Origin of the sequence: Aliidiomarina celeris, assembly GCF_003316875.1 — a bacterium.
GTDB classification, from domain to species: Bacteria; Pseudomonadota; Gammaproteobacteria; order Enterobacterales; family Alteromonadaceae; genus Aliidiomarina; species Aliidiomarina celeris.
Genome location: NZ_QMIL01000002.1, coordinates 517,591 through 574,458, shown reverse-complemented (window position 1 = coordinate 574,458; position 56,868 = coordinate 517,591). Strand labels below are relative to the sequence as shown.

At 50.7% G+C, this 56,868-nt stretch carries 60 protein-coding genes and 1 other RNA gene (1 of these 61 only partly in view); 22 read left to right on the top strand and 39 right to left on the bottom strand.

The annotated features are described in order from the left end of the window. Window positions 1-128: 128 nt before the first annotated feature. Together ampE and ampD are read right to left on the bottom strand one after the other, a co-directional pair. Entirely contained in the window at window positions 129-965 is an 837-nt protein-coding gene (gene ampE / locus DQW12_RS06945; protein WP_113907098.1) for a regulatory signaling modulator protein AmpE, read from the bottom strand. 79 nt (window positions 966-1,044) lie between these two features. Further along, complete coding sequence (gene ampD, locus DQW12_RS06940; protein ID WP_113907097.1) at window positions 1,045-1,587, bottom strand: 1,6-anhydro-N-acetylmuramyl-L-alanine amidase AmpD; 543 nt, start codon at window positions 1,585-1,587, stop codon at window positions 1,045-1,047. Between the two features lie 148 nt (window positions 1,588-1,735). On the opposite strand from ampD, the gene DQW12_RS06935 reads away from it, so the two are divergent. From DQW12_RS06935 to yacG, 8 genes are all read left to right on the top strand, one after another. Further along, complete coding sequence (locus DQW12_RS06935) at window positions 1,736-2,251, top strand: retropepsin-like aspartic protease family protein (RefSeq protein WP_113907096.1); 516 nt, start codon at window positions 1,736-1,738, stop codon at window positions 2,249-2,251. Window positions 2,252-2,266: 15 nt separating this feature from the next. Then, on the top strand, window positions 2,267-3,145 hold the full coding sequence (gene nadC, locus DQW12_RS06930; RefSeq protein ID WP_370444356.1) for a carboxylating nicotinate-nucleotide diphosphorylase: 879 nt from the start codon (window positions 2,267-2,269) through the stop codon (window positions 3,143-3,145). A gap of 118 nt (window positions 3,146-3,263) precedes the next feature. After that, window positions 3,264-3,728, top strand: coding sequence for a pilin (locus tag DQW12_RS06925; RefSeq protein ID WP_113907095.1), 465 nt, complete (start codon window positions 3,264-3,266; stop codon window positions 3,726-3,728). A 32-nt stretch (window positions 3,729-3,760) separates the two neighbouring features. After that, window positions 3,761-4,741: a GspE/PulE family protein gene (locus tag DQW12_RS06920; RefSeq protein WP_113907094.1), complete on the top strand. Its 981-nt coding sequence runs from the start codon at window positions 3,761-3,763 to the stop codon at window positions 4,739-4,741. Further along, window positions 4,735-5,955 (top strand): type II secretion system F family protein, encoded by a 1,221-nt coding sequence (locus DQW12_RS06915; RefSeq protein ID WP_113907093.1) that lies wholly within the window; start codon window positions 4,735-4,737, stop codon window positions 5,953-5,955. The genes DQW12_RS06920 and DQW12_RS06915 overlap by 7 nt, the downstream gene beginning before the upstream one ends. 20 nt (window positions 5,956-5,975) lie before the next feature. Further along, window positions 5,976-6,839, top strand: coding sequence for a prepilin peptidase (locus DQW12_RS06910; RefSeq protein ID WP_232819912.1), 864 nt, complete (start codon window positions 5,976-5,978; stop codon window positions 6,837-6,839). Then, complete coding sequence (gene coaE / locus DQW12_RS06905; RefSeq protein ID WP_198683918.1) at window positions 6,836-7,435, top strand: dephospho-CoA kinase; 600 nt, start codon at window positions 6,836-6,838, stop codon at window positions 7,433-7,435. The genes DQW12_RS06910 and coaE overlap by 4 nt, the downstream gene beginning before the upstream one ends. A gap of 54 nt (window positions 7,436-7,489) precedes the next feature. Then, window positions 7,490-7,714, top strand: coding sequence for a DNA gyrase inhibitor YacG (gene yacG, locus DQW12_RS06900; RefSeq protein WP_198683917.1), 225 nt, complete (start codon window positions 7,490-7,492; stop codon window positions 7,712-7,714). Here yacG and mutT read toward each other — a convergent pair. The 3 genes from mutT to DQW12_RS06885 all read right to left on the bottom strand — a co-directional run bounded on the left by mutT (window position 7,708) and on the right by DQW12_RS06885 (window position 11,828). Then, window positions 7,708-8,103: an 8-oxo-dGTP diphosphatase MutT gene (gene mutT, locus DQW12_RS06895; RefSeq protein WP_113907248.1), complete on the bottom strand. Its 396-nt coding sequence runs from the start codon at window positions 8,101-8,103 to the stop codon at window positions 7,708-7,710. The two genes, yacG and mutT, sit on opposite strands and share 7 nt — an antisense overlap. A gap of 5 nt (window positions 8,104-8,108) precedes the next feature. After that, entirely contained in the window at window positions 8,109-10,841 is a 2,733-nt protein-coding gene (gene secA, locus DQW12_RS06890; protein WP_113907091.1) for a preprotein translocase subunit SecA, read from the bottom strand. 108 nt (window positions 10,842-10,949) lie between these two features. After that, window positions 10,950-11,828, bottom strand: a complete 879-nt coding sequence (locus DQW12_RS06885; protein WP_232819911.1) for a M23 family metallopeptidase — start codon at window positions 11,826-11,828, stop codon at window positions 10,950-10,952. Window positions 11,829-11,906: 78 nt separating this feature from the next. Between DQW12_RS06885 and DQW12_RS06880 the strand changes: the two genes are divergently transcribed. Continuing rightward, on the top strand, window positions 11,907-12,215 hold the full coding sequence (locus DQW12_RS06880) for a DciA family protein (RefSeq protein ID WP_113907089.1): 309 nt from the start codon (window positions 11,907-11,909) through the stop codon (window positions 12,213-12,215). On the opposite strand, the gene lpxC is transcribed toward DQW12_RS06880, so the two are convergent. From lpxC to mraZ, 16 genes are all read right to left on the bottom strand, one after another. Further along, window positions 12,212-13,126 carry a UDP-3-O-acyl-N-acetylglucosamine deacetylase gene (gene lpxC / locus DQW12_RS06875; protein WP_113907088.1) on the bottom strand — a complete coding sequence of 305 codons (915 nt, stop codon included), beginning with the start codon at window positions 13,124-13,126 and terminating at the stop codon, window positions 12,212-12,214. The genes DQW12_RS06880 and lpxC overlap by 4 nt on opposite strands. A 98-nt stretch (window positions 13,127-13,224) precedes the next feature. After that, window positions 13,225-14,424 carry a cell division protein FtsZ gene (ftsZ, locus tag DQW12_RS06870; protein WP_370444355.1) on the bottom strand — a complete coding sequence of 400 codons (1,200 nt, stop codon included), beginning with the start codon at window positions 14,422-14,424 and terminating at the stop codon, window positions 13,225-13,227. 48 nt (window positions 14,425-14,472) lie between these two features. Continuing rightward, entirely contained in the window at window positions 14,473-15,708 is a 1,236-nt protein-coding gene (ftsA, locus tag DQW12_RS06865) for a cell division protein FtsA (protein WP_370444354.1), read from the bottom strand. A 3-nt stretch (window positions 15,709-15,711) separates the two neighbouring features. Beyond that, window positions 15,712-16,440, bottom strand: coding sequence for a cell division protein FtsQ/DivIB (locus tag DQW12_RS06860; protein ID WP_113907087.1), 729 nt, complete (start codon window positions 16,438-16,440; stop codon window positions 15,712-15,714). Window positions 16,441-16,452: 12 nt separating this feature from the next. Then, entirely contained in the window at window positions 16,453-17,379 is a 927-nt protein-coding gene (locus DQW12_RS06855) for a D-alanine--D-alanine ligase (RefSeq protein WP_113907245.1), read from the bottom strand. Next, complete coding sequence (gene murC, locus DQW12_RS06850; RefSeq protein WP_113907086.1) at window positions 17,379-18,845, bottom strand: UDP-N-acetylmuramate--L-alanine ligase; 1,467 nt, start codon at window positions 18,843-18,845, stop codon at window positions 17,379-17,381. The genes DQW12_RS06855 and murC overlap by 1 nt, the downstream gene beginning before the upstream one ends. Beyond that, window positions 18,842-19,918, bottom strand: a complete 1,077-nt coding sequence (gene murG, locus DQW12_RS06845; protein WP_113907085.1) for an undecaprenyldiphospho-muramoylpentapeptide beta-N-acetylglucosaminyltransferase — start codon at window positions 19,916-19,918, stop codon at window positions 18,842-18,844. The genes murC and murG overlap by 4 nt, the downstream gene beginning before the upstream one ends. Continuing rightward, window positions 19,915-21,135, bottom strand: a complete 1,221-nt coding sequence (ftsW, locus tag DQW12_RS06840) for a putative lipid II flippase FtsW (RefSeq protein ID WP_113907084.1) — start codon at window positions 21,133-21,135, stop codon at window positions 19,915-19,917. The genes murG and ftsW overlap by 4 nt, the downstream gene beginning before the upstream one ends. Next, a complete protein-coding gene (gene murD, locus DQW12_RS06835) occupies window positions 21,122-22,498 on the bottom strand; it encodes a UDP-N-acetylmuramoyl-L-alanine--D-glutamate ligase (RefSeq protein WP_113907083.1) in 1,377 nt (458 codons plus the stop codon). The genes ftsW and murD overlap by 14 nt, the downstream gene beginning before the upstream one ends. A 26-nt stretch (window positions 22,499-22,524) precedes the next feature. Then, window positions 22,525-23,610 (bottom strand): phospho-N-acetylmuramoyl-pentapeptide-transferase, encoded by a 1,086-nt coding sequence (gene mraY, locus DQW12_RS06830; protein ID WP_113907082.1) that lies wholly within the window; start codon window positions 23,608-23,610, stop codon window positions 22,525-22,527. Continuing rightward, window positions 23,595-25,079 (bottom strand): UDP-N-acetylmuramoyl-tripeptide--D-alanyl-D-alanine ligase, encoded by a 1,485-nt coding sequence (locus tag DQW12_RS06825; RefSeq protein WP_113907081.1) that lies wholly within the window; start codon window positions 25,077-25,079, stop codon window positions 23,595-23,597. Before DQW12_RS06825 ends, mraY begins: the two co-directional genes overlap by 16 nt. Continuing rightward, window positions 25,072-26,538, bottom strand: coding sequence for a UDP-N-acetylmuramoyl-L-alanyl-D-glutamate--2,6-diaminopimelate ligase (locus tag DQW12_RS06820; protein ID WP_232819910.1), 1,467 nt, complete (start codon window positions 26,536-26,538; stop codon window positions 25,072-25,074). Before DQW12_RS06820 ends, DQW12_RS06825 begins: the two co-directional genes overlap by 8 nt. After that, a complete protein-coding gene (locus DQW12_RS06815; protein ID WP_113907079.1) occupies window positions 26,531-28,279 on the bottom strand; it encodes a penicillin-binding transpeptidase domain-containing protein in 1,749 nt (582 codons plus the stop codon). Before DQW12_RS06815 ends, DQW12_RS06820 begins: the two co-directional genes overlap by 8 nt. After that, window positions 28,270-28,587: a cell division protein FtsL gene (ftsL, locus tag DQW12_RS06810; protein ID WP_113907078.1), complete on the bottom strand. Its 318-nt coding sequence runs from the start codon at window positions 28,585-28,587 to the stop codon at window positions 28,270-28,272. Before ftsL ends, DQW12_RS06815 begins: the two co-directional genes overlap by 10 nt. Further along, window positions 28,584-29,522 (bottom strand): 16S rRNA (cytosine(1402)-N(4))-methyltransferase RsmH, encoded by a 939-nt coding sequence (gene rsmH / locus DQW12_RS06805; RefSeq protein ID WP_113907077.1) that lies wholly within the window; start codon window positions 29,520-29,522, stop codon window positions 28,584-28,586. Before rsmH ends, ftsL begins: the two co-directional genes overlap by 4 nt. Then, on the bottom strand, window positions 29,522-29,980 hold the full coding sequence (mraZ, locus tag DQW12_RS06800) for a division/cell wall cluster transcriptional repressor MraZ (RefSeq protein ID WP_113907076.1): 459 nt from the start codon (window positions 29,978-29,980) through the stop codon (window positions 29,522-29,524). Before mraZ ends, rsmH begins: the two co-directional genes overlap by 1 nt. A 218-nt stretch (window positions 29,981-30,198) precedes the next feature. On the opposite strand from mraZ, the gene DQW12_RS06795 reads away from it, so the two are divergent. Both DQW12_RS06795 and DQW12_RS06790 read left to right on the top strand, forming a co-directional pair. Further along, on the top strand, window positions 30,199-32,379 hold the full coding sequence (locus tag DQW12_RS06795) for a putative bifunctional diguanylate cyclase/phosphodiesterase (RefSeq protein WP_157957867.1): 2,181 nt from the start codon (window positions 30,199-30,201) through the stop codon (window positions 32,377-32,379). Between the two features lie 105 nt (window positions 32,380-32,484). Next, window positions 32,485-34,365, top strand: coding sequence for a methyl-accepting chemotaxis protein (locus DQW12_RS06790; protein WP_113907074.1), 1,881 nt, complete (start codon window positions 32,485-32,487; stop codon window positions 34,363-34,365). A gap of 42 nt (window positions 34,366-34,407) precedes the next feature. On the opposite strand, the gene rnpB is transcribed toward DQW12_RS06790, so the two are convergent. Continuing rightward, an RNA gene (rnpB, locus tag DQW12_RS06785) (RNase P RNA component class A) lies at window positions 34,408-34,779 on the bottom strand. 48 nt (window positions 34,780-34,827) lie between these two features. After that, window positions 34,828-35,664 carry a 16S rRNA (cytidine(1402)-2'-O)-methyltransferase gene (gene rsmI, locus DQW12_RS06780; RefSeq protein WP_232819909.1) on the bottom strand — a complete coding sequence of 279 codons (837 nt, stop codon included), beginning with the start codon at window positions 35,662-35,664 and terminating at the stop codon, window positions 34,828-34,830. A 61-nt stretch (window positions 35,665-35,725) separates the two neighbouring features. Here rsmI and DQW12_RS06775 point away from each other — a divergent pair, with 61 nt between their 5' ends. Genes DQW12_RS06775 through DQW12_RS06760 form a run of 4 tightly spaced genes read left to right on the top strand, consistent with a single transcriptional unit; the run spans window position 35,726 to window position 39,074 of the window. Further along, the gene (locus tag DQW12_RS06775; RefSeq protein WP_113907073.1) at window positions 35,726-37,612 is read left to right on the top strand and encodes a penicillin-binding protein activator; all 1,887 of its coding nucleotides are present in this window, start codon (window positions 35,726-35,728) and stop codon (window positions 37,610-37,612) included. After that, window positions 37,581-37,931, top strand: a complete 351-nt coding sequence (locus tag DQW12_RS06770; protein ID WP_113907072.1) for a YraN family protein — start codon at window positions 37,581-37,583, stop codon at window positions 37,929-37,931. Before DQW12_RS06775 ends, DQW12_RS06770 begins: the two co-directional genes overlap by 32 nt. 2 nt (window positions 37,932-37,933) lie before the next feature. Beyond that, window positions 37,934-38,497, top strand: a complete 564-nt coding sequence (locus DQW12_RS06765; protein WP_113907071.1) for a D-sedoheptulose-7-phosphate isomerase — start codon at window positions 37,934-37,936, stop codon at window positions 38,495-38,497. Window position 38,498: 1 nt separating this feature from the next. Beyond that, complete coding sequence (locus DQW12_RS06760; RefSeq protein ID WP_113907070.1) at window positions 38,499-39,074, top strand: BON domain-containing protein; 576 nt, start codon at window positions 38,499-38,501, stop codon at window positions 39,072-39,074. A gap of 15 nt (window positions 39,075-39,089) precedes the next feature. Here the strand turns inward: DQW12_RS06760 and DQW12_RS06755 are convergent, their stop codons facing one another. The 9 genes from DQW12_RS06755 to zapE form a co-directional block, all read right to left on the bottom strand. Next, complete coding sequence (locus tag DQW12_RS06755) at window positions 39,090-39,530, bottom strand: ClpXP protease specificity-enhancing factor (protein ID WP_113907069.1); 441 nt, start codon at window positions 39,528-39,530, stop codon at window positions 39,090-39,092. Window positions 39,531-39,565: 35 nt separating this feature from the next. Continuing rightward, window positions 39,566-40,198, bottom strand: coding sequence for a stringent starvation protein SspA (sspA, locus tag DQW12_RS06750; protein WP_113907068.1), 633 nt, complete (start codon window positions 40,196-40,198; stop codon window positions 39,566-39,568). 81 nt (window positions 40,199-40,279) lie between these two features. Then, a complete protein-coding gene (locus DQW12_RS06745; protein WP_113907243.1) occupies window positions 40,280-41,014 on the bottom strand; it encodes a cytochrome c1 in 735 nt (244 codons plus the stop codon). Continuing rightward, entirely contained in the window at window positions 41,014-42,276 is a 1,263-nt protein-coding gene (locus DQW12_RS06740; protein WP_113907067.1) for a cytochrome b, read from the bottom strand. The genes DQW12_RS06745 and DQW12_RS06740 overlap by 1 nt, the downstream gene beginning before the upstream one ends. Further along, the gene (petA, locus tag DQW12_RS06735; protein WP_113907066.1) at window positions 42,276-42,863 is read right to left on the bottom strand and encodes a ubiquinol-cytochrome c reductase iron-sulfur subunit; all 588 of its coding nucleotides are present in this window, start codon (window positions 42,861-42,863) and stop codon (window positions 42,276-42,278) included. The genes DQW12_RS06740 and petA overlap by 1 nt, the downstream gene beginning before the upstream one ends. 119 nt (window positions 42,864-42,982) lie before the next feature. Beyond that, window positions 42,983-44,119 carry a bifunctional chorismate mutase/prephenate dehydrogenase gene (gene tyrA, locus DQW12_RS06730; protein WP_113907065.1) on the bottom strand — a complete coding sequence of 379 codons (1,137 nt, stop codon included), beginning with the start codon at window positions 44,117-44,119 and terminating at the stop codon, window positions 42,983-42,985. Window positions 44,120-44,358: 239 nt separating this feature from the next. Then, the gene (gene rpsI / locus DQW12_RS06725) at window positions 44,359-44,751 is read right to left on the bottom strand and encodes a 30S ribosomal protein S9 (RefSeq protein WP_113907064.1); all 393 of its coding nucleotides are present in this window, start codon (window positions 44,749-44,751) and stop codon (window positions 44,359-44,361) included. A gap of 14 nt (window positions 44,752-44,765) precedes the next feature. Beyond that, window positions 44,766-45,194: a 50S ribosomal protein L13 gene (rplM, locus tag DQW12_RS06720; protein ID WP_113907242.1), complete on the bottom strand. Its 429-nt coding sequence runs from the start codon at window positions 45,192-45,194 to the stop codon at window positions 44,766-44,768. A 172-nt stretch (window positions 45,195-45,366) separates the two neighbouring features. After that, window positions 45,367-46,503 carry a cell division protein ZapE gene (gene zapE, locus DQW12_RS06715; RefSeq protein WP_113907063.1) on the bottom strand — a complete coding sequence of 379 codons (1,137 nt, stop codon included), beginning with the start codon at window positions 46,501-46,503 and terminating at the stop codon, window positions 45,367-45,369. A gap of 229 nt (window positions 46,504-46,732) precedes the next feature. Here zapE and DQW12_RS06710 point away from each other — a divergent pair, with 229 nt between their 5' ends. The 3 genes from DQW12_RS06710 to DQW12_RS06700 all read left to right on the top strand — a co-directional run bounded on the left by DQW12_RS06710 (window position 46,733) and on the right by DQW12_RS06700 (window position 49,742). Next, a complete protein-coding gene (locus tag DQW12_RS06710; protein WP_113907062.1) occupies window positions 46,733-47,164 on the top strand; it encodes a Z-ring associated ZapG family protein in 432 nt (143 codons plus the stop codon). Between the two features lie 84 nt (window positions 47,165-47,248). Continuing rightward, the gene (locus tag DQW12_RS06705) at window positions 47,249-48,580 is read left to right on the top strand and encodes a DegQ family serine endoprotease (protein ID WP_113907061.1); all 1,332 of its coding nucleotides are present in this window, start codon (window positions 47,249-47,251) and stop codon (window positions 48,578-48,580) included. Window positions 48,581-48,686: 106 nt separating this feature from the next. Next, the gene (locus tag DQW12_RS06700; protein WP_113907060.1) at window positions 48,687-49,742 is read left to right on the top strand and encodes a trypsin-like peptidase domain-containing protein; all 1,056 of its coding nucleotides are present in this window, start codon (window positions 48,687-48,689) and stop codon (window positions 49,740-49,742) included. 23 nt (window positions 49,743-49,765) lie between these two features. On the opposite strand, the gene murA is transcribed toward DQW12_RS06700, so the two are convergent. The 7 genes from murA to DQW12_RS06665 form a co-directional block, all read right to left on the bottom strand. Beyond that, window positions 49,766-51,025: a UDP-N-acetylglucosamine 1-carboxyvinyltransferase gene (murA, locus tag DQW12_RS06695; RefSeq protein WP_113907059.1), complete on the bottom strand. Its 1,260-nt coding sequence runs from the start codon at window positions 51,023-51,025 to the stop codon at window positions 49,766-49,768. 10 nt (window positions 51,026-51,035) lie between these two features. Next, window positions 51,036-51,293 (bottom strand): BolA family protein, encoded by a 258-nt coding sequence (locus DQW12_RS06690; protein WP_113907058.1) that lies wholly within the window; start codon window positions 51,291-51,293, stop codon window positions 51,036-51,038. Window positions 51,294-51,354: 61 nt separating this feature from the next. Continuing rightward, window positions 51,355-51,657, bottom strand: coding sequence for an STAS domain-containing protein (locus DQW12_RS06685; RefSeq protein WP_113907057.1), 303 nt, complete (start codon window positions 51,655-51,657; stop codon window positions 51,355-51,357). After that, entirely contained in the window at window positions 51,657-52,124 is a 468-nt protein-coding gene (gene mlaD / locus DQW12_RS06680) for an outer membrane lipid asymmetry maintenance protein MlaD (protein ID WP_113907056.1), read from the bottom strand. The genes DQW12_RS06685 and mlaD overlap by 1 nt, the downstream gene beginning before the upstream one ends. A gap of 3 nt (window positions 52,125-52,127) precedes the next feature. Further along, window positions 52,128-52,895 (bottom strand): lipid asymmetry maintenance ABC transporter permease subunit MlaE, encoded by a 768-nt coding sequence (gene mlaE / locus DQW12_RS06675; RefSeq protein WP_370444358.1) that lies wholly within the window; start codon window positions 52,893-52,895, stop codon window positions 52,128-52,130. A 5-nt stretch (window positions 52,896-52,900) separates the two neighbouring features. Further along, window positions 52,901-53,731: an ATP-binding cassette domain-containing protein gene (locus DQW12_RS06670; RefSeq protein WP_113907054.1), complete on the bottom strand. Its 831-nt coding sequence runs from the start codon at window positions 53,729-53,731 to the stop codon at window positions 52,901-52,903. Window positions 53,732-53,798: 67 nt separating this feature from the next. Continuing rightward, entirely contained in the window at window positions 53,799-54,383 is a 585-nt protein-coding gene (locus tag DQW12_RS06665) for a TetR/AcrR family transcriptional regulator (RefSeq protein WP_113907053.1), read from the bottom strand. Window positions 54,384-54,551: 168 nt separating this feature from the next. On the opposite strand from DQW12_RS06665, the gene DQW12_RS06660 reads away from it, so the two are divergent. The 4 genes in view from DQW12_RS06660 to lptA are tightly spaced (at most 1 nt apart) and all read left to right on the top strand, a layout consistent with a single transcriptional unit that may run on beyond the window. Then, entirely contained in the window at window positions 54,552-55,520 is a 969-nt protein-coding gene (locus DQW12_RS06660; RefSeq protein WP_113907052.1) for a KpsF/GutQ family sugar-phosphate isomerase, read from the top strand. 1 nt (window position 55,521) lies between these two features. Then, window positions 55,522-56,070, top strand: coding sequence for a 3-deoxy-manno-octulosonate-8-phosphatase KdsC (kdsC, locus tag DQW12_RS06655; protein WP_113907051.1), 549 nt, complete (start codon window positions 55,522-55,524; stop codon window positions 56,068-56,070). Beyond that, on the top strand, window positions 56,067-56,651 hold the full coding sequence (lptC, locus tag DQW12_RS06650) for an LPS export ABC transporter periplasmic protein LptC (protein WP_113907050.1): 585 nt from the start codon (window positions 56,067-56,069) through the stop codon (window positions 56,649-56,651). The genes kdsC and lptC overlap by 4 nt, the downstream gene beginning before the upstream one ends. Beyond that, window positions 56,611-56,868 carry the 5' end (the start) of a lipopolysaccharide transport periplasmic protein LptA gene (lptA, locus tag DQW12_RS06645; protein ID WP_113907049.1) on the top strand. Its footprint extends 300 nt past the window's final position, so 258 of the gene's 558 nt are visible here — the first part of the coding sequence; its start codon is at window positions 56,611-56,613; the stop codon falls past the right edge of the window. The genes lptC and lptA overlap by 41 nt, the downstream gene beginning before the upstream one ends.

The following is a 56,868-nucleotide window of genomic DNA, read 5'->3' as shown; positions in this document are numbered from 1 at the left end:
AACCTCACTTTTCCCATCGCTGGTTATTTGGTCTTACCAATTAACCCTTGACGTAATTATAAACAAGAATAAGCTAGGCGGCTATACCCGAAAGCTTATAAATTGGTATTACCACTTAAGGAAGCGTTTTATACCACCCAACCAAAAATGGTCGCTAAAGCGATAGCCACCAGCAATAAAATCGTAGCTCTTCGCGCCAGTCCTAACAGCGCCTGAGGTTCCTGCGCGCGATCATCGTCGTCTACGGCAGTGTCTTCCGCAGCTCGCGCTATGGCCAATAAACTACCTGCTGGTGAACGTGTGTCGCCTAAGCTCGCAAGCCAGCTCGGCATGCCTTTCGAAAAATGCCCTACCAGTAAATAAGCAAACCCGGCAACGCGAACAGGCAACCAGTCCACCCAACGCATTAACGGTTTACAACTAGTCTCGTTGGCACGGAGCAGCCCATAACCCAAGGCGCCCGCTGCACCGAACAAAACAAACCAAAATATCACCGAGAAATAGTAGCGAAAATTCATCCAAACCAGCCGCTGCCCGATACTTATCTTGTACTGCTCATCGTCATCTTCGTCGGAGCTCTGCTCTAATTCAGATAAGTCAAAAGCAGCTTCAAAGCCTGCTTCTGCAGTTTCAATACCGTCGCTGTCGTCACGCTCGATGGCGAGAAAGAAGTCGCGTACAGCCTCACGCTGAACCCTGCAGCCGAGTACCAGCGACAGCACCGCCACGTTGACCAAAAACTCTGTTAAGCCGCCGGTGCCAAACAACAGTAAGATAGCGAGCAATAACGACGGAATTAGCAGCATTAATGGCCCAAACACTTCATTTTTTCGCGCCGCACCAAAGGTTTCATGTTGCAGCAGCCATTGGTCAAATTGCTGAGCCGTATTATCGAGCCGCCAACCTGCTGGACTCACCCGGAGACGCTCAATCATAAGAGCTACAAGTAACGAGAGTACGATCATAATAATTCCTGTTTAGTCGAGTCGCTTTTGCCGCAACAGTCAAAACCCATGCTGATTAAACCCATGCCAAGCCGACAGCCTATAAAGCCGACAAATAAAAAGGCCAATCAAAAGCTGGGCCTGGGTCTGTTTTCCGGCCCGGTGCAATATGCTCATGGCCAACAATTGTTGTTTTACTTAAATTCGGGTAATGCGTGATCAATGCCTGTGTTAACTGAACAAGTGTTCGGTACTGAGCTTCAGTGTAGGGTGTTGTGTCCGTTCCCTCAAGTTCAACACCTATGGAGAAGTCGTTACAACCGGTTTCTCCCTGCCACTCACTCACACCGGCATGCCATGCCCGTTTCGAAAAAGGAACATATTGAATAAGTTCACCATTTCTCCGTACCAAGCAATGCGCCGACACCCGCAATCCTGCAAGCGAGCTAAACGACGGATGGCTTGAGCAGTCGAGACACCCTAAAAAGAGATCGTCAATAGCAGACCCGCCAAACTCTCCCGCAGGCAAGCTAATGCCATGAATCACCAGCAGCCGAATGTCATTCGGTCGAGAACGTTCATCACAATGAGGTGAGGGTCGCCATTGCGCTTGCTCAATACGGTCTTGCTGAATACTAAACACTTCGCAAACTCCATCCGTTACGTTTTCATCTGTCTTTAGCTTACCTGAAAACTGCAGCCGAGGTTATAGTGCACAGCTCAAACCACGGCAACACTGTGCTAAAGTATCGCCCGGTATATCCCCTTTTTATGTCAAGGACTCAGTAACCATGACCGAACCCACTGACAGCACTCAAATATTTGGCAAATTCTTTACTTGGTTCGCTTGGGTGGCAGCCCTCGTTATTCTTTATGCGGTGTTCAATAACCTACTCGAGCGCCAGCAAAATCCGAATCAGCAGGTACAGAGCTATCGCGACGGTAACCGCGCCATAGTGGTGCTGGACCAGAACCGGCAAGGTCACTACCTCGCAAACGGTGAAATTAACCAACGCGCCGTTACCTTTTTACTCGACACCGGCGCAACCCAAGTGGCAATTCCCGGTCGACTCAGCGATCAACTTGGGCTTACTCGTGGAACAGCGGTGCAAGTGCGCACCGCCAATGGTATTGCCCTCGCTTACCAAACCCAGCTCGACGAATTGCGACTGGGCGAAATTCGCCTACAGAACGTAAGCGCTACTATAGTGCCCGACTACGACAGCTCGCATATTCTGCTGGGCATGAGCGCCCTTAGAACGTTAGAATTCACCCAACGTGACCGTCAACTTACCCTTATTCAATAGAGAGATTGTGAAATCATGACTGCAACCACGCCCGTTATGGACAAGGCGTTAATCGCGCGTATTCCCCTCGACGTCAATTGCGCACTCACCGAAGACCTCGGCGGTGAGGTGAACGCGAATAACGACGTAACCGCGCTACTTATTGGCGAAGAAACATTGGCAACAGCGCAGGTTATTACTCGCGAAGCAGGTGTGTTCTGTGGGCGAGCTTGGGTGGACGAAACCTTCAAGCAAATCGATTCTCGGGTGAATATAACTTGGCATGTACAAGACGGTGAAGCACTGATTGCCAATCAACAACTCTTTACTTTAACCGGCCCAGCGCGAGCACTGCTTACCGGCGAGCGCACCGCGCTCAACTTTGTTCAAACCTTAAGTGGAACCGCAAGCGCGGTAGCCGCCGCGGTAAAACATCTAGCGGGCAGTAAAACACAGCTGCTCGACACCCGGAAAACCATTCCGGGCATGCGCTTGGGGCAAAAGTTTGCAGTGCGGTGTGGTGGCGGTAGTAATCATCGTATCGGTTTATTCGACGCCTTTCTGATCAAAGAAAATCATATTGCAGCCTGTGGTTCTATTGCTAATGCGGTCCAGCAAGCACGCAGTTTGTCCGCAGACAAGTGGGTAGAAGTTGAAGTTGAGTCGCTGGCAGAGTTTCGCCAAGCGCTGGCCACGGGTTGCGACGTGATCATGCTCGACAATTTTACCGACCACGACATTCAGCACGCGGTGAATGAAGCGCAAGGGCAGGTTAAACTTGAGGTTTCCGGCAACATAACTGCGGACCGACTGAGCCACTATGCCAGCATGGGCGTCGACTACATTAGTTCGGGTGCACTCACTAAGCATGTGCAGGCACTTGATCTTTCTATGCGCTTAACGCCGCACACTTGATAATTTCTGTGCGCGATCGCTGATCTTCAGCCAAGGCCGGTGCAATCTACATTGCATCGGCTATATCTAAAGCCTTCTGTTGTTAAATTTTACGTTTAATTCAACCCCTGGAGGCGTCATGCAACATTCTCATTCCCCACGCTCGTTTGGCTTTAGCTTAATTGAACTGATGATTGTGGTGGCTATTCTTGGCATTCTCAGCTCAATGGCCGTGCCAGCCTTTACCGACTACACACAACGCACCAAGGCGACCACCGCCCTCATGAGTTTGCAGCCGTGGCAAACCGCTGTTGCGCTCTGCTGGCAAAACCATGGCAGTCTTACTGCATGCGGTGAGTTTGGTCAACAAGGGTTGCCGCCGGTACCGAATCCATTGCCGCAAGGAATAACAACATTAGCTGCGGGCGCTAGCCCCGGCGCTTTTCGCGCAACGCTCGAGGCGACCGACCAGAACGGCGACGCCTTACAAGTAGAACTTCAGCCTGTCGTGCAAAGCACACAACTGAGTTGGCAGTCGTATTGTTCGGACTTTCAACTCGGTGCTCGCCTTCAGCAGTGCGTCGGTGACCTCCCCGCACTTTAACTTCAACCCAGACGCTACAGGAGTTCAGTCTGATGAGTAGTGCTGCTCAACTACCACCACCACTCACTAAATTACTTGCCGACAGTGTATTGCGTGGGGTTTCAGATCTACATTTTGAGGCGATGCAAGACGAATACCGTGTGCGCCAACGTTACCTTGGCCACGTGCAGCCCTTGCTTGGTGTGTCGAAGTTGCAAGGCGAACAATGGTTAGCGGCGCTGAAAAATGCCGCAGGAACCGACGTTACCCAGCGCCGCAAAGCCCAAGACGGGCGGTTTCTTATTCACTATCAGCAGCTTCGTATTGATTGCCGTTTAAACGTACTCCCTACCCTGTGGGGCGAGAAAATTGTGTTGCGTTTATTCAACCAAACCGGCGCTGCGCTCACGCTTGCTGAACTCGGCTTGCTGCCAGAACAACTGCAACTCATGCAGCAAAGCTTGCAAGATCAGCAGGGTCTGATTCTGGTTACCGGGCCGACCGGCAGCGGCAAAACTCGCACCCTCTATGCCATGATAGAAGCCTTGAAGACGCGCCATATCAACATTAGTACCGTGGAAGATCCGGTGGAAATTCCCATTCAAGGGGTGAACCAAACTGCGGTTAACCAACACAGTAAACTCACCTTCGCTGCCACTTTACGAGCGTTGTTGCGGCAAGACCCAGACGTTATTATGGTGGGTGAAATTCGCGATCCTGAAACCGCTGAAATGACTCTGCAAGCAGCCCAAACCGGTCACTTAGTACTTGCAACCTTACACGCCAGCCATGCGATAGCTGCCATTATTCGACTACAGCAACTTGGGGTGTCGCATGCTCAGCTTGCCGCCGCCCTTAATTTACTGATCAACCAAAGACTTATAAATCTCGGCCACAAACGCACTGGGGTCTTTGAGCTGCTGCATGTTGGTGAGCGTGAACGCACCATTATGCTCGCCTCTCCAAACTCCAATAACTATTGGCAGCAATTGCATGCCATGGTGCAAGGTAAACGAACGGAGGGCGTATGCTAGGGTCGGTGTTATCGCCAAGCCCTAAAATCAGTTGGTACCGTTGGCACGGGTATCAGGGGGAACAGCACCAACATGCACTCAGTGGTGTAGAGCGCGCGGCAAATGTGTCGTTACTCGCATTAACGCTTGCGCAACGTAATGTAACCTTAACCCGCTTTACAACACTTCCTCAGCACACCGCACCAACGGATGTGTTTTGGCAATCGTGGTGTGAGCGACTGCACAGCTTAACCGCAACGGGGTTCGACCTTGCTGCAGCCCTGCAAGCCCTCTCTTCACAGTGCCAGAGCGCACATGAAGCGGAGGTATGCGCTTCTTGCCTGCAAGCACTGGAACGCGGCCAAAGCATGGTCGACGCCATCCGTACCGCTCGCCCCGCGCTCGCACCTGCGTTGCTGCAGCAATTGAAGTTTGGCGAGCAAGCCGGTTTTCTGCCAGAAACGCTAGCCGCAGTTGCCAGCCAACTCAAGAAACGTAACCAGTCTCGAGCTCGCACCCGCAAAGCACTGCTTTACCCAATTTCAGTTTTGGTTATGGCGACTCTACTGTTTGTTGGTTTAAAACTATTTATACTGCCAAAGTTTGCACAATTGTATGAGCAGTCAGGAGCCTCGTTACCCTGGATCACTCAATTGGTACTCACTCCCAGTGAAGTTCTCCCCCTCTCGAAGCTGCTTACGGCCAGCACCGTGTTGGTCTTCACGGTTGCGCTGCTGCTCATTTGGCGCCGGACCTTTCTGCATTCTATGGTCATTCAACACGCCCTTTTTCAACGTAAACTCTGGCGCGAGTATATCGCCCGCCCCGCGCTAATTCGTGAACTGGACACCATGGCGAATGGCCTTTCCCGAGGAATGACATTGCATCAAAGCTTACAAAACATTGCGCTCTATAGCCCGCACCGATACCATCGTTATTTATGGTTACAATGCATTCATTTACTTGAGCAAGGGCATACCATAGAACGTATTTTCGCTCCCTTGCATTTGTTGCCCATGGAGCTTATGCGGCTTAGTTTAGGCGAGCGCAGTGGCCAGCTCGAACAACAGCTGGCAATTATAGTGAGTCTTGCAGAGCAAACCATAGAGCAACGTATGGCGCTCTACGTTGCCTTGCTTCCGCAGCTTGTTTTGGTGGGTGTAAGCGTACTTACCGGGTTAATCATGATCGCCTTGTACTTACCATTGTTTCAGCTCGGGTTGGCAGTTGGCTAACCCTTTACGAGGAAAAAACGTTGTTCGACATCTTCATTCAAGTGCCATGGCTAGGCCTTAGCTTCGCGTTCGTTATCGGGCTTATGTTCGGTAGCTTTGCCAATGTAGTGATTGGTCGCCTCCCTGTTATGCTTCAACAACAATGGCAACGCGACTGCGCCGAAAGCCTTGGCCAAACTGTTGCGGCACCCCAAGTCCCATTTAACCTTGCTGTGCCCCGCTCCCATTGCCCCCATTGTGGCCATACCATTCGCTGGTTCGAGAACATCCCGCTGCTCAGTTTTTTGTTGCTGCGCGGCCAATGCAGTAAGTGTAAGGCACCTATTTCTTGGCGTTACCCCAGTATAGAGTTGGCAATAGGTTTACTCACACTCGCCTGTATTTGGGTGTTTGGTTTTACCTTACAAGGCTGGAGCTATGCCGTATTGGTTTACGCGCTGGTCATTCTTACCGCTATTGACCGCGACCATATGTTGTTGCCGGATCAAATTACGCTGCCGCTTATTTGGCTTGGCATGTTGCTGAGTATTGCGGTACTCCCCATTAGCCTGCAAAGCTCAGTTGTCGGCGCAGCTTCTGGTTATCTCGCCCTTTGGTGCGTGTTCTGGTTGTTTAAACTTGCTACAGGCAAAGAAGGAATGGGGTACGGCGACTTTAAGTTACTTGCGGCTTTGGGTGCTTGGCTCGGTTGGCAAATGCTCCCCATGATTATTTTATTGTCGTCGGTGGTAGGTGCCGTGGTTGGAATTCTTATGGTTACACTCGGTAAACATCAACAGAGCAAGCCCATGCCCTTTGGTCCTTTTTTGGCACTCGCTGGCATTTTAGCATTGTTCTTTGGTGAAGTTATTTATACCACGTACTGGCAATGGTTGGGTTTATGACAAATTTTGTAGTAGGCCTAACTGGCGGCATTGGCAGTGGTAAAACCACAGTGAGTGACTTGTTCGAACAGCACGGTATTGATGTAGTAGACGCCGACAAAGTCGCTCGCGCTATTGTTCAAGGAGGTACGCCTACCTTGGCCGAAATTGTCGAAACCTTCGGAGAGCACATACTGTTACCCAACGGCAACCTCGACCGCGCAGCGCTGCGTTCACTCATTTTCAGCAATGACAAGGCAAAACAACAGCTCAATAGCATTATGCATCCCGCTATTCGCGCTGAACTGCTGCACCAGCTGCAAGCCGCAAAGTCACCCTACGTGTTGCTGTCGGCGCCTTTGTTGATCGAGAATAAACTAGACGCCTTGTGTAACCGTGTTTTAGTCGTGGATTTAGCTGAAGAACAGCAGAAGCAACGTACCCTTACGCGTGATCAGGTGAGTGAAGCACAAGTAGAAGCAATTCTTGCCAGCCAAGCTACACGGGCGCAACGGTTAGCCAAGGCAACTGAAGTAATCGACAATAGCGGCACCGCTGCTGAGCTACCGGCACAAGTTGAGAAACTTCACCTGCATTACCTTGCGCTCACGCGATAGGGTCTTTATCATCGCGGCTCTAGTCGTTACTCAAGGGAAGTTTAAGGAGCGCAAATGCCGACTGATCGTACAATTAAGAAAGAGGGTTCACCCGTGCAGGTAAGCTGCCCAACCTGCGACAAGCCAGTTCCATGGGTTGCCGATTCTCGTTTTCGGCCGTTTTGCAGTGACCGCTGTAAGCTCATTGACTTAGGGGAATGGGCGAATGAAGAAAGACGGATTGCCGGCGAGCCCTTACCGCCCACCGCTAACAGCAGCGAAAATGAATTTGATCACTGAAATCGCGCTTGGATTGCGTCTACTATAGGCGCATTGGCGTCAGGGAATGTATATTCGCCCAGTTCATGAACTGCGACCCACCGCCATTCTTGGCCTTCTTTGCTGGTCACTTGGCCGGAGAATTCAAAAACCCAAAACACCTGCAGCCGCACGCACTTTTCTGGGTATTCAAATTCAATAGTGCAAAGCGGTTCCGCGCTCTGTACTTCAAGGCCTAATTCCTCAAAGAGCTCCCGCGTTAGGGCGGCTGCTATTGTTTCATTAGGCTCTTTTTTACCGCCAGGAAGTTCCCAGCGGTTGCCTTGGTGCTGATACGCAGCACGTTTACTAATTAAAACGTGCTGGTTGGCGTTTACCACTACACCAACCGCAACATCAACCGCGTCCACCTCGCTTAACTTAGCTTGCCGTGGCACTGCTTGAATTTTTTGCCTGAGCCGCAAGGGCACGGGTCGTTACGCCCTACTTTTTCGCCGTCGCGCATTACGGTTTGCCCACCTGCGGGATTGGCAATTCCGCCTGCAGAGTCTGTTCCCGAAGTTGGGCTGCTCTCATGCTTGTATTCGCGCGGCGCACTGTCGGCCTTGCGACGTTGCTCTTCCACCGCTTCTACGTCTTCTTCAGCGCGCACTTTCACTTTACTCAGAATCGAAATCACGTCGACCTTCAGCGCTTCAAGCATGTCCATAAACAGGTTATAGGCTTCGCGCTTATATTCTTGTTTAGGGTTTTTCTGTGCATAGCCACGCAAATGAATGCCTTGGCGTAAATGGTCCATGGCCGCCAAATGTTCTTTCCAGTGGTTATCAAGGCTTTGCAACATCACCGCTTTTTCGAAGTTACGAATTACTTTCTCACCCACCTGTGTTTCTTTGTCGCGATACGCCGTAACTGCGGCTTCTACAATTCGTTCACGCAACACTTCTTCAAACAACTTGTCGTCGTTGTCGAGCCATTCTTGAATCGGCAATTCCAAATCAAAGTCAGCCCGTAAGCGCTCTTCTAAGTGCTGCACATCCCACTGTTCCTCAAGTGAGCCTGGGGCAATATATTCAGAAATCACTTGGTTAATGACATCTTCACGGATCACGTCCATGGTTTCTTTAATATCGCCTTCGTCGAGAAGTTCGTTACGTTGGCTATACACCACTTTACGTTGGTCGTTTGCCACATCATCGTACTCTAGCAACTGTTTACGAATATCAAAGTTACGTGCTTCTACCTTACGCTGTGCATTCTCAATTGCTTTGGTTACCCAAGGGTGCTCAATCGCTTCGCCCGGCTTCATCCCTAAGCGTTTCATCATGCCCGCCATGCGATCAGTCGCAAAAATCCGCATGAGGCTGTCTTCAAGTGACAAATAGAAACGTGACGAACCAGGATCACCTTGGCGCCCTGCACGACCCCTCAATTGGTTATCAATTCGACGAGACTCGTGGCGCTCCGTTCCAATAATATGTAAACCGCCCGCGCTAATTACAGCGTCGTGGCGTGCTTGCCATTCTGCCTTCACTTTCTCAATTTTAGCTTGGTCTGCATTTTCGAGTGCGTCTAGCTCTGCTTGCAGGTTACCGCCCAACACAATATCGGTACCACGACCGGCCATGTTGGTGGCAATGGTTACCGCGCCCGCTTGACCTGCTTGTTCAATAATTTCTGCTTCTTGTTCGTGGAACTTCGCGTTCAATACCTTGTGCTTGATTTTTTCTTTCTTCAACAAGCGCGACACTAACTCCGAACTCTCAATTGAGCTTGTACCCACAAGCACTGGACGCCCGGCGTCACGCTGCGCGCGAATATCAACAATAATAGCGTCGTATTTTTCCTTCGCCGTGAGGTAAATTAAATCGGCCATGTCGTCACGAACCATCGGCTTATTGGTTGGCACCACCACGGTTTCGAGACCATAGATTTGTTGGAATTCAAACGCTTCGGTGTCTGCCGTACCCGTCATACCTGAAAGTTTTTCATACAGGCGGAAATAATTTTGGAAGGTAATAGAGGCGAGCGTTTGGTTCTCGTTCTGAATCTTAACTCCTTCTTTCGCTTCCATCGCTTGATGCAGACCTTCCGACCAACGACGCCCTTCCATCGTGCGGCCCGTATGCTCGTCGACAATCACAATCTGACCATCTTTGACAATGTAGTCTACGTCGCGCTGGAATAAGTGATGGGCGCGCAAAGCTGCATTCACGTGGTGCAACAAGGTAATGTTCGCAGCGGAATACAGCGAGTCCTCTTCTTTCAAAAGCCCCGCTTCAATCAAAATTTCTTCAATGTGCTGCTGACCATGTTCAGTCAAGTGCAGCTGACGCGATTTCTCGTCCACTGTAAAGTCGCCGATCTCAGCGTCTTCTTCACCCTTTCCGTCTTCATGAGACTGTCGGGTTAAGCCACTGACCAAACCGTTAATTTTGGTGTAGAGCTCTGACGAATCTTCTGCTGGCCCCGAGATAATTAACGGCGTACGCGCTTCATCGATGAGAATCGAGTCGACTTCGTCCACCACCGCAAAATAGAGCTCGCGTTGCACGCGTTGATCAGGTGCGAACGCCATATTATCGCGCAGGTAGTCAAAGCCAAATTCATTATTGGTACCGTAAAGAATGTCGGCCTTGTAGGCTTCTTTCTTCGCGTGCGGCGGCATACCCGCAACGTTGCAGTCTACGGTCATGTCGAGGAATGCAAATAAAGGACGGCTCCAGTCGGCGTCACGGCGTGCCAAATAGTCGTTCACGGTAATAATGTGAACACCTTTACCGGTAAGTGCATTCAAATACGCGGGGAGTGTTGCCGTGAGTGTTTTACCTTCACCCGTGCGCATTTCAGATATTTTATTGTCGTTCAAAATCATACCGCCGACCAGCTGCACGTCGAAATGGCGCATACCAAATACGCGCTTACTCGCTTCGCGAACGGTGGCAAAGGCTTCTACAATAAGGCTGTCGAGCGCTGCACCCTGTGCCAAGCGCTCTTTAAACTCAGCGGTTTTGGCTTTTAAATCAGCGTCAGAAAGCTTTTCGAAATCAGCTTCGAGTGCATTAATACGCTGAGCTTCTTTCATCAGCTTACGAATTACTCGGTCGTTTCGGCTACCAAAAACGCGTTTTACTAAACTACCTATCATCTGCTTAAAAATCCTGAATGCTGAACCGGCGATAAGTCCGGAATAAAATTGAGTGATCCATAAAATAAAACGGCACCCCTAAGGTGCCGTTAGAGTATCACCTTGCTCCTACTCTTGTGGAGCGCGGCGTAAAACAAACTCCGCCGGGTTCAAATGGCGGCCATTCTGTAATACTTCATAGTGCACATGGGGCCCTGTGGCGCGACCAGTCTGGCCAACTTCGCCAATTTTTTGTCCCCGCGTAACTACGTCTCCAACAGACACATTGTATTGGTGTAAATGTGCGTATCGTGTACGCAAACCACCCCCGTGGTCAACCTCTACCAAATTCCCATACGCGGACCGGCGTCCAGCATGGGTTACAATACCTGCGCCCGTCACAAAAACGTCGGTACCGACAGACGCTGCATAGTCTATTCCCCGGTGCATGGTTGGGTGGCCATTAAAGGGGTCACGGCGTATTCCATATTGCGAAGACAACCATCCGGCTTCCACAGGACGCCCTGCAATAAAACGTGAATCTTCTATATGGTGATTCACCATCACAGACTCAAGTAGGCGCAGTTGTTTTTGTCGATCTTCGAGCTGCGCGAGCATTTGGTCGAGCTCACTGAGTAAATTGTGGTCAGTCACTACTGGCCAGTCGTTAATATTCGACTCTGGCCCACCAATTGGCAACTGCCCTGAAAAAACAAATTCGCCATCACTCACATCTGCCGCTGTCGCTAAACGCTGGCCGAAGGCCTCGAGCCGCATAATTTGCCCTTGCAGCTCACCCATTTTCATCGACATGGCAGTAAGTTCGCGCTGCACATTACGGCGCACTTCCTTTACGGCTTCTGTTTCCATGGCGAGGCGTAACTGTTCTTGCTGAATTTGGGTTTGAGCGAACTCAGGATCTACACCTTGGTCTTTCCAAGGCTGGCTATAGCTAACAATAAGGAAGGAAAAGATACCTAAAAAGGTGAGCAAACGACGACGTGACAAGTTTATTTTAAACCTGACCTTTCGCCCTCTATAAAGGATTGCTAAACTCATGCAATACACACTCACTCAGTAGAAAAGATGTTAAACCGACCACCGAAAACAGTGCAACATCTGCTGGCACAAGGAACGCTTGCCGAACTGAGTCAGCGTTCTCGTAAGGCCGAGCATCTTCATGCACTCTGGCAGCAAGTCGTTTCGAAAGAACTTGCTGTAGCCTCTCGATGTATCGCAATTCGCGATAATATTCTTACGGTTGCGGTTGCCAACGCAGCGTGGGCAACCCGCCTCCGCATTACGGAACCCAATATTATTCAGAAACTTTCTGAAATACCAGAGGTGACCGTAACTCAACTTGATATTCGTATTGACCCTAAACTAAATCGTTAAGCAAGCGATGGCGACAAATAGCTAATTGGCGCTTCGGTTGCGGGCTCTTCAAAGGTTACAAATTCCCAAGCGTCTTGTTGTTCCATAAGGGCGACCAACAGCATGTTGTTCAAGGCATGCCCCGATTTAAAGGCACGCAAGTGACCCAAAATGCTGTGTCCACCCATGTATAAGTCGCCAACAGCGTCTAATACTTTGTGTTTCACAAATTCGTCGTCGTAGCGTAAACCGTCTTTGTTCAATACACGGAACTCGTCGAGTACCACCGCATTGTCCATGCTGCCGCCTAACGCTAAGTTGTTCGCCCGTAATAATTCAATGTCACTCATAAAACCAAAAGTGCGCGCCCGACTGATGTCGCGCACAAAATTCTGAGTGCTAAAGTCCATGCTCACCATTTGGTTGGTGTCGGCAATAGCGGGGTGATTAAAGTCAATCGCGAAGTCGATCTTAAAGCCATTGTGGGGTAACAATTCGGCCCATTTGTCGCCTTCTTCAACGCGTACCGGCTTTTTCACTCGAACAAAGCGTTTTGCTTTACTTTGCTCTTTCACGCCCGCTGTTTGCAGCAAGTAAATGAACGGATGTGAACTTCCGTCCATAATTGGAATTTCATGCGAGTCGACTTCTACATAAAGATTGTCGATTCCCATTGCAGCAATGGCGGCCAATAGATGTTCCACCGTAGAAATGCGAATATTCTGGTCATTGATCAAACAGGTACACATACGGGTGTCACGCACCAGTTTAGGCGACGCTTTGATCTCGACTACAGGCTCGAGATCAGTACGACGGAAAACAATGCCAGTGTCTGGCGCAGCAGGGCGCATCACGAGGTTTACCTTGTTCCCCTTATGGAGACCAACACCCGTGGTAGCAACTGCTTCTTTGATTGTCCGTTGTTTGATCATAACCCAATCCTCATTTCTGCCGTCAATTCCTTCCGAAAAAAATCCAAAGGGGGCAGACTATAACAAAAGTAGCATTACTGGTCAAGCCAGTCTGATTTTTAATCAGCCTGGCGACGCAAGAATGCAGGAATGTCTAAAAAGTCTTGATCTGGATTTTGCTTCCCGCGCCCTACTTGAACTTGTTCAGACTTCGGTACCTCGTCTTCTTCATATTTTGGCTCATATTTTGGCGCCGCTGAAGAGTTGCCAGGATACATCGGTTGTGTCTTCGTGGTTGTGCGCGTGCCCATTGGCTCTGGCTTACGCGTTTCCACCAATGAAATGTCTGGCTTACGCTCCGCACCTAATCCAGTGGCGACTACGGTTACGCGCATCTCGTCGGTCATTTCAATGTCGATTACCGCACCAATAATGACCGTCGCGTTGTCGGACGCAAATGCACGAATCGTTTGCCCAACGGTGTCGAACTCTTCCATGCTCATATCTACACCGGAGGTTACATTAACCAATACGCCGCGAGCACCTGAAAGATCAATGTCTTCCAGCAATGGGCTGTTAATCGCCATCTCCGCCGCTTCGGCCGCACGATCTTCGCCACTGGCTACACCAGTACCCATCATGGCGGTACCCATTTCACGCATAACGGCTTGTACGTCGGCAAAATCCACGTTAATCAAACCTGGGCGCGTGATCAGCTCAGCAATACCCTGCACCGCGCCGAGCAATACGTTGTTTGCCGCGCCAAAGGCGTCGAGTAACGAGGTACCACGGCCCAATACTTTCAAAAGCTTTTCGTTTGGAATGGTAATGAGTGAATCCACGTGCTGGCTCAATTCGGCAATACCTTCTTCCGCGGCTGCAAGACGCTTCTTCCCTTCGAACGAAAACGGTTTAGTGACCACCGCAACCGTAAGAATACCGAGCTCTTTGGCGATTTCGGCCACAATAGGCGCCGCGCCGGTACCCGTACCGCCCCCCATACCCGCAGCAATAAACACCATGTCGGCACCTTCAAGGTAGCGGGCAATTTCTTCACGGTTTTCTTCCGCCGCCAAACGACCGATTTCCGGGTTTGCACCCGCACCGAGGCCTTTGGTAATTTCGCCACCCAGTTGTATGGTGGTGTCCGCTCCATTACGGCGTAACGCCTGTGCGTCGGTATTCGCGGCCAAAAACTGAACGCCTTCAATAGACTGCGCTACCATGTGCTGGACGGCGTTACCGCCACCGCCACCTACGCCAATGACCTTAATCACTGCGTCGGTTTCAAACTGTTCTATTACTTCAAAAATATTCATAATAGTTACCTCTCCACTTTCCTGTAGTTTTTTGTGTTACCCCAAAAATTAAAACTCACCTCGAAACCAGCTTTTTATCCGTTGCCACACCCGCGACTGCTGGTGACGACTCCGCTCTTTTGCTTGCTCTGCTAGTTCCAATTGACCAAACCTTAACAGCCCAACGCTAGTTGCGTACTCAGGCTCACTGACATAGTCGGTAAGGCCTTTGACCCGCAATGGACCACCCAAACGCACTGGCATTTGGAATACTTCCTCGGCAAATTCTATTGCCCCTTCCATTTTGCTTGTACCGCCGGTAAGTACCACACCCGCAGCTATTTGTTCGTCGAGCCCACTTTTTTCTATTTCGTCGCGCACCAACTCAAACAGCTCTTGGTAGCGCGGCTCTACTACTTCCGCCAGTGTGTGTCGACTCATCACGCGCGACGGCCGACCACCCACAGACGGAACTTCAATGGTGTCTTCCATACTTACCATTTGCCGTAATGCACAGGCGTATTGCACTTTAATGTCTTCAGCGTGACCCAATGGGGTACGGAAAATTTTGGCAATATCATTGGTGACTTGGTTGCCTGCAACCGGTATCACTGCCGTGTGGCGCAAAACACCGCCCGCAAACAAGCAAATATCAATGGTTCCGCCGCCCATATCCACCAGCGCAACGCCCAACTCTTTTTCGTCGTCGGTGAGTACCGCATGGCTCGAGGCCAATGCCGAAAAAATCAGACTTTCAACTTGCAACCCGCAGCGCTCAACAGCCTTCACAATATTCTTCGCCATGTCGTTGGCGCAGGTAATAATATGAACACGAGCTTCCATACGCACACCCGACATACCAATTGGGCTTTTGATACTTTCTTGCGAGTCGATCACAAACTCCTGCGGCAGTACATGCAAAATTCGACGCTCTTGCGCAATCGGTACTGACTTAGCCGCATGAATAACACTTTCCACGTCTTCCTGGGTTACTTCTACGTCGTTAATCGGCACCATACCGTTTTCGTTCTGACAACCAATGTGGCGGCCCGATATATTTAAATAAACAGTAGAAGCACGACAGTCGGCCATCAGTTCCGCTTCGTTTATTGCGCGTTGGATCGACTGCACCACAAGGTTCAAGTCGTTTACACCACCTTTGTCCATACCCCGCGAGGCAGTTACCCCAACCCCGATAACACTAAGCTCGCCGTCGGGCATGATCTCGCCAATGAGCGCCGTAACCTTACTGGTGCCAACGTCCAGGCTTACAATCATGTTCTCTTCTTCTGTTTTTACTATCATGTTTTATTCACCTGGTTGTGTTTCATGCCACCCAACCGCTAAGCCAGTGTCATACCTTAAATCGACATAAGCAACGCCCTTCGTGCTTTCCATTTCAATGGTCGGCAATAAATCCATAAAGCGTTGCACCCGCTCCAATTGCGACTCGCGCCCCAACCGAAGCTCTATTCCCGACGTTAACCACACCCGTGTCGCAAAACGTTCACTTAAAATAAAGCGCTCAATGTTGTGGTTATTGCGCGCCAGTAGCAGCTGTATGTCGCGGTACTGGCGAAAAACTTCTGCAACATGCGGATTAGGCCCCTCAAGTTTGGGTAAACTTTCCCGCACACGCTCCACTTCTCCTACAAAGCGCTCACCGTCTTGATTCAATAACTCAGTGCCATTCCAAATTGCGACCGGCACTTGCTCCACAATAAACACGCGTAACGTAGACGGCCATTCCTTACGCACACTCACAGAATAGACCCACGGCAATGTTTCTAAGCGCTGCCTTAAATACTCCGCATCTGCGGCAAAAAAACTCCCCACTGGCGTTTGCGTAAGCACCTGTACCACGTCGCTGTCGGCAGTGTACTGGCGCTCGCCTTGAATAATCACACCGGTAAACGGAACTAAGTCTTCGTTCACCAGCGTTTTCGCCAACCACAGGGTCATACCAATAAGCGCACTTACAATCACCAAAAATGCGCTTACACCCGCCCAGAATTCAATCTTGCTTGACCTGGACACTGCATTCACCCTTTACTCGCTGGTATCTGCGGTTGCTAACAAGCGCAACACCAACTGTTTAAAACTCAAACCATATTGCTGTGCAGCCATCGGCACGAGGCTCTTTGCGGTCATCCCCGGCACCAAGTTAATCTCCAGCAGCTGCATGCTACCGTCGTTGTCGAGCATTAAGTCGACACGGCCCCAGCCACTGGCGCCCACCGCATGAAACGCACTGAGTGCTAACGCTCGCACAGCTTGCTCGGTGGCTTCATCTAGCCCTGCAGGGCACACATATTCGGTGCTATTACTTTCATACTTAGCGTTAAAGTCATAAAAACCGTTCGGCGTATTCACTCGAATTGCAGGTAACGCTTCATCACCTAAAATACCCACGGTATATTCGGGGCCGCTGAGCCAACGCTCTATTAAAATCTCACCGTCGTATTGCGCCGCTTGTTGCAGCGCTGCAGAAAGCTCTGCAGCATTTTCTGCCTTTGACATCCCAATGCTAGAGCCCTCGTGTGCCGGCTTCACCATAACCTTACCACCAAGCTCAGCCATCAATGCTTCAGTATTCAGGCTTGCAATATTATGCGCATGTATTGTTCTTGCTTCTGCCGTCGGCAACCCCATGCCTTTCCACAGCGCCTTCGTTCGTGATTTGTCCATGGCCAAAGCGCAGGCCAGCACGTCGGAGCCGGTAAACGGAATGCCCAGGTGTTTCAACACAGCCTGTACTTGGCCGTCTTCACCTCCGCGGCCATGCAACGCAATAAAGGCCGAGCGCACGTTCATTTGCGCCAATGTCGTTATGTCTTGTTCGGCAGGGTCAAACCACAACACGTCTACGCCGGCTTCCAGCAACGCGGCTTCAATAGCACGGCCCGAGCGCAAGGAAATTTCTCGTTCCGCAGAACTACCACCCGCAAGCAACGCCACACGACCTTTGTACGCCATCATAATGGGCCTCCTGCTGCACGCATGCGTTCACGATCTAACTGTAACTCAGCCAAGGTGCGCGCAATGGCGCCCACATTCCCGGCCCCTTGGGTGAGCACAATATCGCCCGGCTGCACAACGTCGGCTAGAATTTCTGCCAGCTGTTCAGGCGCTTTCACGTACAGTGGTTCCGCTTGCCCACGCTGGCGAATAGAGCGGCATAACGAACGACTATCGGCACCCGGTATAGGCTCTTCACCGGCACTGTAGACTTCAAGTAGCAGCAACTGCTCCGGCTCCACCAACACGTCAACAAAGTCTTCGTAAAGATCCCGCGTGCGCGAAAAACGGTGCGGTTGAAAGCACATAACCAACCGGCGTTCCGGCCAGCCCGCGCGCACCGCCGCAATGGTCGCAGCCACTTCCGAGGGGTGGTGACCATAGTCGTCAACCAGCATTACACTGCCTTGCTCACAAGGGTATTCACCGTAGTGCTGAAACCGCCGACCAATGCCCTCAAACTTTGCCAAGGCCGCTACAATGGCTTCATCATTTAGCCCTTCGTCGGTGGCTACTGCTATTGCTGCAAGTGCGTTGAGTGCGTTGTGACGCCCCGGCAAATTCAACTCGACCGCTAGCGGCGTACTTCCACGCCGTAACACGGTAAAGCTACTTTGGTTACCCTTCTGCTGATACTGCACGGCTTGTATGTCTGCACCCTCAGTAAAGCCATAAGTCGTTATTTGTCGGCCAACCCTTTGCAGCAGCCCTTGAATTACCGGGTCGTCAATACAGAGCACCGCAAGTCCGTAAAACGGCAAATTATGTAAGAAGTCCACAAAGGTGTCTTGCACCCGATTAAAGTCACCTTGGTAGGTGTCCATGTGGTCCGCTTCAATATTGGTGACTACTGCTACCATAGGTTGTAAATGCAAAAACGACGCATCACTTTCGTCGGCTTCGGCAATCAGGTATTTGCTGTTGCCGAGACGTGCATTGCTGCCGGCGCTATTTAACAAGCCGCCAATTACAAATGTAGGGTCGCTGCCTGCTTCGGCAAAAATACTCGCAATTAAGCTGGTGGTTGTGGTTTTCCCGTGGGTGCCCGCAACCGCAATACCGTGCCGAAAACGCATCAGCTCGGCCAACATTTCTGCACGCCGTACCACCGGAATAAGTAGCTCTTGCGCCGCCAACAATTCTGGATTAGACCCGTGAATTGCGGTGGACACCACGACCACGCTGGCCGTTGCCACATGCGCGGCGTCGTGGCCCATTGCAATCTGCGCGCCCAGTTTCCGTAACCGCTGGGTATTGGCGTTCTCCGCAATGTCAGAGCCCGACACTTGATAGCCTTGATTCAGCAACACTTCCGCAATACCCGCCATGCCGGCACCACCTATGCCAACGAAATGGATCCGTCGAACGCGGCGCATCTCCGGCACGTTCACGAGGGTAAAAGGTTGCTTCGCTGCCGACATCATTTCTGGCCCCGCTTTGCTACGTGTTCATTACAGATTAAAGCGACGCGCTTGGCAGCATCTGCTGCCGCCACCGAGCGTGCGTTCACAGCCATCGCTTCGACTTGTTTAGGTTCAGTAACGAGATTTAACAGCACCCTATGTACTTCACTCGTCACAAAATTAGTTTGTTCAATAACCAATGCGCCCCCCGCTTGGCTCAGAGACTTGGCATTCATCAGTTGATGATTGTCAACCGCATGCGGATAGGGCACCAAAATGCTCGCGACACCAGCACAGGCGAGTTCGCTGCAGGTCAGTGCGCCCGCTCGACAAATCACTAAATCGGCAGTTGCATAGGCCGCTGCCATATCGTCTATAAATTCGGTAACAGTAACGTTTTCTCGCCCACCATAGGCCAATGCCACTTTTTCCTGCTTACCCGCGCCGGTTTGGTGGGTAATCGCTAATGCGGGGCCTTGCCAACCGCTCACCACTTCGGGCATTACTTCATTTAAGTGCTGTGCACCGAGGCTTCCCCCAACAATCAGCACTTGAAATGGGCTCGTTGGCGACCGAACAGGCTGTGCGGCTAGGGCGGAAATTGCCTCCCGTACTGGGTTGCCAACCAATTCACTTTTCGGCAACTGCTGTGCAGCATCTACAAAACCAAGTAATACTTTGCCCGCAAAGCGCGCCAAAAGCCGGTTCGTGAGCCCTGCGACCGCATTCTGCTCATGAATAATCAACGGAATTGACTTGCTCCATGCTGCCAATCCCGCTGGCCCGGCGGTATAGCCGCCAAAACCAAGTACCACGTCTGGCTGCAATGCCTTTAAATGGCCGCGCATTCTAAACACTGAGCGCACTAAACGGAAGGGGGCAAACAGCCATCCGAGTAAACCTTTTCCGCGCAACCCTTCCTGTGCCACTCCAATAAAGTGATATCCAGCTGCTGGCACTACCCGCGCTTCTATCCGGTCTGCGGTGCCTAGCCAACTCACTTGCCAGCCACTGGCTTTCAATTCGTCTGCTACCGCTAAAGCCGGAAAAACATGGCCACCGGTTCCACCCGCTGTAATTAATACATGTTTCATTGCGAGCCTCCTTTTTCGGTGGCGCTGCGATAGCCCGTTCTTACTTCGTAATCGATACGCAGCAACAAACCGACAGCGGCCGTCATGGCAAGCAAGCTACTGCCCCCATAACTCACCAGCGGCATGGTTAATCCTTTGGTTGGAATAAGCCCAGCAGCAGCGCCCATATTCACCGCGCCCTGAAAGAAAAACCAAATGCCAATACCGTGTGCAAGGTAGCCACCAAAAGCGTGGTTTTGCCGCAGCGCACGTTGGCCAAGCAACAAGGCTTTAATCACCACCACCATAAGCAGCGAAATCGTGGCCACTACGCCAATAAAGCCAAGTTCTTCGCCAATTACTGCCAGAATAAAGTCGGTATGCGCTTCGGGTAAAAACTGCAGTTTCTGAATACTGTTGCCCAACCCCTGCCCGGTAAGATCACCGCGGCCGAAGGCCATTAACGACTGAGTAAGTTGATAACCACTGCCAAACGGGTCTTGCCAAGGGTCTAAAAAGGAGGTCACGCGGCGCATGCGATAAGGCTCAACAATAACCAACACCACAAACAACACAACCATGGTAATTCCCAAAGCTAAAAAGTGGGGAATGCGCGCACCCGCAATAAAGAGCATTAACATGGCGGTAACTGAGAGCACCACGACTGTGCCTAAATCAGGCTGTAACAGCAGCATAAAGCTCATGAGCGCCATAACAGCGAGCGCCTTCACAAACCCGCGCCAATTCTTGCGTACTTCGTCGTGCCGCCGATTTAAGTAACTGGCGAGAAAAATAAAGAAAAAGAGCTTGGCAAATTCCGCCGCTTGCAAGGTCATGGGGCCAATACGAATCCAGCGTGTGGCGCCATTTACTTCGTGCCCTATGAGCAAAACAGCAAGCAGTAATGCCAACGCTATTACACAAAGAATCCCGTTGAAGCGATCAATAAACTGGGTGGGTAACAGCATTACCGTGGTCATTCCCACAAGGCTCAACAAAATGTAAAAGCTGTGGCGGGCAACAAAATAAAACGGGTTACCCGTTAAGCGTTCGGCCACGGGCATCGACGCCGACGCCACCATCACAAAGCCTAGCCCGAGCAAGAAAAACACAGCCCACATCAACATACGGTCGAGGCTTTGTTGATCGTTACCGCCGTGCCAAAAAGCTATCACACTGTCGCGCCAGCTCACCGTGCTCTGCATACTCAGTTCAAGTTGCTGTTCATGAGGTCGCATAGCGGGCCTCCACAGCTTGCCGGAACACCTGACCGCGGTGCCGGTAATCATTAAACATATCGAGGCTTGCACAGGCCGGCGAAAGTAACACTGTGTCGCCTGCACGGGCATAGTGGTAAGCGTACTCTACCGCCGCAGGTAATGAGTCGACTTTCACTGCGTCGGCGCGCAGCCCTGCGATGCGATCACCGTCACGGCCCAAGGTAATCAATAAATCTACTTTGCGCAGTGGGTCGTCGAGTAGGCGCATATCCGCACCTTTCGCATCACCGCCCGCAATTAACACCAGTCTTCCTTTTACGTCGGCACGCAACCCTTCAATGGCCGCAACCGTGGCACCCACATTCGTTGCTTTTGAGTCATCAATCCAACGCACGCCAAATTGCTGTTTCACCACTTCACAACGGTGCGCCAGCGGTTTAAAGCCCTGAATAAGTTTTAGTGCGTCACTCGGATCAAGCTCTAGCGCATGGCAGAGCCCTAAAGCGGCCATCACATTCAGCCAATTGTGTTTACCGGCTAGCGGAAGTTGATCGGTTTGCAGTAATCGCATACCGCGCCAGCTCAACCAATGTTGGCTGCCATCATGCTGCAAGCCCAAGCCATCCGGGTTTGCTCCGCTGCCAAACTTCAGCATGCGGCTTTTCACCGCAGTCACTGCTGCTTTCGCTTCCGCCGTTTTTCTCGGTTTAGTCAACGGATCGTCGCTGTTCCACACCCGATAACGAGCGTTTCGATAAATACGATGTTTAGCGCGTTGGTAACTGCGCTCGTCGTCGTAGCGGTCAAGATGGTCGGGGCTAATATTCAGAATACAAGCCGCTTCAAGTGCCAACGTTTCGGTCAGTTCAAGCTGAAAACTCGAAAGCTCGAGTACAATGCAATCGTAATTAACTTCAGGGTCCAGCAAGTCGAGCGCGGGCACACCAATGTTACCGCCCATGGCTGCACGTTTACCGCTTTGTTCTAACAAATAGCGGGTTAATTCCGTGACTGTTGACTTACCGTTCGAGCCAGTCACCGCCACCACAGGCACTGCAACATACCAAGCGAACAGCTCAATATCCGAAATAAGCGGAATGCCGGCATCCGCCGCCATGCGCAGTGGCCCCGTTCGCGTGTCCAGACCGGGGCTCACAATAATCAGATCCGCGCTCAGCACCTGTTCAGCCACAAAACCACCAAAATAACATTCACAGCGCTCAAGCAAGGCTTCATTACCCTGCAACCCCGGAGGCAACTGCCGAGAATCCATTAACAACGGCGTAATTCCCTGTCGCAATAAGAAACGCGCACACGAAGCACCAGTCTGGCCAAAGCCAGCCACTGCTACCGTTTGATAATGTGCTAAATTGCGTTCCATAGTGTTACCGTTTAAACCCTGTTTGTTTATCGTAATTTCAACGTTGCCAAACCAATCAGTACAAAAATAAGTGAAAGAATCCAAAACCTTACAATTACTCGCGGTTCCGGCCAGCCTTTCAATTCGTAGTGGTGATGAATGGGTGCCATGCGGAAAATGCGTTTGCCGCGCAGTTTGTAGGAACCGACTTGCAACATCACCGATACGGTTTCCATCACAAATACCCCCCCCATGATCACCAACACCAGCTCTTGGCGCACCAACACTGCAATGAGCCCCAACATGCCGCCAAGCGCTAACGACCCGACATCGCCCATAAATACTTGTGCCGGGTAGGTGTTAAACCATAAAAAACCCAGCCCAGCGCCGACAATGGCTGCGCACACAATAGTAAGTTCCGCCGCTTCGGGAATATAGGGAATTTGCAAATAGGCGGAGAAATTCACGTTGCCGGTTACATAAGCAAATACCGCTAACGCGCCCGCCACCATAATAGTTGGCATTATCGCTAGGCCGTCGAGGCCATCAGTGAGGTTTACAGCGTTACTTGTGCCCACCATGACAAAGTAAGCAAGTAATAAGTAACCCAAACCGAGTTGCGGCATTACGTCTTTAAAGAAGGGAATCAGTAACGCCGTTTCTGCTGGTTGCAGTGCCGAGTAATACAAATACACCGCTACACCGCCGGCAATAACCGATTGCCAAAAATATTTCCAACGGCCAGGTAAACCGCGTGGGTCTTTGCGAATTACTTTACGGTAGTCGTCAATAAACCCAACCAACCCGAAGCCCAATAGCACCACCAGCACCGCCCAAATATAACGATTGGTTAGATCAGTCCACAGCAGCACTGAGAGCAAAATGGACCCCAAGATCAACAACCCGCCCATGGTTGGCGTGCCGGTTTTAACCAAATGGCTTTCGGGACCGTCGTTACGCACAACTTGGCCCATCTGCAGTTGCTGCAATTTGCGGATTAACAGGGGCCCACACCAAAGCGACACAATGAGCGCGGTGAGAATACTCAAAATAGAGCGCATGGTGAGATACTGCAGCACGTTAAAGGCCGATGCCACATTGGTTTGTAAATATTCAGCTAGCCAAATGAACATGCTGCACTTCCTTTATTATTGTTTTGTTCAAGCAGCCCCTTCACCACGTTCTCCATTTGCGCGCTTCGCGATCCTTTCACTAGAATGGTGAGTTCGTGCTGATGTTGTTGTGCATCTTCAATAGCTTGACCTAATGCTCTCACCACACCCTGCTGGTGCTCAAAATGGCGACCACCGTGGCCATTGAACACTTCGCTGGCACTTTGGCTAAGCACCCCTATGGTATACAGGCCATCAATACCGGCAGTAATGGCATACGCGCCGATCTCCGCATGGTATGCACGTGCTTGTTCGCCTAATTCACCCATGTCGCCAAGTACAAAAATGCGGCGACCCGGCAAGCTTGCGAGCACGTCTAAGGCCGCTTTTGCAGAGCCCACGTTAGCGTTGTAAGTATCATCAATGACCCGCACGCCGGCATAAGGTTGGTGTACCCACATACGGCCCGGTACCGGTTGCACCGCAGCGAGCCCATAAATGATTTGCTCCAATGGAACCGCGAGTGCCAAGCAGCAGGTTGCGGCCGCAAGCGCATTGTTCACGTTATGCAAACCCGGTACGGTAAGCTCTACCTTACCGCTCAGAGACTCAGTACGAAGGGTAAAGGTGGCACAGCCACTGTTATTCAATTCAATGTTCTCAGCCCACACACTTGCACGGTCTTCCGCGTTGCCTGTTGGCGGAGTAGGTTTAGCCGAAAACGTGATGTGATTGCGCCCTGCTAGGGCCTTTAGCCAGAATGAATGAAAGTCGGAGTCGGCCCAGGTTACCGCCACGCCTTTTGGATCAAGCCCTTTAAAAATCTCGGTTTTCGCCTTACAAACGCCACAAATATCGCCAAAACCTTCCACATGGGCGGGTGCTACATTATTGATTAGCGCTACGTCTGGGCGCGTTAAACCTGTGGTATAGGCAATTTCACCGCGATGGTTGGCACCGAGCTCAATCACCGCAAATTCATGTTCCTCGGTTAGCCTTAGCAAGGTTAACGGAACACCAATGTCGTTATTAAAATTACCGGCAGTAGCTAACACCTGCCCTTGCTGGCGAAGAATACTCGCCACCATTTCTTTCACTGTCGTTTTACCACTGCTGCCGGTAATAGCGATGGTTTTCGGCGCAACCGTGCGCTTCACCGCCGCGGCTAAGGCGCCAAGTGCCTGATGCGTGTTTGCCACCCGAATTTGTGGCAGAGTGGTGGTAAGTTCTCGCTCGGTGACAATGGCTGTCGCCCCGGCTTCCTCAGCTTGGCTAACATAATCATGCCCATCGAACTTAGGCCCACGAATACAAATAAACAGGTCGCCTGGCTGCACCGCGCGGCTATCAATGCTTACGTTTCCAATACAAGCGTTTCCAATACACGCGTTTCCAACACACGCATTCTCAAAGTTCGGCTCGCTCGTACTATTCGCCGTTAACTCGCCGTTAATCTGCTCGCATACCCACTGCAACGACACGTTAATCATGGCGAAGGTCCTCTGCGAGTTGTGCCACATAAGCGCGCTCGTCATAGTGCTCAGTACGCGAGCCGATCAGTTGATAGGTTTCATGCCCCTTGCCTGCACAGACAACAACATCTCCATGTTTTGCGCTCTGCAATGCAAATTGCACCGCGCCAGCACGACCAGGCTGACGAATAATTTCTGCCTCATGGGGCATACCGGAAATAATGTCATCGATAATCTGCTCTGGCGCTTCAGTACGCGGGTTGTCGTCGGTTACCACACTGATGTCTGCATATTGAGCCGCTACCTGCCCCATTTGAGGGCGTTTCCCGCGGTCGCGGTCACCACCACAACCAAACAGCGCCCAAAGTTTTCCGCTGCAATGATTACGAGCCGCTTGCAGCACATGCTGCAGCGCGTCTGGGGTGTGGGCGTAATCGACAATTGCCAGCGCGCCATTGGGTAATGCGAAGGTTTCCATGCGGCCGGGTACTGACTGTAAATGCTCGATCAGCTCAGCAACGCGCGACAATGGCACCTTATTCGCTAACACTGCGGTAGCGGCAGCAAGTAAATTCGACACGTTGAAGGCGCCAAGCAGTGGGCTCTCCACGCGCACACTTTCATGTTCCCAATTTAAGGTTAAACGGGTGCCTGAATGGGTGTATTGAATGTTGCTCGCCACCAAGGTACGCGCTCGACCCGCTAAACTCGGTTGTAGGCTATACCAGTAATCATCAAGGCTGCCCCAACCCGCAACTATTTTATCGTCGGCGTTAAATACCCGCACTGCGGCTGGAAAGTCGGTAAATAAACGCCCTTTGGCGGCGGCATAGGCTTTCATCGTGCCGTGGTAGTCAAGGTGATCACGGCTAACATTGGTGGCGATCACCGTGTGAAAATGCAAACCTTCCACGCGGCCTTGGTCGAGTGCATGCGACGACACTTCCATCACCACCGAACGTGCGCCCTCAGCCACAAAGCTCGCTAACCGTTGTTGTACGGTTACGCCGTCGGGTGTGGTGAGCGCTTCGGGAATGAGCTGCGACACAATGCCGCTACCAACGGTGCCCATCACTGCCGCTGGCGGCTCGATGGCATGCCAAAGTTGGCCTAACAAATGGCTTACGGTAGTTTTTCCATTGGTACCGGTTACGCCACACAAGCGCAGCTTACGTGACGGTTGGTCAAAGAATGCTCCCGCAATATCCGACACCTGTGAACGTAAATTGGGTATCGACAACACCGGAACCCCGGCGTGCTCCTGCACGGCTAATTTGTGGCCTTCACTCAGCACCACTCGTGCACCAGCGGCAATCGCAGCGCTGATATATTCACGGCCGTCGGTTTGGTAGCCCGGCACAGCAATAAAAGCATCACCTGGCGTTACTTTTCTCGAATCGAGTTTTAAGCCGGTAACGGTAAGAGCCTGCAACTGCGCATGCTCAGGCAGTCGCAGATGCGATAGTAAATCACTCATCAACATCGCGGACACCTCCTACAAAGCTTGCGGTTCTTAACCCTTGCCCATTGAGGTTGTCGGGAGCAATATTCAAAATGCGCACGGTCTGTTCGGCAATGGCTGCAAACACGGGCGCGGCCACTGAACCACCATGATAGCTGTCGCCCGCAGGTTCATTGATCATCACGGCAATAGCTAAGTCGGGTGAAGAGACCGGCAGCACACCGGCAAACAAGCCAACATACTCGTCGCCATAACCTCCAGCCACGGCCTTACGCGTGGTACCGGTTTTCCCCGCCACGCGATAACCCGGTACTCGTGCCCGTGTTCCGGTTCCCCCGTCGGCGGTAACCTGCTCCATCATTTCGAGCACTTGCTGGCTATGCTCAGCAGAAAATACCCGCCGCCCTGCTGGTGCCTGCTCTTGGGCAATGATAGTAAGCGGAACTTGCATTCCGCCGTTACCAATGGTGGCGTACATGCGTGCGAGCTGCAGCGTGGTGGTACTGATTCCATAACCATAGGAGAGGGCAGCCACTTCAAAGTCTGACCAGCGTGTACGGTGGCGCATTTGCCCCATACTCTCGCCCAACAAATTAATGCCTGTGTCAGTACCAAAACCAGCGGCGTAATAATTCTCTAAGAGCTCGTCTATACCTACCGACAGCGCGATTTTACTGGTGCCAACGTTGCTTGAACGCGCCAAGATACCGGCTAAGGAAAGCTCGCCTTCGTTACGTAAATCTTGCACGCGACGACCACCGACATTCATCCAGCCGGGACTGGTATTAATCAAGCTCTCCGCGGTCATTTCGCCGCTGTCGAGGGCTTCTAGAATCACGAGCGGCTTAACGGTAGAACCCGGCTCAAAGGTGTCGGCTATGGCTCTATTGCGCAGCTGATGCGGTTCCACGCCGGTGCGGTTATTTGGGTTATATGAAGGGCTGTTCACCATGGCCAAGACTTCGCCGGTGCGCACATCCACAACCACCACCGAACCTGACGTGGCTTGGTGGTAACTCACCGCACGTTTCAGTTCACGGTAAGCTACGGCTTGTACGCGCTGATCAATACTGAGTCGCAGCGACTGTGGGGGTTGTGCTGCAATAACTTCGAGCTCTTCAATCACACGGCCCGAACCGTCACGGCGATAACGGCGCTGGCCCGGCGTGCCAATCAAAAGTGAATCGTAAACTGCTTCCACGCCGTCTAAACCTTGCCCGTCAATATTGGTAATACCCACTACATGCGCCGAAATCTCACCTGCAGGGTAATAGCGGCGCGACTCTTCTTTTAACGACACCCCCGGAATACCAAGCTCGCGTACATAATTCGCCACGCCCGGTGTCACCATGCGCTGAAGGTACACGAAACGGCGTTCAGGATTGTCTACTTTACTTAATAATTGCGCTACCGGGGTTTGAATAACCTCGGCCAGCGCACGCCAACGACGCTCGTCGGCAAGACCATTCTGTTCGTGAATAACTTTCGGGTCGGCCCATACCGTGTGCACCGGCACACTCACGGCTAACTCAATACCATTGCGGTCCGATATAGTCCCGCGCTGTACCCGCTCTTCGCTCACTCGTAGTGAGCGTAAATCACCTTCGTGACGCAACCGATCCGGCTCTATCACCTGAATGTAAGCGGCTCGTGCGACCAATGCTGAAAAAACAAAGCCCAAGCCAATCAGCACCAATACAAACCGACCCTTCATAGGTTCAGGCCGTAATATTTTCTGGTTCCGTTTTATCGCCATGGCACCAACACCTCCTGCGCTTCGGTCGGACGCTGCATGTTGAGTTGGCGCAATGCCAACTGTTCAATGCGGCTATGTTCCGACAACGCATTTTGCTCAACCGTGAGGTGACGCCATTCCACATCGAGTGCATCGCGTGCTTTTAATAATGTCTCCCGCTCAGCCATAAGTTCGCGATATTGGTGCGCCTGAAATACAACGACTAAGGCGCTAGCCACTGCTAGCGCCGTCCAAAATACCAAGCCCCGGTAACGGTTGAGGTCTCGTAACATCTCAACCAATAAGTGTGTATGAATAGGTAGCTTCATGGTAAACGCTCCGCTACCCGTAACACAGAGCTGCGGCAGCGCGGGTTGCGCTGAATCTCCTCTGCACTCGGTTTAATGGCTTTGCCCACTGTAATTAAACGGCGGTTGTCTTCAATTTCATCGTCTCGCAACGGTAAACCGGGCGGCAACTGCGGGCGCTCGCTTTCTTTACGCATGAACAGCTTGGTGAGGCGGTCTTCTAAACTATGGAAGCTAATCACCGCTAATCGACCACCGGGCTGCAGTGCTTCTACTGCTGCAGCAAGGGCGTCGCGCGCTTCATCAAGCTCGCGGTTAACGTGAATACGAACCGCCTGAAACACGCGAGTAGCCGGATGTTTGTGGCGTTCTTTCGACGGACTAACGCTGGCCACGAGTTTGGCCAGTTCACTCGTACGCGTTAGCGGCTGTAAGTCTCGGCGCTCGACAATAGTGCGTGCAATACGACCAGCGTAGCGCTCTTCACCATAGTGGCGGAAAACATCCGCCATTTCGTCTTGGCTAGCGGTCGCTAACCATTCTGCTGCCGACTGCCCTTCCGTTGGGTTCATTCGCATGTCGAGTGGGCCGTCGTGCATAAAGCTAAATCCGCGTTCAGCGTCGTCTAATTGTGGGGAAGACACGCCAAGATCAAATAGAATACCAGCCACGCGGCCCGTTAAGTTTCGTTCTGCAACAATGTGGGGGAGTGCAGAAAAAGAGGTGTGAATAAATTCAAAGCGAGGGTCATAGGCAAGCTGTTCGGCAGCCTGCGCCGCGGTAGGGTCGCGATCCAATGAAATTAAGCGCCCAGATTCGTTTAATTGCGATAAAATGGCACGGCTGTGCCCACCCCGACCAAAGGTAGCATCGATGTACAATTGATCCGGTTGAATCGCCAATCCTGCTATCGACTCGGCGAGTAGAACCGGTATATGGAGCGGTGTCTCGGCCATTATAATGTAAAGTCTTGTAGTCGATCAGTAAGTATATTGTCGTCTGCGTGTTCAGCGGCCATATCGGCTGCAATTTGGTCTTGCCATGCTTGCTCGTCCCAAATTTCAAACTTATTGAGCTGCCCAACCAACATGAGCTTCTTGCTCAGGTTTGCATGTTGGCGAAGCGTTGGTGCAATCAGCACACGACCGTTTTTATCCATGTCGCAGTCTTCGGCATACCCTAATAACAAACGCTGCATACGACGCTCTGCGGGGATCATGCTGGAAAATCCAGCTAAGCGTTGTTCAATCACTTTCCATTCGGGCAGCGGATACAGCAAAAGGCACGGTTGCTTGGTATCAATCGTGCACACTAATTTGCCTTCGCAATCAAGCGTCAAAAGGCTGCGGTATTTGGCAGGAATCGCCAACCGACCTTTGTCATCTAGACTGAGTGAACTCGCTCCACGAAACATAGTGTTTTATTCTCGGGATCCACCAGTGATCCACTTTTCTCCACTTTTCCCCACAACGATACAGTCTAGGTGTCACTTCGTTCACCTGTCAAGCAAAAACAAGATGTTTTACGTGAGCGAAATGAACGTGAATTAAGGCTGTGTTTTATTTACACAAGGTATACAATTGGTTAGTTTACAAGCGTGGGCATTACTCACGCATATTTGGGGCAGTGGCTTTGCGTAAATCGCCGAATTCTATTATTGCAGCGATCATGTTTTTCATTACCTTGGTAGTGGTGGCAGGCTTTGTTCTCAGCGAGCAAAAACAAGACACTGAATACAATCGTTTTACAGCATTGCAGGAACTCTCGCGTATTCGCGCGCAGTTAGAAGGATTGATCAATGCGAACTTGATCAGTATGAGAAGCCTTCGTGCTGAGTTCTCGCTCAATGCAGAAGTGGACCGCGAACGCTTTGATCAACTCACCGCAGCCTTATTATCCGACGATCTGCATGTACGCCACGTTGCAATTGCGCCCAATCTCATTGTTTCTCATATTTATCCAGAAAGCGGCAACGAAGCCGCCATTGGGCTCGACTATCGCACCAGCCCCGGGCAATACCAATCGGTACAAGAAGCAATCGCCGCCCGTGAAATTACCATTAATGGTCCCATAGAACTGGTACAAGGAGGCACAGCACTTATTGCCCGCCTACCGGTTTTCTCACAACACGACGGCAGCCTTTGGGGTATTGTTTCGCAAGTCATCGACTACGAGCACTTACTCGATGACGCCGGTGTTCATCAGTCCGATTCGCTCACTATCTCGCTAAGAGGAGCCAATGGCAGTGGTGAGAAAGGCCCTATTATTAGCGGTAACCCTACAGTATGGGAGCAAAACCCACTCACCACTCAGGTCACCTTACCGCAAGGATATTGGGTATTGGCCGCTCAACCGATTTCAGGCCGCTGGGCACCTCCGCTTTATCACTACTACGGCTGGTGGACACTCGGTTTGGTGGTGTCACTATTGCTCAGCATTTTGAGCTTTGCGTTATTGAACACCATTAGCAAGTTGCGTTCAGCCTTCGCTACAATTAGCCACCAAGCGCAATACGACAGTCTTACGGGGCTCCCCAATCGCAGTTACTTTGTTCAGCATTTGAATGACTTGGTTCGGCAAGGAAATCGCAAAGCAAAACCCTTTGCTATTTTGTTTATCGACCTTGATCACTTTAAAGAAATTAACGACTCCTTAGGGCATGAAGCGGGCGACATTCTTTTGCAGCAAGTTGCCAAGCGCATTCGCAACACGGTGCGCTTAAACGACGTGGTGGCTCGTTTCGGCGGCGACGAGTTCGTGGTACTGGTTACAGACCTTAATGAACCCTTTGAAGCAGAAGTGATTGCAAATAACATTTTTAGAGCATTACAGCCCATTCTTAGCATTGAAAATCACGATGTGCTCATGCAAGCCTCTATCGGTGTTTCTGTTTTTCCAAACGATGGCACCTCGGCGAGCGATTTACTTAAACATGCAGACCTTGCTATGTATGCCGCGAAGTCCTCGGGCCGCGGCACCTCTTACTTTTTTAATGAGTCGTTGCGTGAACAAGCCGAATCACACTTACAATTACACCAAGAGATTCTCAAGGGGCTCGACCGCGAACAATTCTCGGTCCACTACCAACCCATTATTCATAGCCAATCCAATAGTATTGTTGCTATTGAAGCTTTAGTGCGCTGGCATCACCCTACGTTGGGGCTAATTAGCCCGGCCCATTTTATTCCCGTAGCAGAAAAAACCGGCACTATCCGTGAAATTGGTCAATTTGTCCTCGAGCGTGTGTGCCAAGACTATCATCGCCTTATTAATGCCGATTTACCGCTTCGGATCTCCGTAAATCGCTCGTCGCGGGAATTCAACGATCCAAATGCTGTAAACCAGTGGATCGATACTCTAGACCGATACAAAGTGCCACGCTCCTGTATTACCTTTGAAATTACCGAGTCAATATTGATGCCCGATAAAGAGCGCCAACATAAAATGCTTGAGGCACTTGCGAGCACAGGGATAAACCTTGCCATCGACGACTTTGGTACAGGCTATTCATCGGTCACTTATTTGCGTAATTTTCCCGTACGCCAAGTGAAAATAGATCGTGCCTTTTTGCATCAAGTGCCGAGTAACACACAACAGGTAGCGTTAGTTAAAGCGGTTATAGAAATGAGCCATGCATTGCAACTCGACATTGTTGCTGAGGGCGTTGAAACCGAACAACAAGGCACGGCACTGCGCGCCCTACATTGTACCTTTCAGCAAGGTTATTACTATGCTCGCCCGCTCCCGCTCGACCAACTGATCATGCAATTCAATCCACACACTGGCATTAGTAGCCACCGTTACCAACTGTAACCTCGTTGCCGCGGTGAAATTGTCACAAAAGCTTCATAATCCTTCCTCGCCCTTAAGATAAAATCGGCCCTTGAATCGTGCATTTATACTTCGCTTGGAACGCTCATGACATTACGCCGTATTTCTATTCGTCATCGGTTGCTAATCAGCACAGCTGTGCTCGTAGCCGGCATGCTAATGCTACTGCTGCTCAATAGCATTCAAAGTCGGCAAGCCACCACGCTGCACAATGCGAGAATCAATACCGAGGCACTCAACACCGAAGTGCTCATGCTCCGCCGCCATGAAAAAGATTTTATGCTGCGTATGCGGCTCGACTATTTAGCGCGCTTCGACCACAGCTTAACCAAGATAAACAACGTTAGTGCCGAGCTGAGCGAACAACTTGCAGCGCAAAACATCGATGCCAGCGCGTTGCAGTATTTCAACCGCCAAACCGAGGTTTATCGGGCAGAATTCGAAACCCTAGTTAATGCTTATCAAAGGCTTGGGCTCACGCCGGAAGAAGGCCTTGAGGGCACCTTACGGGCAGCGGCGCACGATATCGAGCGGATTTTCCAAGACCTTAATCTACCGGTAATGAACGTGGCGTTGTTAACCATGCGCCGGCATGAAAAAGATTTCATGATGCGTGTGGATTTAGCCTATCAGTCACGCTTTCATGAGGCGCAAGAAGAACTTGTGGCCTTATCTCGCCGCCAACTTATTCCTATTATGGAGCGGCAACCCTTGCAACAAGCGATCGACAATTACCGCCAAGCCTTCGACCGTTATGTTGAGCAACGAATTGCCATTGGCACTGACGAAAATGACGGTATTGTGGGGCAAATGAGAGAAGCCGTGCACCAAACAGAAGCCGCGCTAACCACTCTTGACCAAGCCATTGAAGCGGCCATTAACAGCAACCGCCGAGCCCTTCAACGCCTCAGCGTGCTGCTCTCGTTGCTTACACTGGTTGTTGTTGTGGCGCTTAATTTGTTGATCAGCAGAAGTATCGTCAATCCACTACGCGATATGCAGCGAGGCATTGCCAAGATTACAAGTCACTCAGACTTGCGCATTCGGCTCGACAACGCAGGTGCAGACGAACTCACTGATGTCGCTGAGCATTTTAACCAAATGCTGGTGCGCTTTGAAAACGTCATTGCAAATCTGATCAAAGCTGCTGAACGTGTAACTACATCCTCACACCAACTCAGCAAGGTGAGTGCCGACGTTACCCAAATTGCACACGCACAAGAGCAGCAAACTACGCTTATTGCCACCGCCATTACCGAAATGGCGACTGCCGTGCAACAAGTGGCCCATAGCGCCGAGTCGGCCTCAGGCTCAGCCGATGGCGCGCACCAGCAAGCCAAGCAAGGGCTCGACACCGTGCAACAAAATCTAGCGGCAATGAAGAATTTACAAAGCTCAGTGAGAGAAACCTCAGAGCGGTTGCAAAGCCTTAACGAGAGCACCGACGAGATTACCCATGTGGTGCAGGTTATTCAGAAAATAGCAGAACAAACCAACTTGTTAGCATTGAATGCGGCTATTGAAGCCGCTCGCGCCGGGGAACAAGGGCGCGGCTTTGCCGTGGTCGCCGACGAGGTGCGCAGCCTCGCCGCCAATACCCGCACGAGCACCGAAACCATTAACCAAACTACTGAGCGTTTGTTACAGAGTGCACAAGCTGCAATGGCAGCAATGGACCAGTCTTCACAACGGGCGCAGGAAAGTATGGCCATGGCAACCCATTCCGGCGAAGCCTTTGAAGCGGTTGGTCAGGCGGTCAAGCAAGTGGTTGACATGAACATTCAAATTTCCACCGCCACGGAGCAACAGTCGAGTGTCGCCAACGAAATTACGGAAAACGTAAATACCGTTGCCAGCAGCGTACGCGACGTCGTTGCCGGCGCGGAGCAGTGCGAACATTCCAGTGAAGAGCTGGCCGAGTTGGCCGAACAGCTCATTGCGCAGGTAAGTCAATTTAAGGTTTCTTGAGCAGTAACTTGTGCACAAAAAATTGTCTGCGGATAAAGAGAAAGGTGGAGTCAGCCATTAAGCCGGGTTCTGTGCTCTGTTGCCAGAGTGACAATCATTCCTCTAGGACTGCAGTCGCCCACAGCCTCAAGCAACCTACCCGGATCCGAAGCGGGCCACCCCAAGGATCCCTATTTGGTCTTGCTCCGAGTGGAGTTTACCGTGCCGCGAACTGTTACCAGCCGCGCGGTGCGCTCTTACCGCACCCTTTCACCCTTACCTGATCCTATTCTTACGAACAGGCCATCGGCGGTTTGCTCTCTGTTGCACTAGTCGTCGGCTCGCGCCGCCCAGGCGTTACCTGGCACTCTGCCCTATGGAGCCCGGACTTTCCTCCCCTTGCTTACGCAAGCAGCGATTGTCTTGGCTGACTCCGGCGCGCAGTATACACGAGCCTACAGTTAGATTACGAACTTTAATGGTTTATTTGTCGAGTTCGAGACCGTATCGGTATAAATCATTTACCCTTAAGCCATAATGCGTCGCGACTATTTTGGCCGCTTTTTTCGGTGGTAACTCTTCGTGCAACAAGCCTAATAGCTGAACGGCTTCTATGGGTAAACTATCCTGCTGCTTTTCAGCGCCGGCGATCACCAACACCATTTCCCCGCGCTGTTGGTTGGCGTCGGCTTGCACCTGCGCGCGAACATTTGCAATAGAACCAGCAAGATAGGTTTCAAATTGCTTGGAAATTTCGCGCGCAAGTACCATTTCCCGCGCCGCTCCAAATACCTCTTCTAGCGCGGCAAGACTGTCTACAATGCGCCTTGGCGCTTCATAGAACACCAAGGTTGCGGATTCCGCCATAACCGCTTCTAAGGCTTGTATACGCGCGTGCTGTTTGGCGGGTAAAAAGCCACAAAACAAAAACTTATCTGTGGGTAGGCCCGAAGCAGAAAGTGCAGCAATAGCGGCGCAGGGCCCCGGCAAGGCAATAATTCGAATGCCGGCCGCTCGGCAAGCACGTACAAGCGGATAACCGGGGTCACTAATTAGCGGCGTTCCTGCATCTGAAATAAGCGCAATATCGTCACCCGCTTGTAACCGAGCGACCAGTGCATCGGCCTTTTCACGTTCATTATGTTCATGCAGGGCAAACATAGGCGTGGTAATGCCATAATGGTTTAACAGTACACGCGAATGGCGAGTGTCTTCCGCGGCAATCGCTTGAACCGACTGTAAAACCGACTGCGCACGGGCAGTAAAGTCTGCCAAATTACCTATGGGTGTAGGGACAATATATAAATTTCCGCTGTTCACAGCCTGCCTCTGTTTGTTTGTGGGAGCCTGGCAGTTTATAGTAAGCGCAGGCTGAACATGAATGAGAACTCCTATTGTGCCAAAGAAGCTGTTTCCTTGCATCGTTACCGTAATTACGCTGGCAGGTTTGTCTGCCTGCGGTAGTACTCCAGAGCCCGTTGCTGCGCCACCTGAAATTGAAGTTGTTCAACCCGAACCCGAACAAAGCCCGCCGTCGGCTGAAGAGTGGTTGCAAGCGGCGCGAGAAGCGCGCTCAGTTCATGCTGCGCAAATCAATTTATTGCAAGCAGCAAAAGCGTACCTGAACGCAGACCAACCCCACCATGCCGGCGCAATTTTAGTTGAAATTAACACGCAGTATTTACGCCCGAATGATCTGGCCTTATTTGAACTCCAAAAAGGCCGATTCTTTGCCTCTTTGTCTGACTGGGACGCAGCGGCGCAAGGCACAGAAAACCTTTTCAATAGGCTCACCGAACAAGAAGACAGAATGCAGCTACTGTGGTTGCACTATCACACGGCAGTTGCCCGCAGCGACCATTTTGCTGCGGGCTTGCAGCTCATTCGTATTGAAGCCTTACTCACCGGGAGCGAACCACCTAACCCTGACGAAAGCGAGTTCACCGACCGCATTTGGAATCATTTCAGGAAAGCACCTGTCGACATCTGGCGCAGTCCACCTCGAGAGGCCGCAGGATCGGCAGCAGGATGGTTTAGTTTGCTGCAGCGACTCACCATGGTGCTTGACCAGCAAATGACTTTTCAAAACGCACTCGAGAATTGGCAACGAAATTATCCCGAACATGCGGCGCAGGCAATCGTAAACCGTTTATTGGCCGATCCACAATTACAAGAGCCACCCGAGCGAGTTGCTGTTCTATTACCCCTTACAGGAAGTTTTGCTAACCAAGGTGAGGCCGTGCGTTTTGGCGTACTCTCAGCACTCGTAGAGCAGGCACAAGAAAATGTTTTCTTTATCGACACCAGTCAGTTTACCGCTGCGGATATTGCCCAGCAGCTCGAAAGTTATGACATTGATTTAGTGATTGGGCCTTTAGACCGTGAGGCCGTCGATCGACTTCATGAGCTCGAAGACTGGAATTATCTACAACTAACTCTGAATCATCCCAGTAGTGAGGGCACGCTACCACGCAGTAGTTATTTTGCCCTTGATCTTGCAGCTGAAACACAAGCAGCTGCTGTTGCCTTGAATGCACAAGGGCATAAAGGCGTTTTATTGTTGGCACCGAACACCAATCGCGCACGCGCACTAGCCGACCTCTTTACCCAGTATTGGCGAGAAAACACGGCGCAAGGGCACATTCGTACGGGCTACTATGGTTCCAGTAGCGAAATGCGCGACCTTATTCGCAGTGAACTTAAAGTGGCTGAAAGTGACGCGCGCAAAGAACAAATCGAACGTATTCTACAAGGGCCGAAAGTGGAAATGGAGTTTCGCAGCCGGCAAGATATAGACGCTATTTACTTACTCGGCGATGCCGTTCAAGCGCAACTGTTAAACCCCTTTATTATGAGTAACCAATCGGCCTTTGGTGATCGTATTCCGGTGTATGCAAATTCCACCGTTAACGAACAATCACAAACACAAGACGAAGGCGACTTGCAAGGCGTTCGGTTTGCCGACGCACCTTGGCTGTTACCAGCCCACGAGCGCGCCGATCTTCGTTCGCAGCTCGACAGCCTCATAGCGGGCTGGAGCCGCAGCCAACAGCGGCTCACTGCAATGGGTTATGACAGTATGCGGTTAGCACCTCGGTTAGCACTTATGCGCCATCTTGAAGGCTACCGATACGACGGATTAAGTGGGCAATTGCGGATTCAAGAAAATATACTACTGCGAGAATTGTCTTGGGCTATGTTTGATAACAAACAAATACGCATGGCGCCCATTCAATATGTCGACAAGAACAACCGGAACAATTTATGAAAACACTGCAGTAAGGTATTTGCAACAACAAGGCCTTACTCTTGTTGAGCAAAATTTTCGCCTTCGCGATGGCGAGATCGATATCATTATGAAACACGGTCAATTTTTAGTGTTTATTGAAGTAAAATATCGACGCTCTGGTGCTTTTGCAGACATACTTGAACAAATTCAACCGGCACAGCTACAAAGGGTTCGGCGCTCCGCTAGAATATATCTTCACTTGCATGGGTACGCTGAGCACCTTACTGCTTGCCGCTTTGATATACTCGCTATCACCGGTTCGCCGCAAGATATTAATTGGTTACAGGACGCGTTTTAATCATGCAGGACCATATACAAGCTCGCTTTAATGAAAGCATACAAACTCAAGTAGCAACCGCCGATAGCATCGGTCCAGCCATAGGGCAAGCGGCGGAAAAATGTGTTCATGCGCTTCTAGGTGGCCAGTCTATTTTTGTTTGTGGCGACGAAAGCGCGAGTTTTATTAGCGCACACTTTGCTACCCTACTGCTTTATGGCTGCGAGCTGGAACGTCCGCCGTTCCCAGCCATCCACCTCTCCCACCGCGCGGCAGCTGATGTGGAGTCCAACTGCTATGCTCGGCAAGTCAGTGCTCTGGGTAAGGCTGGCGATATTCTTATTGTCTTTGTCACCAAAACACACGACGACAGTATTCACAACGCCATGACAGCTGCGCTTTCTCGCGACATGAGCATCATCTCCATAAGTGGCGACGACCCCGGCGATTTCTCGGGATTACTCGGTGCTGGCGACGTTGAAATCAGAATTCCGTCTACCGCTACCTCGCGCATTTTGGAGCAACAACTGTTCTGCGCCCGCATTTTCTCCGACCTTATTGAAGCAAAAATTTTTGGTGGTCTATAGCATGAAATTCAAATATTTAGCGGTGCTTTTACTGTTGCCCTTGCTGCAAAGTTGTACGCTCGTTGCAGTGGGTGGCGCGGTCGCTACCACAGCCATTGTACTCGATAGCCGCGACATCAACAGCCAAATCGACGACTCTGGCATGCGACTGAAGGTGACCAACGCATTGCACAACTCAAATGCCCTTAGCGAGCAACGTATCCGTGTTATTCCTTACAATGGGGACATTCTGTTAATTGGCCAAGTTGCCAACGAAGCCATGAAGCGTGAAGCGGAACAACTCGCTCGCAGCGAAGGGCAGCCACTCAATTTATTTAATGAAATAAGTATTGGCGAGCCCGCTAGCATCGGCGATCGCTCACGCGACACCTGGATCACAACCCAAGTAAAAACGCTTTTGCTCCGCGGTGGTGAGCATGACATGTCGGGTATTAAGGTCGTTACCGAGAATCGAGAAGTGTATTTACTCGGTTTAGTCAGCGAGGCTGCCGCACAAGAAGCAATTGACATTGCACGCAACGTGCGGGGAGTAAAACGGGTTGTAAACGTGCTCAGCACCGAGCCCAGCAACCCGTAATAATTGTTTTCCCAGCTATTTAATCACCTTAAGCTGAGGCTTGCCTTTTCGCGTAGGCTTCGGAGCGTCTGAGTCGCTGGTATTCCCGTCTGGGTTCGGCGCCAATTCTGGTGCTGGTACCAAACTCGCTTCTTCTTCGTCATAGGCGGTTTCAGGCTCAAAAATAGAGCCCGCACCATTTTCTCTTGCGTAAATAGCCAGCAGCGCGCCAAAGGGAACAACAACTTTACGAGGAACGCCACCAAAGCGCGCTTGAAAAGAGAGCTCTAGCTCTCCCATTTCAAAGGCCGTGGTGGCTTCAGGATGAATATTCAACACAATCTGCCCGTCCTGCACGAACTCCTGCGGTACTTCTGTACCTGGGTAGTTCGCGTCGATCACTACATGCGGAGTAAGCTGGTTATCGAGTAACCATTCATACAAAGCACGTGCTACATAAGGGCGTTTCGGTGTCATTTCTCTTCCGTCTCCTTCTATTGTGCGACCGAGAATTACGCGCGGCCTAACTCACGCTCGGCTTCTGTAAGCGAGTCTTGGAACGACTGGCGTTCAAAAATACGCAACATATAGTTTTTCACTTCCTTGGCACCGTTGCCCGCGAGCTCAATGCCAAATTGCGGTAAACGCCATAACAAGGGCGCAAGGTAGCAATCCACTAAGCTAAATTCTTCGCTAAGGAAGAAATCGTGATCAGAAAAAGCAGGCGCCAAAGACAAAATACCTTCGCGCAACTCTTGTCGCGCTTGCTCGCCTTTTTTTCCACCTTTCAGAATAGTGTCGGCAAGTACATACCAGTCGCGCTCTAAGCGATACATGGTCAACCGGCTATTACCACGACTTACCGGATATACAGGCATGAGTGGTGGGTGCGGAAAACGCTCATCTAAATACTCGACAATAATGCGCGAGTTGTACAATACAAGATCTCGGTCAACCAAAGTGGGTACGTTGTCTGCGTACGGATTAAGCTGTTGTAAATCTTCGGGAACGTTCCCTTCGTCTACAAAAGTAATTTCGTAGGTAACGCCTTTTTCTGCAAGCACAATCCGAGCCTGATGGCTGAATAAATCATCACGCCCAGAATAAAGGGTCATTACCGAACGTTTGTTGGCAGCAACAGCCATGTTTTTCTCCACTATTTTCAAACAGCAAAGGGGGCGCAATACGCCCCCATCATTCTCTTAATCAATAAGCATTTGAAATACTTATTTTATATCTCGCCAATATTCTTTCTTCAGCAAGATAGTGAGGATTAGCAACACGATAAGGAAGCCAATCACAAACATACCTAAACGTTGGCGCTCAAGTATTACCGGCTCGCCGATATAAACCAAGAAGTTGGTCAGATCGAGCATCGCTTGGTCAAACTCTTCTGGGCTTAAACGACCGTTACCGTCCGACTTAATGCCCACATAAACGTCTTGCATGCTACCGTCGAGCATGCGGCGTTCCCAAGTTTTCCGCGGCGTGCCTTGCAACTCTTCAAGTGCCCATGGCATACCCACGTTCTCAAAGATCTCGTTGTTCACACCAAACGGGCGGCTTTCGTCAACATAGAAGCTGCGGAAGAAGGTGTACAACCAATCTGCACCGCGTACCCGAGCTACCATAGTTAAGTCTGGAGGAGTCAATCCAAACCATTCTCCAGAAGCCTCTTGGTCGATCGCTGAGATCATGTGTGATCCCACACCATCGCCAGTGAATTGCAACAGCTCTTCACCAAGGTCAAGTGGAATACCAATGTCTTCAAACGTACGCTGATAGCGTTGGTATTGCGCATTGTGACAGCCCATACAATAGTTCATGAAGATCTGCGCGCCACGTTGCAGTGAAGCGTTATCTTTCAGATCATAGTTGGCTTTGTCCACTGGCACGCTTGGGCCGGCTGCAAAAGCAGCCGACGGAAGCACAAATGCTAGAGCGAGAAGAAAGCGCTTCATCATTTCGTTAACCTCTCCGGTAATGGCTTGGTTTTCTCATTCTTACTGTAGAACCATAAGAATGCGAAGAACGCGAAGTATAAGAAGGTAAAGATTTGCGCCATCAGCGTGTAAATACCTTCCGCTGGCATTACGCCTAAGTAACCCAGAATTACAAAACTAATTACAAACTGGGTTAAGTTGGCTTTGTGCAAACCACTACGATAGCGAATAGAGCGTACCTTACCGCGGTCAATCCAAGGCATTAAGAACAGCAATACAATTGCTGCAAACATTAGGATTACACCCAACAACTTAATAGGTACTGCACGCAAAATTGCGTAGAACGGCGTGAAATACCAAACCGGCGCAATGTGCGCTGGCGTACGCATTGGGTCTGCCGCTTCAAAGTTTGGCGGTTCAAGGAAGTACCCACCCATTGTTGGCAAATAGAATATAACGATTGCAAACAGAATGAGGAAGCCCGCCAAGCCTACTAAGTCTTTTACCGTGTAATACGGATGGAAAGGAATAGCATCCACAATGTCGTATTTCTTAGCATAACGCTCGTGGAACTCGAACTTCGCTTTGTCTTCTTCTGCTACAGAACCTTTCGGTTTCTTAATGTCGATACCGTCTGGGTTGTTTGAACCCACTTCGTGCAGCGCAATAAGGTGTAAGAACACCAAAATAACCAATACTAACGGCAAAGCAATAACGTGTAGCGCAAAGAAGCGGTTTAGTGTCGCGCCTGAAATTACGTAGTCGCCGCGTATCCACGTTGTTAAGGCATCGCCTACGTACGGAATTGCACCAAACAAGGAAATAATAACCTGCGCACCCCAGTACGACATTTGTCCCCAAGGCAGCATGTAACCCATAAAGGCTTCAGCCATCAACACCAAGAAGATTAACATGCCGAACAACCACAGTAGTTCGCGTGGTTTTTGGTACGAGCCGTACATTAAACCGCGGAACATATGGAGGTACACCACCAAGAAGAAGAACGACGCCCCGGTAGAATGCATGTAACGCAACAACCAGCCGTACTCAACGTCGCGCATAATATATTCAACCGACGCAAAAGCCCCTTCAGCACTTGGGTTATAGCTCATCGTCAACCAAATACCGGTAACAATTTGGTTTACCAGCACAACTAACGCTAACGACCCCATCAAGTACCAGAAGTTGAAGTTTTTCGGCGCAGGGTATTGGGTTACGTGCAACTTCATCGAGTTACTGAATGGAATGCGTTGGTCAATCCAATCCATCAAACCTTTCATTAGGCAGCCCCCTCTTCTTCACCCACAATTACCGTTACGTCGTCGACGAAGTAGTGTGGAGGAATAACTAAGTTGGTCGGTGCTGGAACGGCCTGGAATACACGACCTGCGATGTCGAACCGCGAACCGTGACACGGGCAAAAGAAGCCAGCTTCAACCCCTTCAGCTTCAATAAAGCTGCGGGAAATAAATTGTGGCGAACAGCCCAAATGAGTACAAATGCCCACAGCAATAAACCACTCAGGTCGAATTGAGCGATGCTGATTCTGCGCGTAGGCAGGTTGCTGCTGAACATTAGACTCGGGATCGCGCACTCGGCTGTCGGTTGCGTTAAGGCTGTCCAACATGGTTTCCGTGCGGCGCACGATCCATATCGGTTGACCACGCCATTCAGCACGAATTAGCTGACCAGGCTCTACTTTATCGATCTTCACTTCTACCGGCGCACCCGCAATACGGGCTTTAGCGCTTGGGTTCCATGAAGCTATGAAGGGAACGGCTGCACCAACGGCTCCGGCAGCACCTACCACAGAGGTAGCTACGGTCAGAAATCGGCGGCGGCCTTTATCTACAGGCGCATTGCTCATCCATCTTTCTCCAGTTTTGGACGCTGTGCGGGAAATTTCCGCAGCACAAGTACCTAATACTCGCGACTAAAAAAAATGCTACCCGATGATAAAGAAAAGCCGCAATATTTACAAGGTAATTACTGGAATTCCGTCGAGATAAAGCTCCTGTCATCCTGAGCTTTTTCTAATATTTTTCGACTTTCTTGCAGGCTCGACTGAGTGAAGTCGCCAAACCAGTCCTTCACACGGTTAAATTCGTCGATAAACCCTTGTTTATCGCCTTTTTGTAATTGCGCACAGGCAATACCAAGCTGCTCTTGGAACCGTTGCAACACGGCAATGCTCTCGGGGTTGTCGTAAATAATATCCGCATACAATTCGGGCGACTGTGCAAACAGGCGGCCCACCATAGCAAGCTCCAAACGATAAATTGGCGACGACAGTCGGTTCAACGTTGCCAGCGGTGGATTTTCAGCGGCTAAATGCGAGCCATAAACGAACGACGAAAAGTGCCGCATAACCTGAATAAAGGTCATGGCATGGTCATGCGCTTGGGCCGTTTCCTCGGTGAGCACTGCGCCCCATTTTTGCAACTGCTGGAATAACCAAAGGTAATGTTCGCGGGCACGCCCATGGCATACCACAACAACCTGCTTAACAAAATTCGGAGTGTCTGGCCCAAACATGGGGTGGAGTCCAACAACAGGGCCGCCATGCACGCCGAGCATCGCCGCCATAGGCTGGGCCTTGGCACTCGAAATATCTGCAAGTACGCACTTGTCCGGCAATTTAGGAAGCCGCTGAATCACTTCAATAGTTCTGTTCAATGGAACTGCAATCAACACCAATGCCGCATTTGCTAATAGTGTATCCGCGTCCGCCCAATCCGCATGCTCTAATACCTTAACGGAGTAACCACTGCGCTCAAACATGCTCACAAACTGACTTCCTAAGGCGCCTCTGCCGCCAACCACTACCACGTCACCACTGCCCGTATAGGTTTGCGGGTAATGCACATGTTGGGTGCGATACGACTCCCGAATAATACGGCGCAGTACATCTTCGGCGAGTTCTGGCGGTACGCCTTTTTGCTCGGCCTCTTGCTTGCGTTTTTCGAGCAACTCCGCCTCGCGTTCAGGCATGTAAATAGGTGCTCCGGTACCTTGTTTTATGGTTCCCACTTGTTGAGTAAGGGCTAACCGACGGGCGAGCAAGTCTACCAATTCACTGTCGAGGTTATCGATTTGTTTACGTAATTCATTTAATGAGGGCACAGCAGCGGACTCCTTTTAACGAGTTCGGTTACTTTAGGGCGGTCTGCGGCGCCTGACAATAGAAACCAAGGAGAAGACCATGAAAATTGCGGTCTTTTTTTAAAACCATGTGGTTACGCTAATTCGTGTCGAAGTTGATCAATAGACCTCTCTGTGCTGAAAGAGCAGGCAATAAAAAACCCGGCAGAGCCGGGTTTTTGCACAAATCGTTGCATGCAAATTGCATTTGCAAAAACGAATTAACGCTTTGAGAACTGTGGACGCTTACGCGCTTTGTGTAGACCCACTTTCTTACGCTCAACTTTACGCGCGTCACGAGTAACATAACCCGCTTTACGTAAGTCGCTGCGAAGCGCTTCGTCGTACTGCATAAGGGCACGAGTAATACCGTGACGGATAGCACCCGCCTGACCCGTAGTACCGCCACCTTTTACAGTTACGTGCATGTCGAACTTCTCAGTCATTTCTAACAACTCGAGTGGTTGACGAACAACCATACGTGCTGTTTCACGACCGAAGTATTCTTCTAAAGTCCGGTTGTTGATCTTGATCGCACCGCTACCCGCGCGCAGGAAAACCCGCGCTGTAGAGCTTTTGCGACGACCTGTACCGTAGTATTGAGTATCTGCCATAGTCATCTGCTCCATTAAATATCAAGGGTTTGAGGTTGCTGTGCCGCGTGGCTGTGCTCTGCGCCCGCATAAACTTTAAGTTTACGGAACATTGCACGTCCTAGAGGACCACGAGGTAGCATGCCTTTAACGGCCGCTTCAATAATCATTTCCGGCTTTTTCGCCTGTAGCTTTTCAAAGCTAATAGACTTCAAACCACCCGGGTATCCACTGTGCGCGTGATACATTTTGTCTTTCGCTTTATTACCAGTAACGGTAATTTTTTCTGCGTTAATTACAATAATGTAATCGCCAGTGTCTACGTGTGGAGTGTATTCGGCCTTATGCTTACCGCGCAGGCGGCGAGCGATTTCCGTAGATAAACGACCTAAAGTTTTACCTTCAGCGTCTACCACATACCAGTCGCGTTTTACGGTTTCCGGTTTTGCTACAAAAGTTTTCATGTTAATTACCCAGAATTCATGAATATATGCCAAGGCTGCTCCGGGCTTCCCCGCGAGTATGCCATTCATTGTTCCCTCGGCGATTTCGCCTGCTGTGTTGGGAAAAACACAGGGGAGTAACGTGGGCTGCGCGGATTATACAGAAAGGATCGGTGAAGATCGACCCCTTTATTTACGCTTTATGCGCACGCGCTAAATACTCACGTGACTGCATTTCTTCGAGCCGACTCAAGCAGCGTTTATATTCAAAACTCAAGCGCCCGCCGGCATATAGCTCGGCGAGTGGCGCCTCGCCAGACATAATCAGTTTCACTCGACGCTCATAAAACTCGTCCACTAACGCAATAAACCGCCGCGCGGTGTCGTCAGTGTCTTGGTTCATTACCTTCACGTTACTAATCAGCACTGCGTGGTACATCATAGCTATTTCAATATAGTCGTTCTGGCTTCGTGGTCCTTCGCAAATGTGCTTGAAGTCGAACAACACCACGTCATCAGCTTCGAGCCGAGCGGGAATAGTGCGGCCGTTAATTTCTAGCGCGGCGTTTTCACTGTGCGCACTACCGTCGGGGGCGAGCTCATAAAAATACTGCAACAAATTTTCGTCGGCTTGTTGGTCGAGCGGAAAATGATAGATCTCAGCTTTCTCGAGGGTGCGTAAACGGTAGTCAATGCCACTGTCTACATTCACAATCTCACAGTGCTTTTTGATGAGTTCGATGGCCGGCATAAAACGGGCCCGTTGCAGGCCATTCTTATACAAGTCATCGGGCACTATGTTCGACGTGGCAACGAGCACTACACCTCGCTGAAAGAGCGCTTCCATGAGCGTACCTAAAATCATGGCGTCGGCAATATCTTGCACAAAGAACTCGTCGAAACAAATAACCTTGGCTTCTTTTGCCAATTTACTTGCAATGGTTTGCAATGGGTCGGACTGCCCTTTCAACGACTTTAGCTCTTGGTGCACTCGATGCATAAAGCGATGAAAATGTACCCGCCACTTACGCTCAAACGGTAAAGCACTGTAAAAGGTGTCTACCAGATAGGTTTTTCCGCGGCCTACGCCACCCCAAAAGTAAAGCCCTTTAATACGGCTTGGTTGCGGTCCTCGCTTTAACAAGCTTTTTAACTTGCGTTTGACACCACGCTTTTGCCGTGCTGCTACAAGTTCATCGAATAAGCGTTGTAAATGCTGAACTGCTTGCGCCTGCGCCGAGTCGTGGCTAAACCCATTCACTTCGAGGTCGTGTTGATACCGTTGCCAAGGGGTGTTCCCTGTCGCTTCGTGCTGCGTTGGACTACTCATGAACCTAATACGCCTTAATGATTAAAATCGCATACCGAACTGTTGCGCAATTATGGGCACTTTTGGTGCTCCTGCCCCGTCGCACATTCATCCTAACAAACGTGGCCAACACCGCAGGCGGGTTCCGAAGCGCTTTACACTAAAAATAACCGCACATCTGACGACTGTTTCGAAAAATACATGATACCATTATTTCAGGTTTACGAACTATCACCACAAGGAGATTCAAATGGGCTGGTTAGTCGGATTATTGTTAGCGCTGGTTGGCGGCGTCATTGGTTTTTTTGTGGGCCGTTACTGGACACTAGAGCGCAGTGGGCAAACAGATTTAGCCCAGCAACTCGAAGCGTCTAAGCAACACTTTGAAGCCTACCGCAAAGATGTTGTTGAGCATTTTACCACCGCGCGGCAACTTTCAGCGCAAGTGAATGACATCCAGACCAAACTCGGTCAATTTCTGGATGACAGCGAGCAACTTCTGCAAAGTGAAAAAGAATGGCAACAGCCACTGCCTTTCTTTTCCGAAGACACCATGAAGCAGCTGCGCCAAGCCAGTGTTTTAGGCTCTGACCGCCGCGACGCAGAAGCCGATGACGCTTCGGCACCGCCTCGCGATTACTCGGAACCGGGCAGTGGTTTATTTGTGAGCAAGAAAGATTAAATACATCTTGAAATACTTTTTTTAGAACTTATTTTCGCTTCTACAGGTCTGTACTTTTGTCTGTTTTATGAGGAGCGAATTTTTATGAAGAAGTATGTTCTCGGGTTCATGGCAGCAGCACTGATTGCGGTTGCCTCCGCGCCCGCTTCCGCACAATTTCCTTTTTTCCGTGGTAATCAAACGCCCAGCTTGGCGCCCATGCTTGAAGAGGTTACGCCGGCCGTGGTGAATATTTCCGTAGAAGGGCGCCGGGTAACCCAGCAACGTATTCCCGACGCCTTTCGGTATTTCTTTGGCCCACAAGAACAAACCCGTGAACAACCATTTCAAGGTTTAGGCTCGGGCGTGATTATCGACGCCGATGCGGGTTACGTGGTTACCAACAACCATGTTATCGACGACGCGACCAATATTACGGTAACGCTGAAAGACGGCCGCACATTCAAAGCAAAGGTTCTGGGCGTGGATCCAGAGTCGGACATTGCGCTACTGCAGCTTGAAGACCCCGAAAATCTCACCGAAATTGAAATCGGCAACTCCGATACGCTGCGAGTTGGCGACTTTGTGGTTGCAATCGGTAATCCTTTTGGCTTGGGGCAAACGGTAACGTCTGGCATTGTTTCGGCGCTCGGCCGCGGCGGTTTTGGTATGGACCGGTTAGAGAACTTTATTCAAACCGACGCAGCAATTAACCGCGGCAATTCGGGCGGCGCTTTAGTTGATCTTGAAGGTCGTTTAATCGGTATCAATACGGCTATTCTTGGCTCCAGCGGGAACATTGGCATTGGTTTCGCTATTCCCTCAACCATGATGAAAAGCTTAGTAGACCAAATTCTAGAGTTCGGAGAAGTGCGCCGCGGTGTTCTCGGTGTGCGCGGCCGTAATCTCGATCAACAACTTGCCGAAGCACTTGGCCTTAACCGTACGCAAGGAGCATGGGTAAGCGAAGTAATTGAAGACGGCTCAGCTGATCAAGCTGGCATTCAGGCCGGTGACGTGATTGTGAGTATAAACGACACGCCTGTGAGCTCATTTAATGAACTTGCCGCGAAAGTAGCTACTGCCGGTGCCGGTAGCGAAGTTCGTTTAGGTGTTATTCGCGAAGGCCGTACCTTAAACATTACCGTTGAGCTAAGTGAACAAGAAGCGGCGGTAACTGCGGCCACCATGCATCCAGCGCTGGAAGGTGCAACCTTGAGTAGTAACGACGGCAAAGGCGTGCGGGTGGGTGAGATTACCACCAATTCACCAGCAGAACGTATTGGGCTGCGTGAAGGTGATATTATTGCTGCGGTAAACAGGCAGGCGATCAGTTCTGCTGCCGACTTGCGCCGCCTCATCGACAATAGCCGTGGTGTAACGGCCCTCACTATTGTTCGCGGTAACTCTCAACTCTATTTATTGTTACCCAACTAGCCAGTTTTAAACAGGAATACTGGGAGAATCGAGAGTGGAGCCTACCTCCGCTCTCGATTCAGTGTTACCATCTTGTAATCTTATTTCCCAACACTATTGATTCTCGATGGCCCAGTATCGCTCTTCTCCACTGACACAATATTTTATTAAGCCAGTTATTTTAGGGCTCATTGTCGCCGTGATCGTGTTGGTGGCTATGCCATTGTTCGCCCCCCAGCACACGCCCACGAATCAATTATCATCCGCCCCAGTGTCGTATGCCGACGCGGTAGAGCGCGCAGCACCAGCGGTGGTCAATATCTATACCGAGCAATCGGTTCGCGATTCACGTCGCCCGTGGCAACAGCGCTCACAGGTGGTTTTAGGTTCTGGCGTTATCATGAACAGCGACGGTTACATTCTCACTGCCAATCATGTGGTTTCTTCGGTAGACGAAGTGAGAGTGGCTTTACAAGACGGGCGACTCTTTATCGCCCAGCTGGTGGGTCGCGACGAACTTACCGACTTAGCCGTGCTGCGCATCGACGCCGATAATCTGCCAGTAATACCACGGAACCTGAATTACAACCCGCGCGTTGGCGATGTCGTTTTGGCTATCGGTAATCCATATAATCTTGGCCAAACCGTGACCCAAGGCATCGTGTCGGCTACCGGAAAAACCAGTTTGGGTAGCGGTTATTCCGAGTTCGTGCAAACGGACGCTTCTATTAACGAAGGCAACTCGGGCGGCGCTTTGATCAACACCCGTGGTGAATTGGTGGGTATTAATAGCGCTCAGTATCTCGCCGAGCAGGGCTCTACCGGAATTCATTTTTCGGTTGCTTATCGCGTGGCACAGCGGGTAATGGAACAGATTATTAGCGAAGGTGTCGTAACCCGCGGGTATCTGGGCGTGGTTGCGGAGCAGAATTACCAAAGCCAATTTCAAGACACTGGTATATTTTTACGCGAAGTCGAGCGCGGCGGCCCTGCAGACAAAGCAGGATTGAGAGCAGGCGATTTCATTTATCGAATTAATGGCACTGACATTGCCACGGTTGGGCAAGGGCTCGACCTTGTTGCCGACACGCCACCCGGAGTGACACTCACAATCGACTTTATTCGCAATAATCAGCGCCTCAGTACAGAAGCGCTCATCGAGCCTTGGCGCCCTGAACGCTAAGTTCAGCGCGCCACCGAGCTCATTTACATTTCTACGCGCTGAATATCCGCACCTAAAGCACGCAGCTTCTCTTCTATTTTTTCGTAACCACGATCAATATGGTAAATACGCTCCACTTCTGTGCTTCCATTTGCCACCAACCCCGCAATAACCAACGACGCAGACGCGCGTAAATCGGTACACATAACCTGTGCGCCGGTGAGTTGTGCGGCACCACGGCAAATTGCGGTATTTCCTTCTAAATCGATTTCTGCTCCCATGCGTTTGAGCTCAGGAACATGCATAAAACGGTTCTCGAAAATAGTTTCGCGCACCCAGCCGGTACCCTCAGCGATTGCATTCAGCGCCGTAAATTGCGCCTGCATATCCGTTGGAAACGCAGGGTGAGGTGCGGTAACAATATTGACCGACTTCGGTTTACCCTTGCTGAGCAACTCAATAGTGTCTGCGCTACGACGAATTTCAGCTCCAGCTTCGGTGAGCTTCTTCAATACTGCGTCGAGCAAGCTTGGATCCGTGTGCGTACAGCGCACATGACCTTGTGTGGCTAACGCTGCCACTAAGAAAGTGCCGGTTTCAATACGGTCCGGCATCACACGATATTCACCACCATGTAACCGCTTCACGCCTTGAATACGAATGGTGTCGGTACCCGCGCCACGAATATCAGCCCCTAACGTATTTAAAAAATTCGCCAGATCAACAACCTCTGGTTCACGCGCAGCGTTCTCAATAATTGTTTCGCCCTGCGCTAAAGTGGCGGCGGCCATTAAGTTCTCGGTGCCGGTTACGCTTACCGTGTCCATGAGAATAAGTGCGCCTTTAAGGCCATTGGGCGCTTTAGCTTTAATGTAACCTTGGTCGACCACAATTTCCGCGCCCATTTGCCGTAACCCTTCAATGTGAAGGTTTACTGGCCGCGCACCTATAGCACAACCACCAGGCAACGACACTTCCGCCTGCTTGCATTTTGCCAACAAAGGCCCTAACACCAGCACCGAAGCGCGCATGGTTTTAACCAGTTCATAAGGCGCTACATGGCCATGATGGGCTGGCGGTTGAATCACGTAACTGCTGTGGCCGTTACGCTCATGCGGAATTCCGAGCTTAGCCAGTAGCTTCAATGAGGTTTCCACGTCTTGCAGGCGCGGAACGTTATGAATGGTTACGGCTTCATCAGCCAAGAGTGCTGCAAGTAGAATGGGTAAGGCGGCATTTTTTGCGCCGGAAATACGAACGTCACCCTGCAGCGGGTGACCTCCTTTAATTACAAATTTTTGCATGGTTTTTACACTAACTTGGCATGTTGAGCGCTTTTTCACGGCGCCAGCGGTCGGGAGTAAAGGCTTTTATCGACACAGCGTGAATGCTGCCGTCTTGTATTTTTTCATTCAGCGGCGCATACACAAATTGCTGCTGCTTCACTCGGCTCATTTCCGCGAACTGTTCGCTTACCGCAATCACTTGGTAGTGAGAGCCTTCTGCTTTCACGTGCACTTCGTCGAGTTGCAACGCGTCTTTCAATAACTTTTCTATCTCGTTGGGTTGCATTGCCGTTCCTGTTCTAATGTTCGACTCAAATAATGTAAAGTGATGGCAGTACTCTTTCGCTCTAGCTTAACGAAAGTAAGTCAGTTACGCCACTCACCTCCGCGAAGGCGCGAAGTTGTTCGTTAGTATTCTGTAAGGCTAAATCGCGACCCTGTTCCTGCAACTCCGCTTTCAATTGAATTAGCATAGCAAGCCCTGCCGAATCGACACTTTTCAAACCCGCCAAGTTCAGTTGCAAATTACCTGAACTGCCGTACCAATTCGACCGTGTTTGCCACGCTTGAGGCACAGTTTCTCGGTTGAGCGCGCCTTGCACTTCAACACTATCGCCCGTTACGTTAAACGCTACGCGCTGCGCTGACATTACTCGTCCCCTTGGCTAAACAGAAACTGGCCAATCAAATTCTCCAGCACAATTGCCGAATTAGTATTCGGAATTTCATCGCCTTCGGCCAACATCTCTACGAAGTCGTCGATAAAACCGGGTTCTAAACCCACATACTGCTCGCCTAGCAAGCCAGAAGTTAAAATAGAAGCCGTGCTGGTTTCTGGAAAGGCGTTGTAACGCGTGCTAATTTGCATCTCAACCATCGGCTCGTAGTATTCACCTTCCAATGAAATACGAGATACACGGCCTACTACCACCCCGCCAACCTTTACCGGCGACCGCACCTTTAAGCCACCAATGTTGTCGAACTTGGCGACCAGCGTGTAAGTTTCACCACGCGTCGAGTCGGAGGTATTCGCCACCTGCAACCCTAAAAATACCAATGCAGCAATGGCTGCTGCCACAAAAACGCCTACCATGAGTTCCATCGTACGTGTGGTCATAAATCACCCAAACATTATAGCGGTTAAAACAAAGTCCAAGCCAAGCACAGCAAGTGAGCTGTACACCACAGTTTGCGTTGTGGCGGCACTAATTCCCGGCGACGTTGGGGCGGCCGTGTAACCCTTGTAAAGTGCAATCCACGTTACAACAACAGCAAATACTAAGCTTTTAATAAAGCCATTGATAATGTCTTGTTGCCATTCAACATTCGACTGCATGACTGACCAGAATGCGCCGTCGTCGACACCTAGCCACTGCACACCCACCATGAAGCCCCCGTAAATACCTACGGCGCTAAACATAAAGGCAAGCAACGGCATGGTAATTACGCCCGCCCAGAAACGCGGCGCAACCACGCGGCGCAGCGGGTCTACCGCCATCATTTCCAAACTCGACAACTGTTCAGTGGCGCGCATTAAGCCTATTTCGGCAGTTAATGCAGAGCCAGCTCGGCCAGCGAACAGCAGCGCGGTAACCACAGGCCCAAGCTCGCGTAATAACGACAGTGCCACCATAGGCCCAAGGGCCTGCTCAGCACCAAAGTCGACCAAAATGGTATATCCCTGTAACCCCAATACCATGCCGATAAATAGCCCTGAAATCAGGATAATGAGCATCGACTGAACGCCCACCACATAGAGCTGACGAACTAACAGTGGGAACATTTTTAACGGCTGCGGCTTGCCCACTAAGGCCTGAAATAACATGATCGAGGCAGCGCCTACACCCCGAATGTTTTCCAGTGTGGCATGCCCTAACCGTTGCAGCATGGCGATCATGAGCTGCCTCCTTGTTTCTGTGGCGCATTTTCATGCCCCAGTAAATCTTCGTGGTAGGTTTTCGCCGCATAGTGAAATGGCACCGGGCCGTCAGCTGCACCACTGAGAAACTGTTGCACTAAGGCAGAGTCATGATTTTGTAAAGCTTCTGGGCTGCCCTGCGCCACCACTTTTTTGTTCGCCATAATAACCACATGGTCGGCAATCGACATGACTTCGTGAATATCATGGGAAACCACAATACTGGTGAGCCCTAGCGTTTTGTTCAACTCTTTAATAAGCGTAACCAACACCCCCATAGAAATGGGGTCTTGGCCGGCGAAGGGTTCGTCGTACATAATTAATTCAGGGTCAAGCGCAATCGAACGTGCCAACGCCGCACGGCGTGCCATACCACCTGAAAGTTCTGCCGGCATAAGCTGCCCTGCACCACGCAACCCCACAGCTTCCAGCTTCATTTTTACCACGGTTTGTAAAATAGACTCCGGTAACTTTGTGTGTTCGCGTAGTGGGAATGCAACGTTTTCAAACACGGTGAGCTCCGAAAACAAGGCCCCGCTTTGAAACAACATACTCATACGCTTGCGTGTTTCATACAGGTCGCTGCGGCCTAAAGTGGCAACTTCAACCTTGTCGAACAACACCTGCCCGCGATGCGCTTTCAATTGGCCACCGATTAACCGTAACAACGTGGTTTTTCCGCAGCCACTCGGCCCCATAATACCGGTGACTTTGCCGCGCGGAACCTCGAGTGAAACCCCTTCATAAATCTTGGTTTCACCTCGGTTGAAATACACGTCTTTTACTTCGACTATATTTTCCACAATACCTCACTCACCCTTTTTGCTGTGCGCGATTGTACCCTAAAAGCACGGTGAACATCACCTGATCCCGCTAACCAAATACACTATTGTCGGTACTGTCGGTTGGGGTTGAAATAAGCTCGATTAAAAACTGCGCAAGTGCGTCGTCATTTTCCGACTCGTTATTGTCGAAACCAAACTGGCGGCACAAGCGCTGGCCAATGACCGCAAACCAAGCTACACGAGCCTGAATGGGCCCTACACTACTTTGATCAAATAAACGAAAGAGTTCGCTCTGTTTTTCGGAAATTACCTGCATGAGCTGTGGGTTGGTTGCCACCGCAGCAATAATGGCACTGTCAACTGCCAGCTTGCCTTGTTTATTGTGTGCCAGCTCCGCTTTAATGAGCGCCTTTATTTCTTCGTCGGTCCCGCTCTTTTCACCCAGCATAAGCGCTTTCATTTCTTGTCGGCGCTGTGAATAGCGCTCAAGCATAGCCACCACAAGCGCGTCTTTGCTTTCAAAGTGATACAACAAACCGCCCTTACTAATCCCGGTCGCTTGCGTAAGCGCGTCGAAGGTTAAATGTGCCGCTCCGCGTTCATGAACAAGCTGTTCGGCAGACTCTAAAATAAATTCGCGTTTGCTCGGCCGACCGCCTCTTGCTTTTGCCATGTCTACTGCTCTCCTATTTATGCAAAACACCCAATAAAAACCGTCTAGTTGGTATATTAATGAAATTGACGCAAAAATGTAACTAGAAAATGTCCCCAGTTCCACGTTATACGCATTGAAGTGGTATACTGGCTCAAAATTTCGAATTTCCTTTAGGTAATCGCAACCATGACAGACCCGAACTTTTTAACTCAGGCGAAGCGTGTTTTAGATATCGAACGTGAGGCCATTAACGGTTTATACGACAGTATCGACGAACGGTTCGGTCAGGCATGTGCGTTAATGTTGCGTTGCAGTGGCCGTGTTGTCGTTACAGGCATGGGTAAGTCGGGCCATATTGGCGGTAAAATTGCAGCCACCTTGGCCAGTACCGGCACTCCAGCATTTTTTGTGCACCCCGGCGAGGCCAGCCATGGTGACCTTGGCATGATCACCAAACAAGACGTGGTCTTAGCGATATCCAATAGCGGCGAAACCAGCGAAATAGTCAGTATTATTCCGGTACTCAAGCGGTTAAACGTACCCTTAATTGCCATGACAGGCCGCCCAGACTCCACCCTTGCCACACTTGCCGATGTACACATTAATGTAGCCGTGAAAGAAGAAGCGTGTCCGCTTGGCTTAGCACCAACCGCCAGCACTACCGCCACCTTGGTTATGGGCGACGCCTTAGCTGTGTCGCTCTTGCATGCGCGTGGGTTTACCGCCGACGATTTCGCGCTATCGCACCCAGGTGGAAGCTTAGGTAAGCGGCTACTCCTGCGGGTTGCAGACATTATGCACGCCGGCGAACGCGTGCCACGCGTGCAAGGCAAAGCCATTATTTCCGAAGCCTTGCTCGAAATGTCACGCAAAGGCTTAGGTATGACAACCATTGTCGACTCGAACAATAATTTGCTGGGCATTTTTACCGACGGCGACTTACGCCGAATTTTAGATCAACGGGTCGACGTACACAGCGTTACCATTGATCAGGTAATGACCGCCCGTTGCACCACGGCACATCCCGACATGTTGGCTGCTGAAGCACTACAACTTATGGAGTCGCGTAAAATTAACGGCCTCATTGTGGTGGCAGATCAACAGCCTATTGGGGCATTTAATATGCACGATTTATTACAAGCCGGAGTGATATAACATGATCAGCACTTGGTACGGTGAAATTCAGCCCGACCTCTTTCAGCAACTCAGCCAAGTTCGCGTGCTTATTTGCGATGTTGACGGCGTGTTTTCAGACGGCCGTATTTACATGGGCAACCACGGCGAGGAATTAAAAGCTTTTCATACCCGCGACGGGCTTGGCGTAAAAGCGCTACGCAGTGCCGGCATTGAAGTTGGCGTGATTACCGGCCGTTCGTCGAACATTGTTGAAACCCGCATGCAAGCACTCGGCGTGCCCTTTATTTTCCAAGGCCAAGACGACAAACATGGGGCATTCAACAGCATCTTAGAACAGTTACAACTCACACCTCAGCAAGCCGCGTATATTGGCGATGACAACCCCGACTTACCGCTGATTCAACTTGCCGGCTGCGGTGTTGCTGTATTTGACGCACACCCTGCTGTGCAGATGGCGGCCGACTACATAACGCGCAATAAAGGTGGCTTTGGCGCGGTACGGGAAATCGCCGACCTCATTTTACTCGCACAAGGTAAAATTCATCAGGTTATGGAGAGCAGTACGTGAACCTTCGTACCTTATTGCTCAGCCTCGCGTTAGTAATTGGCGCAATTTTGTTGCTCTGGCGACCCTTTGCGCCCGATCAAGAGCAAATCAGTACTCCTGAACTTGTGCAGCGCATTCCCGACTTTACTGCAGAAAACTTAGTTACCCGTATTTTTGAGTCCGATGGTCGTTTGTCACATCAAATTCGGGCGGAAGAAATGTCGCACTTCAGTGACATTCAGCTTACTGAGCTGGTAAAGCCAACCTACACCAGCCATTTAATTGGTGTTCCTGAACAAGCCGGTGAGCTTTGGCAAATTGAAGCGGAACTCGGGCGCTTCATCAACGAAGAAAAACTTGAATTGATCGAGCACGTAGAGGTCACGAATTTGTCTGAGATCGGGTATATTCGAACCATTGAAACCGAATATTTAGCAATAGACCTTATTCATCAGCGCATGCTTACAGACGCAGAAGTACTTATTTCAGGGCCACAGTTTTTTATCCGCGGTATTGGCATGCGCGTTGACCTTGTGTCACAACAATTGGAACTAATAGAACATGTTGAAACAATTTATCACCCTCGCGCTGCTCAGCAGTAGCCTTGGGCTCGTTGCTTTTGCGCAAAGTGAAGGCTCTATTCAGGGCACGTTAGCGAGTGATTTTCAGCAACCCGTGCAAATTGAAGCGGACCGCGAGTTTCTCGACCTACGCGCCGATCTTTTTCGGGTAGAAGGCAATGTAATTATTACCCAAGGCAGCCTTATTATTCAGGCCGACCGACTTGAAATAGAGGGCTTCGGCAATGAGCAAGGCGAC

Coding starts and splice junctions, on each gene's coding strand:
- ampE (WP_113907098.1), bottom strand. CDS start 965: ATGATCGTACTCTCGTTACTTGTAGCTCTTATGATTGAGCGTCTCCGG.
- DQW12_RS06935 (WP_113907096.1), top strand. CDS start 1,736: ATGACCGAACCCACTGACAGCACTCAAATATTTGGCAAATTCTTTACT.
- nadC (WP_370444356.1), top strand. CDS start 2,267: ATGACTGCAACCACGCCCGTTATGGACAAGGCGTTAATCGCGCGTATT.
- DQW12_RS06925 (WP_113907095.1), top strand. CDS start 3,264: ATGCAACATTCTCATTCCCCACGCTCGTTTGGCTTTAGCTTAATTGAA.
- DQW12_RS06920 (WP_113907094.1), top strand. CDS start 3,761: ATGAGTAGTGCTGCTCAACTACCACCACCACTCACTAAATTACTTGCC.
- DQW12_RS06915 (WP_113907093.1), top strand. CDS start 4,735: ATGCTAGGGTCGGTGTTATCGCCAAGCCCTAAAATCAGTTGGTACCGT.
- coaE (WP_198683918.1), top strand. CDS start 6,836: ATGACAAATTTTGTAGTAGGCCTAACTGGCGGCATTGGCAGTGGTAAA.
- yacG (WP_198683917.1), top strand. CDS start 7,490: ATGCCGACTGATCGTACAATTAAGAAAGAGGGTTCACCCGTGCAGGTA.
- secA (WP_113907091.1), bottom strand. CDS start 10,841: ATGATAGGTAGTTTAGTAAAACGCGTTTTTGGTAGCCGAAACGACCGA.
- DQW12_RS06880 (WP_113907089.1), top strand. CDS start 11,907: ATGTTAAACCGACCACCGAAAACAGTGCAACATCTGCTGGCACAAGGA.
- lpxC (WP_113907088.1), bottom strand. CDS start 13,126: ATGATCAAACAACGGACAATCAAAGAAGCAGTTGCTACCACGGGTGTT.
- ftsZ (WP_370444355.1), bottom strand. CDS start 14,424: ATGAATATTTTTGAAGTAATAGAACAGTTTGAAACCGACGCAGTGATT.
- ftsA (WP_370444354.1), bottom strand. CDS start 15,708: ATGATAGTAAAAACAGAAGAAGAGAACATGATTGTAAGCCTGGACGTT.
- DQW12_RS06855 (WP_113907245.1), bottom strand. CDS start 17,379: ATGGCGTACAAAGGTCGTGTGGCGTTGCTTGCGGGTGGTAGTTCTGCG.
- murC (WP_113907086.1), bottom strand. CDS start 18,845: ATGATGTCGGCAGCGAAGCAACCTTTTACCCTCGTGAACGTGCCGGAG.
- murG (WP_113907085.1), bottom strand. CDS start 19,918: ATGAAACATGTATTAATTACAGCGGGTGGAACCGGTGGCCATGTTTTT.
- ftsW (WP_113907084.1), bottom strand. CDS start 21,135: ATGCGACCTCATGAACAGCAACTTGAACTGAGTATGCAGAGCACGGTG.
- murD (WP_113907083.1), bottom strand. CDS start 22,498: ATGGAACGCAATTTAGCACATTATCAAACGGTAGCAGTGGCTGGCTTT.
- mraY (WP_113907082.1), bottom strand. CDS start 23,610: ATGTTCATTTGGCTAGCTGAATATTTACAAACCAATGTGGCATCGGCC.
- DQW12_RS06825 (WP_113907081.1), bottom strand. CDS start 25,079: ATGATTAACGTGTCGTTGCAGTGGGTATGCGAGCAGATTAACGGCGAG.
- DQW12_RS06820 (WP_232819910.1), bottom strand. CDS start 26,538: ATGAGTGATTTACTATCGCATCTGCGACTGCCTGAGCATGCGCAGTTG.
- DQW12_RS06815 (WP_113907079.1), bottom strand. CDS start 28,279: ATGGCGATAAAACGGAACCAGAAAATATTACGGCCTGAACCTATGAAG.
- ftsL (WP_113907078.1), bottom strand. CDS start 28,587: ATGAAGCTACCTATTCATACACACTTATTGGTTGAGATGTTACGAGAC.
- rsmH (WP_113907077.1), bottom strand. CDS start 29,522: ATGGCCGAGACACCGCTCCATATACCGGTTCTACTCGCCGAGTCGATA.
- mraZ (WP_113907076.1), bottom strand. CDS start 29,980: ATGTTTCGTGGAGCGAGTTCACTCAGTCTAGATGACAAAGGTCGGTTG.
- DQW12_RS06790 (WP_113907074.1), top strand. CDS start 32,485: ATGACATTACGCCGTATTTCTATTCGTCATCGGTTGCTAATCAGCACA.
- DQW12_RS06775 (WP_113907073.1), top strand. CDS start 35,726: ATGAGAACTCCTATTGTGCCAAAGAAGCTGTTTCCTTGCATCGTTACC.
- DQW12_RS06770 (WP_113907072.1), top strand. CDS start 37,581: ATGTCGACAAGAACAACCGGAACAATTTATGAAAACACTGCAGTAAGG.
- DQW12_RS06765 (WP_113907071.1), top strand. CDS start 37,934: ATGCAGGACCATATACAAGCTCGCTTTAATGAAAGCATACAAACTCAA.
- DQW12_RS06760 (WP_113907070.1), top strand. CDS start 38,499: ATGAAATTCAAATATTTAGCGGTGCTTTTACTGTTGCCCTTGCTGCAA.
- DQW12_RS06755 (WP_113907069.1), bottom strand. CDS start 39,530: ATGACACCGAAACGCCCTTATGTAGCACGTGCTTTGTATGAATGGTTA.
- sspA (WP_113907068.1), bottom strand. CDS start 40,198: ATGGCTGTTGCTGCCAACAAACGTTCGGTAATGACCCTTTATTCTGGG.
- DQW12_RS06745 (WP_113907243.1), bottom strand. CDS start 41,014: ATGAAGCGCTTTCTTCTCGCTCTAGCATTTGTGCTTCCGTCGGCTGCT.
- DQW12_RS06740 (WP_113907067.1), bottom strand. CDS start 42,276: ATGAAAGGTTTGATGGATTGGATTGACCAACGCATTCCATTCAGTAAC.
- petA (WP_113907066.1), bottom strand. CDS start 42,863: ATGAGCAATGCGCCTGTAGATAAAGGCCGCCGCCGATTTCTGACCGTA.
- rpsI (WP_113907064.1), bottom strand. CDS start 44,751: ATGGCAGATACTCAATACTACGGTACAGGTCGTCGCAAAAGCTCTACA.
- rplM (WP_113907242.1), bottom strand. CDS start 45,194: ATGAAAACTTTTGTAGCAAAACCGGAAACCGTAAAACGCGACTGGTAT.
- zapE (WP_113907063.1), bottom strand. CDS start 46,503: ATGAGTAGTCCAACGCAGCACGAAGCGACAGGGAACACCCCTTGGCAA.
- DQW12_RS06710 (WP_113907062.1), top strand. CDS start 46,733: ATGGGCTGGTTAGTCGGATTATTGTTAGCGCTGGTTGGCGGCGTCATT.
- DQW12_RS06705 (WP_113907061.1), top strand. CDS start 47,249: ATGAAGAAGTATGTTCTCGGGTTCATGGCAGCAGCACTGATTGCGGTT.
- DQW12_RS06700 (WP_113907060.1), top strand. CDS start 48,687: ATGGCCCAGTATCGCTCTTCTCCACTGACACAATATTTTATTAAGCCA.
- murA (WP_113907059.1), bottom strand. CDS start 51,025: ATGCAAAAATTTGTAATTAAAGGAGGTCACCCGCTGCAGGGTGACGTT.
- DQW12_RS06690 (WP_113907058.1), bottom strand. CDS start 51,293: ATGCAACCCAACGAGATAGAAAAGTTATTGAAAGACGCGTTGCAACTC.
- DQW12_RS06685 (WP_113907057.1), bottom strand. CDS start 51,657: ATGTCAGCGCAGCGCGTAGCGTTTAACGTAACGGGCGATAGTGTTGAA.
- mlaD (WP_113907056.1), bottom strand. CDS start 52,124: ATGACCACACGTACGATGGAACTCATGGTAGGCGTTTTTGTGGCAGCA.
- mlaE (WP_370444358.1), bottom strand. CDS start 52,895: ATGCTGCAACGGTTAGGGCATGCCACACTGGAAAACATTCGGGGTGTA.
- DQW12_RS06665 (WP_113907053.1), bottom strand. CDS start 54,383: ATGGCAAAAGCAAGAGGCGGTCGGCCGAGCAAACGCGAATTTATTTTA.
- DQW12_RS06660 (WP_113907052.1), top strand. CDS start 54,552: ATGACAGACCCGAACTTTTTAACTCAGGCGAAGCGTGTTTTAGATATC.
- kdsC (WP_113907051.1), top strand. CDS start 55,522: ATGATCAGCACTTGGTACGGTGAAATTCAGCCCGACCTCTTTCAGCAA.